Source organism: Pseudomonas sp. NBB, assembly GCF_032701105.1.
GTDB lineage: Bacteria > Pseudomonadota > Gammaproteobacteria > Pseudomonadales > Pseudomonadaceae > Aquipseudomonas > Aquipseudomonas asiatica.
Genome location: NZ_CP103994.1, coordinates 5,855,851 through 5,912,237, shown reverse-complemented (window position 1 = coordinate 5,912,237; position 56,387 = coordinate 5,855,851). Strand labels below are relative to the sequence as shown.

At 62.3% G+C, this 56,387-nt stretch carries 54 protein-coding genes (2 of these 54 only partly in view); 28 read left to right on the top strand and 26 right to left on the bottom strand.

Translation table 11 applies throughout. The annotated features are described in order from the left end of the window. The 3 genes in view from zigA to NY023_RS27215 are tightly spaced (at most 39 nt apart) and all read left to right on the top strand, a layout consistent with a single transcriptional unit that may run on beyond the window. Positions 1-701, top strand: partial view of a zinc metallochaperone GTPase ZigA gene (zigA, locus tag NY023_RS27225; RefSeq protein WP_013974849.1) — the 3' portion only. It extends 508 nt beyond the left edge of the window; the window shows 701 of its 1,209 coding nt (coding positions 509-1,209); its start codon lies off the left edge, out of view; its stop codon occupies positions 699-701. After that, on the top strand, positions 698-1,324 hold the full coding sequence (locus NY023_RS27220; RefSeq protein ID WP_013974848.1) for a DUF1826 domain-containing protein: 627 nt from the start codon (positions 698-700) through the stop codon (positions 1,322-1,324). The genes zigA and NY023_RS27220 overlap by 4 nt, the downstream gene beginning before the upstream one ends. A 39-nt stretch (positions 1,325-1,363) precedes the next feature. Beyond that, positions 1,364-2,335, top strand: a complete 972-nt coding sequence (locus NY023_RS27215) for a CobW family GTP-binding protein (protein ID WP_013974847.1) — start codon at positions 1,364-1,366, stop codon at positions 2,333-2,335. Here NY023_RS27215 and NY023_RS27210 read toward each other — a convergent pair whose 3' ends face one another. Further along, positions 2,336-2,728: a DUF3301 domain-containing protein gene (locus tag NY023_RS27210; RefSeq protein ID WP_013974846.1), complete on the bottom strand. Its 393-nt coding sequence runs from the start codon at positions 2,726-2,728 to the stop codon at positions 2,336-2,338. A gap of 120 nt (positions 2,729-2,848) precedes the next feature. Here NY023_RS27210 and pdxY point away from each other — a divergent pair, with 120 nt between their 5' ends. Then, positions 2,849-3,721 (top strand): pyridoxal kinase PdxY, encoded by an 873-nt coding sequence (pdxY, locus tag NY023_RS27205; protein WP_013974845.1) that lies wholly within the window; start codon positions 2,849-2,851, stop codon positions 3,719-3,721. Here pdxY and NY023_RS27200 read toward each other — a convergent pair. After that, entirely contained in the window at positions 3,718-4,203 is a 486-nt protein-coding gene (locus tag NY023_RS27200; protein WP_003260046.1) for an acyl-CoA thioesterase, read from the bottom strand. The two genes, pdxY and NY023_RS27200, sit on opposite strands and share 4 nt — an antisense overlap. 343 nt (positions 4,204-4,546) lie before the next feature. Here NY023_RS27200 and NY023_RS27195 point away from each other — a divergent pair, with 343 nt between their 5' ends. Then, on the top strand, positions 4,547-6,307 hold the full coding sequence (locus tag NY023_RS27195) for a cation:proton antiporter (RefSeq protein ID WP_013974844.1): 1,761 nt from the start codon (positions 4,547-4,549) through the stop codon (positions 6,305-6,307). Between the two features lie 261 nt (positions 6,308-6,568). On the opposite strand, the gene NY023_RS27190 is transcribed toward NY023_RS27195, so the two are convergent. The 5 genes from NY023_RS27190 to zwf all read right to left on the bottom strand — a co-directional run bounded on the left by NY023_RS27190 (position 6,569) and on the right by zwf (position 12,279). Beyond that, positions 6,569-6,976, bottom strand: a complete 408-nt coding sequence (locus tag NY023_RS27190) for an SMI1/KNR4 family protein (protein ID WP_013974843.1) — start codon at positions 6,974-6,976, stop codon at positions 6,569-6,571. A gap of 115 nt (positions 6,977-7,091) precedes the next feature. Beyond that, positions 7,092-7,946 carry a Tim44 domain-containing protein gene (locus tag NY023_RS27185; protein WP_013974842.1) on the bottom strand — a complete coding sequence of 285 codons (855 nt, stop codon included), beginning with the start codon at positions 7,944-7,946 and terminating at the stop codon, positions 7,092-7,094. 171 nt (positions 7,947-8,117) lie between these two features. Next, positions 8,118-10,304, bottom strand: coding sequence for a DNA helicase II (uvrD, locus tag NY023_RS27180; RefSeq protein ID WP_013974841.1), 2,187 nt, complete (start codon positions 10,302-10,304; stop codon positions 8,118-8,120). 130 nt (positions 10,305-10,434) lie between these two features. Continuing rightward, positions 10,435-10,749, bottom strand: coding sequence for a hypothetical protein (locus NY023_RS27175; RefSeq protein WP_013974840.1), 315 nt, complete (start codon positions 10,747-10,749; stop codon positions 10,435-10,437). Positions 10,750-10,836: 87 nt separating this feature from the next. Next, positions 10,837-12,279: a glucose-6-phosphate dehydrogenase gene (gene zwf / locus NY023_RS27170; RefSeq protein ID WP_023660645.1), complete on the bottom strand. Its 1,443-nt coding sequence runs from the start codon at positions 12,277-12,279 to the stop codon at positions 10,837-10,839. Positions 12,280-12,382: 103 nt separating this feature from the next. Between zwf and hexR the strand changes: the two genes are divergently transcribed. Continuing rightward, a complete protein-coding gene (gene hexR / locus NY023_RS27165) occupies positions 12,383-13,249 on the top strand; it encodes a transcriptional regulator HexR (RefSeq protein ID WP_011536461.1) in 867 nt (288 codons plus the stop codon). A gap of 214 nt (positions 13,250-13,463) precedes the next feature. Then, positions 13,464-13,682: a PA3496 family putative envelope integrity protein gene (locus NY023_RS27160; protein WP_080563834.1), complete on the top strand. Its 219-nt coding sequence runs from the start codon at positions 13,464-13,466 to the stop codon at positions 13,680-13,682. On the opposite strand, the gene NY023_RS27155 is transcribed toward NY023_RS27160, so the two are convergent. Then, positions 13,624-14,586: a LysR family transcriptional regulator gene (locus NY023_RS27155; protein ID WP_044047178.1), complete on the bottom strand. Its 963-nt coding sequence runs from the start codon at positions 14,584-14,586 to the stop codon at positions 13,624-13,626. The genes NY023_RS27160 and NY023_RS27155 overlap by 59 nt on opposite strands. 189 nt (positions 14,587-14,775) lie before the next feature. Between NY023_RS27155 and NY023_RS27150 the strand changes: the two genes are divergently transcribed. Together NY023_RS27150 and oadA are read left to right on the top strand one after the other, a co-directional pair. Continuing rightward, entirely contained in the window at positions 14,776-16,191 is a 1,416-nt protein-coding gene (locus tag NY023_RS27150; RefSeq protein ID WP_013974837.1) for an acetyl-CoA carboxylase biotin carboxylase subunit, read from the top strand. A gap of 11 nt (positions 16,192-16,202) precedes the next feature. Next, a complete protein-coding gene (gene oadA, locus NY023_RS27145) occupies positions 16,203-18,011 on the top strand; it encodes a sodium-extruding oxaloacetate decarboxylase subunit alpha (RefSeq protein ID WP_013974836.1) in 1,809 nt (602 codons plus the stop codon). A 179-nt stretch (positions 18,012-18,190) separates the two neighbouring features. Here oadA and NY023_RS27140 read toward each other — a convergent pair whose 3' ends face one another. From NY023_RS27140 to NY023_RS27130, 3 genes are read right to left on the bottom strand one after another with little or no spacing between them, the layout of a single operon-like run. Further along, on the bottom strand, positions 18,191-18,862 hold the full coding sequence (locus NY023_RS27140) for a GNAT family N-acetyltransferase (RefSeq protein WP_013974835.1): 672 nt from the start codon (positions 18,860-18,862) through the stop codon (positions 18,191-18,193). Between the two features lie 8 nt (positions 18,863-18,870). Continuing rightward, the gene (locus tag NY023_RS27135) at positions 18,871-19,317 is read right to left on the bottom strand and encodes a GNAT family N-acetyltransferase (RefSeq protein ID WP_003260065.1); all 447 of its coding nucleotides are present in this window, start codon (positions 19,315-19,317) and stop codon (positions 18,871-18,873) included. Between the two features lie 11 nt (positions 19,318-19,328). Next, positions 19,329-19,958, bottom strand: a complete 630-nt coding sequence (locus NY023_RS27130; protein WP_013974834.1) for an FMN-binding negative transcriptional regulator — start codon at positions 19,956-19,958, stop codon at positions 19,329-19,331. 90 nt (positions 19,959-20,048) lie between these two features. On the opposite strand from NY023_RS27130, the gene NY023_RS27125 reads away from it, so the two are divergent. Then, positions 20,049-21,593 (top strand): PLP-dependent aminotransferase family protein, encoded by a 1,545-nt coding sequence (locus NY023_RS27125; protein WP_023660643.1) that lies wholly within the window; start codon positions 20,049-20,051, stop codon positions 21,591-21,593. 30 nt (positions 21,594-21,623) lie between these two features. On the opposite strand, the gene NY023_RS27120 is transcribed toward NY023_RS27125, so the two are convergent. The 4 genes from NY023_RS27120 to aspA all read right to left on the bottom strand — a co-directional run bounded on the left by NY023_RS27120 (position 21,624) and on the right by aspA (position 26,603). Continuing rightward, positions 21,624-22,727 (bottom strand): polyamine ABC transporter substrate-binding protein, encoded by a 1,104-nt coding sequence (locus tag NY023_RS27120; RefSeq protein WP_013974832.1) that lies wholly within the window; start codon positions 22,725-22,727, stop codon positions 21,624-21,626. Then, the gene (locus tag NY023_RS27115) at positions 22,727-23,770 is read right to left on the bottom strand and encodes a histone deacetylase family protein (RefSeq protein ID WP_013974831.1); all 1,044 of its coding nucleotides are present in this window, start codon (positions 23,768-23,770) and stop codon (positions 22,727-22,729) included. The genes NY023_RS27120 and NY023_RS27115 overlap by 1 nt, the downstream gene beginning before the upstream one ends. Positions 23,771-24,002: 232 nt before the next feature. After that, on the bottom strand, positions 24,003-24,995 hold the full coding sequence (locus tag NY023_RS27110) for an AraC family transcriptional regulator (protein ID WP_013974830.1): 993 nt from the start codon (positions 24,993-24,995) through the stop codon (positions 24,003-24,005). Between the two features lie 183 nt (positions 24,996-25,178). After that, the gene (aspA, locus tag NY023_RS27105; RefSeq protein ID WP_003260072.1) at positions 25,179-26,603 is read right to left on the bottom strand and encodes an aspartate ammonia-lyase; all 1,425 of its coding nucleotides are present in this window, start codon (positions 26,601-26,603) and stop codon (positions 25,179-25,181) included. 182 nt (positions 26,604-26,785) lie between these two features. Here aspA and NY023_RS27100 point away from each other — a divergent pair, with 182 nt between their 5' ends. Then, on the top strand, positions 26,786-27,703 hold the full coding sequence (locus NY023_RS27100; protein WP_013974829.1) for a LysR substrate-binding domain-containing protein: 918 nt from the start codon (positions 26,786-26,788) through the stop codon (positions 27,701-27,703). Here the strand turns inward: NY023_RS27100 and NY023_RS27095 are convergent. Further along, a complete protein-coding gene (locus tag NY023_RS27095) occupies positions 27,695-28,321 on the bottom strand; it encodes a hypothetical protein (RefSeq protein ID WP_013974828.1) in 627 nt (208 codons plus the stop codon). The two genes, NY023_RS27100 and NY023_RS27095, sit on opposite strands and share 9 nt — an antisense overlap. A 270-nt stretch (positions 28,322-28,591) precedes the next feature. Here NY023_RS27095 and purE point away from each other — a divergent pair, with 270 nt between their 5' ends. From purE to NY023_RS27075, 4 genes are all read left to right on the top strand, one after another. Then, the gene (gene purE / locus NY023_RS27090; protein ID WP_003253304.1) at positions 28,592-29,083 is read left to right on the top strand and encodes a 5-(carboxyamino)imidazole ribonucleotide mutase; all 492 of its coding nucleotides are present in this window, start codon (positions 28,592-28,594) and stop codon (positions 29,081-29,083) included. A gap of 10 nt (positions 29,084-29,093) precedes the next feature. Beyond that, positions 29,094-30,176, top strand: a complete 1,083-nt coding sequence (locus NY023_RS27085) for a 5-(carboxyamino)imidazole ribonucleotide synthase (protein WP_013974827.1) — start codon at positions 29,094-29,096, stop codon at positions 30,174-30,176. Positions 30,177-30,272: 96 nt separating this feature from the next. Continuing rightward, positions 30,273-30,518, top strand: coding sequence for a GlsB/YeaQ/YmgE family stress response membrane protein (locus NY023_RS27080; protein ID WP_013974826.1), 246 nt, complete (start codon positions 30,273-30,275; stop codon positions 30,516-30,518). A 48-nt stretch (positions 30,519-30,566) separates the two neighbouring features. Further along, on the top strand, positions 30,567-31,100 hold the full coding sequence (locus NY023_RS27075; protein WP_371033897.1) for a DUF3299 domain-containing protein: 534 nt from the start codon (positions 30,567-30,569) through the stop codon (positions 31,098-31,100). Between the two features lie 124 nt (positions 31,101-31,224). Here NY023_RS27075 and NY023_RS27070 read toward each other — a convergent pair whose 3' ends face one another. Continuing rightward, positions 31,225-32,121 (bottom strand): D-hexose-6-phosphate mutarotase, encoded by an 897-nt coding sequence (locus NY023_RS27070; RefSeq protein WP_031324246.1) that lies wholly within the window; start codon positions 32,119-32,121, stop codon positions 31,225-31,227. A gap of 71 nt (positions 32,122-32,192) precedes the next feature. Next, a complete protein-coding gene (locus NY023_RS27065) occupies positions 32,193-32,591 on the bottom strand; it encodes an acyl-CoA thioesterase (protein ID WP_003253317.1) in 399 nt (132 codons plus the stop codon). Between the two features lie 361 nt (positions 32,592-32,952). Between NY023_RS27065 and NY023_RS27060 the strand changes: the two genes are divergently transcribed. The 8 genes from NY023_RS27060 (at position 32,953) to NY023_RS27025 (ending at position 43,588) form a co-directional block, all read left to right on the top strand. After that, positions 32,953-34,242: an MFS transporter gene (locus NY023_RS27060; protein ID WP_003258167.1), complete on the top strand. Its 1,290-nt coding sequence runs from the start codon at positions 32,953-32,955 to the stop codon at positions 34,240-34,242. Between the two features lie 224 nt (positions 34,243-34,466). Beyond that, positions 34,467-35,465: a phosphate ABC transporter substrate-binding protein PstS gene (locus NY023_RS27055; protein WP_013974822.1), complete on the top strand. Its 999-nt coding sequence runs from the start codon at positions 34,467-34,469 to the stop codon at positions 35,463-35,465. A 139-nt stretch (positions 35,466-35,604) separates the two neighbouring features. After that, entirely contained in the window at positions 35,605-37,893 is a 2,289-nt protein-coding gene (locus NY023_RS27050; RefSeq protein ID WP_023660638.1) for an ABC transporter permease subunit, read from the top strand. Positions 37,894-37,964: 71 nt separating this feature from the next. Further along, on the top strand, positions 37,965-39,581 hold the full coding sequence (gene pstA, locus NY023_RS27045; protein WP_169774682.1) for a phosphate ABC transporter permease PstA: 1,617 nt from the start codon (positions 37,965-37,967) through the stop codon (positions 39,579-39,581). A 72-nt stretch (positions 39,582-39,653) separates the two neighbouring features. Beyond that, positions 39,654-40,487: a phosphate ABC transporter ATP-binding protein PstB gene (pstB, locus tag NY023_RS27040; protein ID WP_003258171.1), complete on the top strand. Its 834-nt coding sequence runs from the start codon at positions 39,654-39,656 to the stop codon at positions 40,485-40,487. 168 nt (positions 40,488-40,655) lie between these two features. Continuing rightward, a complete protein-coding gene (gene phoU, locus NY023_RS27035) occupies positions 40,656-41,426 on the top strand; it encodes a phosphate signaling complex protein PhoU (RefSeq protein ID WP_013974818.1) in 771 nt (256 codons plus the stop codon). A gap of 164 nt (positions 41,427-41,590) precedes the next feature. Continuing rightward, positions 41,591-42,493 carry a response regulator gene (locus NY023_RS27030; protein WP_024087923.1) on the top strand — a complete coding sequence of 301 codons (903 nt, stop codon included), beginning with the start codon at positions 41,591-41,593 and terminating at the stop codon, positions 42,491-42,493. A gap of 198 nt (positions 42,494-42,691) precedes the next feature. Further along, the gene (locus tag NY023_RS27025) at positions 42,692-43,588 is read left to right on the top strand and encodes a M23 family metallopeptidase (RefSeq protein WP_013974816.1); all 897 of its coding nucleotides are present in this window, start codon (positions 42,692-42,694) and stop codon (positions 43,586-43,588) included. 117 nt (positions 43,589-43,705) lie between these two features. Here the strand turns inward: NY023_RS27025 and NY023_RS27020 are convergent, their stop codons facing one another. The 3 genes from NY023_RS27020 to phoB form a co-directional block, all read right to left on the bottom strand. Then, positions 43,706-45,046 carry a hemolysin family protein gene (locus NY023_RS27020; RefSeq protein WP_013974815.1) on the bottom strand — a complete coding sequence of 447 codons (1,341 nt, stop codon included), beginning with the start codon at positions 45,044-45,046 and terminating at the stop codon, positions 43,706-43,708. Between the two features lie 173 nt (positions 45,047-45,219). After that, positions 45,220-46,527, bottom strand: coding sequence for a phosphate regulon sensor histidine kinase PhoR (gene phoR / locus NY023_RS27015; protein ID WP_023661986.1), 1,308 nt, complete (start codon positions 46,525-46,527; stop codon positions 45,220-45,222). A gap of 48 nt (positions 46,528-46,575) precedes the next feature. Further along, entirely contained in the window at positions 46,576-47,265 is a 690-nt protein-coding gene (phoB, locus tag NY023_RS27010) for a phosphate regulon transcriptional regulator PhoB (protein ID WP_003253341.1), read from the bottom strand. 172 nt (positions 47,266-47,437) lie between these two features. Here phoB and NY023_RS27005 point away from each other — a divergent pair, with 172 nt between their 5' ends. Beyond that, positions 47,438-47,809: a hypothetical protein gene (locus NY023_RS27005; RefSeq protein ID WP_023661987.1), complete on the top strand. Its 372-nt coding sequence runs from the start codon at positions 47,438-47,440 to the stop codon at positions 47,807-47,809. Between the two features lie 120 nt (positions 47,810-47,929). On the opposite strand, the gene ubiA is transcribed toward NY023_RS27005, so the two are convergent. Together ubiA and NY023_RS26995 are read right to left on the bottom strand one after the other, a co-directional pair. Further along, positions 47,930-48,820, bottom strand: coding sequence for a 4-hydroxybenzoate octaprenyltransferase (ubiA, locus tag NY023_RS27000; protein WP_013974811.1), 891 nt, complete (start codon positions 48,818-48,820; stop codon positions 47,930-47,932). Next, the gene (locus NY023_RS26995; RefSeq protein WP_013974810.1) at positions 48,820-49,377 is read right to left on the bottom strand and encodes a chorismate--pyruvate lyase family protein; all 558 of its coding nucleotides are present in this window, start codon (positions 49,375-49,377) and stop codon (positions 48,820-48,822) included. The genes ubiA and NY023_RS26995 overlap by 1 nt, the downstream gene beginning before the upstream one ends. A gap of 227 nt (positions 49,378-49,604) precedes the next feature. Here NY023_RS26995 and NY023_RS26990 point away from each other — a divergent pair, with 227 nt between their 5' ends. The 4 genes from NY023_RS26990 (at position 49,605) to NY023_RS26975 (ending at position 51,946) form a co-directional block, all read left to right on the top strand. After that, on the top strand, positions 49,605-49,772 hold the full coding sequence (locus NY023_RS26990) for a rubredoxin (protein WP_003253349.1): 168 nt from the start codon (positions 49,605-49,607) through the stop codon (positions 49,770-49,772). 16 nt (positions 49,773-49,788) lie between these two features. Continuing rightward, positions 49,789-50,937, top strand: a complete 1,149-nt coding sequence (locus tag NY023_RS26985) for an NAD(P)/FAD-dependent oxidoreductase (protein ID WP_024087920.1) — start codon at positions 49,789-49,791, stop codon at positions 50,935-50,937. A gap of 186 nt (positions 50,938-51,123) precedes the next feature. Then, positions 51,124-51,423 (top strand): HU family DNA-binding protein, encoded by a 300-nt coding sequence (locus NY023_RS26980; protein WP_013974808.1) that lies wholly within the window; start codon positions 51,124-51,126, stop codon positions 51,421-51,423. Between the two features lie 148 nt (positions 51,424-51,571). After that, positions 51,572-51,946: a helicase gene (locus tag NY023_RS26975; protein WP_003258183.1), complete on the top strand. Its 375-nt coding sequence runs from the start codon at positions 51,572-51,574 to the stop codon at positions 51,944-51,946. Between the two features lie 126 nt (positions 51,947-52,072). On the opposite strand, the gene NY023_RS26970 is transcribed toward NY023_RS26975, so the two are convergent. The 3 genes from NY023_RS26970 to NY023_RS26960 all read right to left on the bottom strand — a co-directional run. Further along, positions 52,073-53,476: an aminoacyl-tRNA deacylase and HDOD domain-containing protein gene (locus NY023_RS26970; protein WP_013974807.1), complete on the bottom strand. Its 1,404-nt coding sequence runs from the start codon at positions 53,474-53,476 to the stop codon at positions 52,073-52,075. A 78-nt stretch (positions 53,477-53,554) separates the two neighbouring features. Next, positions 53,555-55,633: an ATP-dependent DNA helicase RecG gene (gene recG / locus NY023_RS26965; protein ID WP_013974806.1), complete on the bottom strand. Its 2,079-nt coding sequence runs from the start codon at positions 55,631-55,633 to the stop codon at positions 53,555-53,557. A 3-nt stretch (positions 55,634-55,636) separates the two neighbouring features. Beyond that, positions 55,637-56,387, bottom strand: the 3' portion of a protein-coding gene (locus NY023_RS26960; RefSeq protein WP_013974805.1) for a hydrogen peroxide-inducible genes activator. The gene runs 176 nt beyond the window's last position; only the last 751 of its 927 coding nucleotides appear in the window; its start codon lies beyond the right edge, outside the window; it ends in the stop codon at positions 55,637-55,639.

Below are 56,387 nucleotides of genomic sequence, written 5' to 3'. Positions count from 1 at the left end.
TGATCGAGCAGGTCGAGTTCGCCGATGTACTGTTGCTGAGCAAGATCGACCTGATCAGCCAGCACGAGCGCGAAGAGCTCATGGCCATTCTGCGCAGCCTCAATGCCCGGGCGCGGATCGTACCCATGGTCATGGGCCAGGTACCGCTGGACCGCATCCTCGACACCGGCCTGTTCGACTTCGACCAGGCCGCCCAGGCACCGGGCTGGCTGCAAGAGTTGCGCGGCGAGCATGTGCCGGAAACCGAAGAGTATGGCATTGCCGCCACCACCTGGCAGGCCCGGCGCCCCTTTCATCCACAGCGCTTTTTCGACTTTATCCACAAGCCATGGAGCAATGGGCGCCTGCTGCGTTCGAAAGGTTTTTTCTGGCTGGCCAGCAAATACCAGGAAGCCGGAAGCTGGTCGCAGGCAGGCGGCATGATGCGCCATGGCTTGGCGGGCCGCTGGTGGCGTTTCGTGCCGCGCGAGCAGTGGCCACAGGATGTGGATAACACAATCGCGATCTTGAAGAACTGGGTTGCCGAGAGCGGTGACTGCCGCCAGGAACTGGTGTTCATCGGGCAGAATATTGACTTCGAAGAATTATCCACAGCACTCGATGCATGCCTTTTGACCGATCAAGAAATGGAATTGGGGCACATGGGCTGGTTGCGCCTGCCCGATCCGTTCGGTCCATGGCATGAGGAGGCCGCAGCATGAACCCTGCATCCAAGCCTGTGGATATTTTCCAGGTATTTGGCGAGACACCGCAGGTGCTGACCGATGTGCTGCAGGATGGCGTAAACCTGGCAGTATGGCGGCGACGTTTGCCACCACAACTGGAGGACTTTGCCGCGCTGGTGGTCAGCCTCGGCCAGCCCTTGGCAGACCAGCGCGTCATCGATGTGGATGAGCAGCACATGCCGGTTTTCACCGAACTCTTGCGCGAAGCGGCCGACTTGCACGGCTATGAGGCATTCGTGGCGGATGTGGCCTGGCTGGTGGCGGCCTATACCTGCCTGGTGGGTGCGCAGCGGGTAGGTTTGCGCCTGCGGGTACTGACAGGCCCGATGTGCCCGCGCTTCCATGTGGATAACGTTCCGCTGCGTCTGCTCACTACCTACGCAGGCCCAGGTAGCGAGTGGTTGAAAGAGGACGCGAGCCCTCGTGGCAACTTACACACAGCAATACTTCCTGTGGATAACGTTCAGTACTTGCAAGCTGGCGATGTGGCGGTGCTCAAAGGTGAAAAGTGGCAGGGCAACGAAGGTGCGGGCCTGGTGCATCGGTCGCCATCGGGGCAGCAGGGGCGCCTGCTGCTCAGTCTTGACTGGCTGGCCTGACGGCGCATAGTGAGGCATCGCCATCGCCCGAAGCCGCCCATGCTGCAGAACATTCCCACCCACGTGATTGCCGGCCCGCTGGGGGCCGGCAAGACTACCCTGATCCGTCACCTGCTGGCCCAACGCCCGGCCAATGAGCGCTGGGCAGTATTGATCAACGAATTCGGCCTGGTAGGCCTGGATGCGGCCTTGCTCAGCCGTGACGAAGACGGCATCGCCATCGGCGAAGTCGCAGGTGGCTGCCTGTGCTGCGTCAATGGCATGCCGTTCCAGGTGGGCCTGGGCCGACTGCTGCGCAAATCCCGCCCTGACAGGCTGTTCATCGAGCCGTCCGGGCTGGGTCATCCCTTGCAGTTACTCGCTCAGTTGCAAAAAGCCCCTTGGGCTGGAGTGCTGACAATACAGCCATTGCTGATGGTCGTGGACGCGCAGTCGATGGTCCGGAACGAGCAGCTTCAGGAGGATCAACAGCAGGCGTTCGATGCTGCTGAAAGCGTTGTCTTGAACAAATCAGAGGCTGTGGATGAAAGCGCTAAATTGTTGATAACTAATAAATTTTATAAAAAGAAAATATTCTGGACCGTCCAAGGTGGGCTGCCCTTGTCGGACCTTCCGGCTGTACCCCATGGCATTGTCGACAGCTCGCTTGTGGATAACAGGATTGTCGACAATCTTGTAAATCCACCGACAGCGCTATGGGCAGACCCCGGGCAGCCGATCTGTCTTGCCCAGCAGGGAGAGGGAGGTTGGAGCATCGGCTGGCGCTGGCACCCTGGGCAGCAGTTTTATCCACAGCGGTTGCAGGCGTTCTTGCGGGCTTGGCCGTGGCGGCGTGCCAAAGGGGTTATCCACAGCGTGGAGGGCTGGCAATCATTCAATGGCCTGAATGGGGACATGCCCGCCTGGCAGCCCAGCGACTGGCGCAGGGATACGCGTATCGAGCTGATTTTCGACCAGCCGCAATCGCAATCCGCGCTGCAGGCCGGGTTGAGCGAATGTCGTGTCAGCTGATCAGTTGCGCCAGCGGTTGTGCTCCTGGCGCCACTGCTGCATCTCGATGACGTTGTCGGCGCGCGGCGGGGTCTTGATCTCGAACGGGTAGGGCGCTAGTTCGATCTGCACGCTGTGGGCGCCGAACTGGGTCACGGTACCGGGGTGGCGCTGTTCGCCCGTGACGGTGAATTCGAAGGCGTAGACGCGCGCCAGGCGCTTGCGGCCGTTGGCGTCACGGACAAAGGCGATGCGCTTGAGTGCGACCGCGTCGTCGAGCAGTTCGAGGTCGAGCTTGGCGCAATGCTGTTTGACCCGTTCCAGGGCTTTCTCGCGCAACCCGTGGTTGTGCCACAACCAGGCGCCTGCCGTGGCGACCAGCATCAGGACGAAGAGGTTTTCCAGGGTCAACATTTGCGTATGCTCCAAACAGGTCGATCCAGCTTAACTGCGTCCCTGGCCTGTCGTACAGGTGGCAATCGAGTTCATACTGCGTTGCGCACAATCCCTGAAACAGCTTTGGAAACCTCCCGCATGAAACGTACCCCGCACCTGCTCGCCATCCAGTCTCACGTGGTGTTCGGCCACGCCGGCAACAGCGCCGCGGTGTTTCCCATGCAGCGTATCGGGGTCAATGTGTGGCCGCTCAATACCGTGCAGTTCTCCAATCACACACAGTATGGCCAGTGGGCGGGTGAAGTGCTTGCCCCCGCGCAAATTCCCGCGTTGGTGGAAGGCATTTCCAACATCGGCGAGCTGGGCCATTGCGATGCGGTGTTGTCCGGTTACCTGGGCAGTGCCGAACAAGGCCGGGCGATTCTGGCTGGCGTCGAGCGGATCAAGGCAGTCAACCCAAAGGCTTTGTACCTTTGCGACCCGGTCATGGGGCACCCTGAGAAGGGCTGTATCGTGCCAGCGGAAGTGAGCGAGTTCCTGCTCGATGAGGCGGCTACCAGGGCCGATATCCTGTGCCCCAACCAGCTGGAGCTGGACAGCTTCTGTGGCCGCCGAGCGCAGTCGCTGGAGGACTGCGTGAACATGGCGCGCAGCCTGTTGCAGCGCGGGCCGCAGGTGGTGCTGGTCAAGCACCTTGCTTACCCCGGGCGCGCCGAGGACCAGTTCGAGATGCTGCTGGTGACCGCCGAGCAGAGCTGGCACCTGCGCCGCCCGCTGCTGGCGTTCCCGCGGCAGCCGGTAGGGGTGGGTGACCTGACCTCAGGCCTGTTCCTGGCCCGCGTCCTGCTCGGCGACAGTTGGGTGCAGGCGTTCGAATTCACTGCTGCGGCCGTACACGAAGTGCTGCTGGAAACTCAGGCCTGCTCCAGCTATGAACTGCAGCTGGTGCGGGCCCAGGACCGCATTGCGCACCCAAGGGTGCGCTTCGAGGCACAGCTGCTGGCGCTTTAAATCGCGTCGGTTTTCAGGTCCTGGTAGCGCTTTTCCAGCTCCTGGCGGATCTGACGGCGCTGCTGGCCCTGCAGGAAGCGGCGCTTTTCTTCACTGCTTTGCGGCTGGCGCGGCGGCACCTGCACCGGGCGACGGTTGTCGTCGACCGCTACCATGGTGAAGAAGCAGCTGTTGGAATGGCGCACCGAGCGCTCTCGGATGTTCTCGGTCACCACCTTGATGCCCACCTCCATCGAGGTGTTGCCGGTGTAGTTGACCGACGCCAGGAAGGTTACAAGTTCACCCACGTGCACCGGCTCACGGAAGATCACCTGGTCGACCGACAGGGTGACTACATAGCTGCCGGCATAGCGGCTGGCGCACGCATAGGCCACTTCGTCGAGGTACTTGAGCAGGGTGCCGCCATGTACGTTGCCAGAAAAGTTGGCCATGTCCGGGGTCATCAGGACGGTCATGCTCAGCTGGGCGTTTCCAGGTTCCATAGGGTGCTCACGGTGAGGTTGCGCGGAATCGGGCGAATGGGGGGCATTATCTGCAGACACTTCTGTTCCCCTCTTTTGAATTTGCCTTCCTGGTACGGGACGTTGGCTGACGCTCCATCGTCACGCCGATCATGCCATCAGCGGCGCTTTTCCAGTCGATCTGTTTCTGCATATTGCACCGCCTCTTTGCGGCGGGGTGCGATGTTAACCTGACTGCACCCATGCAACATGGGCTTTTCCTGCATTCAAAACAGTATGTACTTGCTGCTCGCTCAGGGTTGCCTTGGCAGAGGAGCGGTCTGCCCAGGCATCCAGCAACGGACGAGAAAAGGAGTATCACGCCATGCATGCCATCAGCTTCATCCAGGACCTGGCAGTCATCATGCTGGTTGCTGGCGTGGTCACCATTCTCTTTCACCGCCTCAAGCAGCCTGTGGTGCTGGGCTACATCGTCGCCGGCTTCATCATCGGCCCGCACACCCCACCGTTCGGCCTGATCCACGATGAAGACACCATCAAGACCCTCGCCGAGCTGGGGGTGATCTTCCTGATGTTCTGCCTGGGTCTTGAATTCAGCCTGCGCAAGCTGTTCAAGGTAGGCGCCACGGCGTTTATCGCGGCGTTCCTGGAAATCGTGCTGATGATCTGGATCGGCTTCGAGATCGGCCGCTGGTTCGGCTGGAACACCATGGATTCGCTGTTCCTCGGCGCCATCCTGGCGATTTCCTCGACCACCATCATCGTCAAGGCGCTCAACGACCTGAAGATGAAGAACGAGCGTTTCGCCCAGCTGATATTCGGCGTGCTGATCGTCGAGGACATCCTCGGTATCGGCATCATCGCCCTGCTGTCGGGCATCGCCGTCAGCGGTACGGTCAGCTCGGGCGAGGTGTTCTCCACGGTCGGCAAGCTGTCGCTGTTCATGATCGTCGCGCTGGTCATCGGTATCTTGCTGGTGCCGCGCCTGCTGGCCTACGTGGCCAAGTTCGAAAGCAACGAGATGCTGCTGATAACCGTATTGGGCCTGTGCTTCGGCTTCTGCCTGCTGGTGGTGAAGCTCGAGTACAGCATGGTGCTTGGCGCCTTCCTGATTGGCGCGATCATGGCCGAATCGCGCCAGTTGCTGAAGATCGAGAGCCTGATCGAACCGGTACGCGACCTGTTCAGCGCCATCTTCTTCGTCGCCATCGGCCTGATGATCGACCCCCAGGTGCTGATCGACTACGCCTGGCCAATCGTGGTCATTACCCTGGCGGTGGTGTTGGGCAAGATGTTGTCGTGTGGCATGGGCGCGTTCATTGCCGGAAATGACGGGCGTACATCGCTGCGGGTGGGCATGGGGCTTTCGCAGATTGGCGAGTTTTCCTTCATCATCGCCGCGCTGGGCATGACTCTGCAGGTGACCAGCGACTTCCTCTACCCGGTGGCTGTGGCGGTATCGGCAATCACGACGCTGCTGACACCCTACCTGATCCGTGCCGCCGACCCGCTGTCGCTCAAGCTGGGCAAGGTGGTGCCCAGCCGCCTGGCGCGGGTGTTGTCGTTGTATGGCGAATGGTTGCGGAGCATCCAGCCGCAAGGCGAGAGCGCCATGCTCGCGGCGATGATCCGGCGCATCCTGTTGCAGGTTGGGGTGAACCTGGCGCTGGTGATCGCCATCTTCTTCAGTGGGGGCTATTTCGCCGAGCGGATCGGCAACTGGCTCAGCGAGTGGGTCAGCGATACCAGCCAACAGAAAGCGCTGATCTGGGGCGCAGCGCTATTGCTGTCGCTGCCATTCCTGATTGCCGCCTATCGAAAGCTCAAGGCGCTGTCGATGCTGCTGGCAGAGATGGGCGTCAAACCGGAAACGGCCGGACGGCATACTCAGCGCGTGCGCCGAGTTATTGCCGAGGTGATCCCGTTGTTGTCGCTGCTGGTGATTTTCCTGCTGCTGTCGGCGCTGTCGGCGAGCATTCTGCCCACCAGCGAACTGCTGTTGGTGATTGCCGTGGTGGCTGCGGTGGTGGTGGCCTTGCTGTGGCGCTGGTTTATCCGCGTGCATACGCGCATGCAGATTGCCTTGCTGGAGACGCTGGAGAACAGCCGCGAGAATACGCACTGAAGAGGGCAATGCTCCCTGCGCAAGATTTCACCGTCGTCCGAGGGGATGGAGCGGTAGCGATGTCGCCAGGCGCAGAAAGCCTGGCGATTTTAACTATGCCGGTGGCACTAGGCCATAAATTTCCCATTTCTGGGCCGGCCTCTTCGCGGGTAAACCCGCTCCCACAGGTACTGCACAATGATCAGCACCTGTGCAATACCTGTGGGAGCGGGTTTACCCGCGAAGAGGCCGGCACAAGCAGCACCAGATCAGAGATCGAAATCAGCTCTCCAGCCAGACATCCCGCGCCCAGTGCCACACCGATTCCCAGCTGTCTTCACCGACGATTTCCTCTTCGGCATCCCACAGCACCACGGTGCCATCCTCTTCGACGCAGTAGTAGTTGTCGCCGTCTTGGCACAGTGGAATCAGGTCACGCGGTACGCCGGCATCCCAGGCGTTGGCGGCGACGTCGGGCAGGTAGGTATGTGACTGTGGGTCGGTAACGGTCACCGGCTCCAGTGAGCCATACACCACGTCACTGACGGTCAGCAGGAACTCTTTGAACACGAACGGAATGTTGATGAACAGCTCTTCTTCGATTTCGACCAGCAGGTCCTCGTCGGGAAGCTCAAGGGGCACCGGCACTGGCTCGTTGGCTTCACGGAGTTGTTCGATCACTTCTTCCACGGTTCACTTCCTCTGACCTAGATGACAACGCTGCGCGTTATACCCTAGTAGGCCACTCTGGCAAAAGCAAAAACCCCGGGACAGGCCCGGGGGTTTTTTGTGCAGCACGCAGCGGTTAGCCGTTTTGACGGATACCGGCCACCAGCCAAGGCTGGTTTTCGCCCTGGGCGCGAACCATGTGCCAGCTTTCGCTGAACACTTCGCCCTGGTCGAAGCGCGAGTTTTTCGACACGCCACGGAAGGTCAGGGTGGCGTCGGTACGGTCGGCGCGGTCGTCGACACCGTCCAGCTGCACCTCGAGGTTGTCGATGTAGGTGGACTGGAAGCCATCACCCAGTTCGGCGCGCTCGCGCTTGAGGAACTCGAGCATCTGCGGGGTGACGAACTCGGCGATCTTGTCCATCTCGTTGGCGTCCCAGTGCTGCTGCAGCGCCTGGAAGTGGTTACGGGCAGCAGCCAGGAAGTTCTGCTCGTTGAACCAGGCCGGGGCGTTGATCACCGGGGCGGCTGCGGCAGCAGGTGCGGCCGAACCACCGAAGATCGACGGCTGGGCAGGCTGCGCGTGAGCTTCACGCTGCATCGGCGCATGGCCCGGCATGGCCATTTGCGGCTGCTGCTGGCGACGGCGCGCGGCGATGAAACGGAACACCAGGAAGGCGATGAGCGCCACGATCAGGAAGTCCATGATCTGGAAGCCTTCGAAACCGTCGCCCATGAACATGGAAGCCAGCAGGCCACCGGCGGCGAGGCCGGCCAGAGGGCCCAGCCAGCGCGAAGCACCGCTGGCGGCCGGAGCGGCACGGCCAGGTGCGGTCGGCGCGGCGGCAGGCGTGGTTGGCGTGGCCTGGCGGGTCTGGTGAATAGGCGCGGAGCCCGAGCTCTTGCCGCCGCCAAAACGCTTGGCGTTGGCGTCCAGGCTCAGCGTCAGGCCGACGCAGAGCGCCAGAGCGATGCTAAGAAAACGTTGCATAAGTGGGATATCCCCTGTTGTGGATTGCACGCGCGTCATGGTGCACAGGTTCCCGGGCACATGACCAGCGACATAATGTTTCGAGCTTTTGCCTGAATGTTACAAACCCGGCACGACCTGCCCTCGGAATGCTCCCACAAAGGCCGCTCCTACAAGGGACCGCGCAGGCTTTCAGATGGCCTCGAGCTTGGCATACCCCAGCATCAGCCACTTGCTGCCTTCGGCAAAATTTACCTGCACCCGCGCCTGGGCGCCGGAGCCTTCGAAGTTGAGGATCACACCCTCGCCAAACACCGCATGCTGAACACGCTGGCCCAGATTGAACGAGGTCTGCGGAATGCTGGCATTGGCGAACAGGTTGCTGTTCGTGGCCGTCTTGGCCCCGCCGAACGGGCGGCTGACGCTGTTGGAAAGGCGCACTTCCTGAACCAGGCCTGCCGGAATTTCTCGTACGAAACGTGACACCTTGTTGTAGGTCTCGCTGCCATACAGGCGACGCGTTTCGGCGTAGGTCATGACCAGCTGGCGCATGGCGCGGGTGATGCCCACATAAGCCAGGCGGCGTTCCTCTTCCAGGCGGCCAGGCTCTTCCAGGCTCATCTTGTGCGGGAACAGGCCTTCTTCCATGCCCACCAGGAACACATACGGGAACTCCAGGCCCTTGGCACTGTGCAAGGTCATCAGCTGGACGCTGTCTTCATGCTCGTCGGCCTGTGTATCGCCTGCTTCGAGCGAGGCGTGGCCAAGGAATGCCGAGAGAGGCGAGAGGTCGGCGTCTTCGTCGGTAGACTCGAAGTTGCGCGCTGCGCTGACCAGTTCCTCAAGGTTTTCTACCCGTGCCTGGCCCTTCTCACCCTTTTCTTCCTGGTGGTAGATGATCAGCCCGGACTGCTCGATGGTGGTTTGGGTCATGGTATGCAGCGGCATGTCCACGACCTTGGCAGCCAACCCCTCGATCAGCTCGATGAATGCACCCAGGGCACTGGCAGCGCGGCCTTTCAGGGCTTTGGCGGCAAGCAGCTGGCACATTGCTTCCCACATCGACAGCTGGCTGTGGCGGGCGTGCTCGCGTATGGCTTCGACAGTTTTTTCGCCAATGCCACGTGGCGGCACGTTGATCACCCGTTCCAGGGCAGCATCGTTACCGCGGCCTTCGATCAGCCGCAGGTAAGCCATGGCGTTCTTGATTTCGGCGCGCTCGAAGAAGCGCTGACCGCCATAGATGCGGTAGGGGATGCGTTCGCGCAGCAGGGCTTCTTCCAGCACCCGCGACTGGGCGTTGGAACGGTACAGTATGGCGATCTCGTTGCGCGCATTGCCCTTCTTGACCAGGCTCTCGATGGTTTCCACCACGTAGCGCGCTTCGTCGTGCTCGTTGTAGGCCGCATACAGGGTCAGCGGTTCGCCTTCACCCATGTCGGTCCACAGCTCTTTGCCCAGGCGCCCGCTGTTGTTGGCGATCAGCGCGTTCGCCGCCTTGAGGATGCCACCGGTGGAGCGGTAGTTCTGCTCCAGGCGGATCATCTCGGCGTCGGGGAAGTCGGCAGTGTACTGGTGAATGTTCTCGATCTTGGCACCGCGCCAGCCGTAGATCGACTGGTCGTCATCGCCCACCGCCATCAGGCTGTCACCGCCGCGCGCCAGCAGGCGCAGCCAGGCGTACTGCACGGCGTTGGTATCCTGGAACTCGTCCACCAGCACGTGGCGGAAGCGCCGCTGGTAGTGCTCCAGCAGGCCCGGGTGGTCGCGCCACAAGTCCAGGGCGCGCAGCAGCAGCTCGGAGAAGTCGATGACCCCGGCGCGCTCGCAGGCCTGCTCATAGGCGGTATAGACGTCGCGCATGGTCGACAGGAACAGGTCGCCCCCGGCCTGGATATGCTGTGGACGCAGGCCTTCGTCCTTTTGCCCGTTGATGAACCACTGGGCCTGGCGTGCCGGCCATTTCTGCTCGTCCAGGCCCAACTCGCGCATCACCCGCTTGATCAGGCGCTGCTGGTCGTCGCTGTCGAGGATCTGGAAGTTCTGCACCAGCCTCGCTTCCTGCCAATGGGCCCGCAGCAGGCGATGGGCCAGGCCGTGGAAGGTGCCGACCCACATGCCCGCCGGGTTGATACCCAGCAGTTGCTCGATACGCTGGCGCATTTCTGCCGCGGCCTTGTTGGTGAAGGTCACCGACAGGATCGAGTGCGGCGATGCCTGCTCCACCTGGATCAGCCAGGCAATGCGGTGCACCAGCACGCGGGTTTTACCGGAACCGGCGCCAGCAAGCACCAGTTGACGCCCTAGCGTGGCCGCTACGGCCTGGCGTTGGGCATCGTTGAGGGAATTCAGCAGGAGGGAGAGGTCGTCTGTGCGCATCGGGCCATTCTAGGGCGCGGCAGGAAATGGGGCAAACCTCTACTGTATAAATATTCACCTGCAACATGCCCGTTCATCGAGCCGATGGAAGGTGCCAGGCCACCGCTCGGGCGACCTGGCCGGCAGCGGCTCAGTCAATCGCCTCGATGGTACGAATTTCGCAGCGCTGCGAACCGTCTGCATGAATGATCTCCACGGTTTTCCAGCCAGTGCCGCCTGCACGCTCGAAAGCCACGGTTTTTTCCGTCAGCACCTGCGGAGTGATTGCGCCGCTATCCAGAAGTTGAAGCTCAAGTACTTCCCAGCCACCCCTGTGGCGCAGCTTGGGTTCGACCAGCACCGGTTCGATGGCCGGGGAGGCGACCGTAACGGTGCCGTGAACCCTGAAAACCTGCTTGCCGTGAGCGATGTCGTTGATTGCAACGAGGTTGGTGATAATGGCCATTGTCTGCTCCTGTTTCGGGTTGAAAGTAGCGCCAGTGCGCTGGGCTACTTTCTGCCCTTTCGCCTGCCACGGGAGCAGGGCAGTGCTTCAGCTATGCCATTGCCTGCCGTGCCTGGCGAGCAGGCTGTTGGCTTGCTCTGGCCCGTTACAGCCTGCCGGGTACGGTCGCGGCGCCTGGAAGTGCTCTTCACAGCCCTTGATGATCGGGTCGATCCAGGCCCAGGCCGCTTCCACCTCATCGCGGCGCATGAACAGCGTCGAGTCGCCCTCCAGCACATCCAGCAGCAGGCGCTCGTAGGCGTCCCAGCGGCGGGTCTGGCTGAACACCTGGGCCAGGTTCAGGTCCAGGTCCACAGGCTCCAGGCGCATGCCCTTCCCCGGGCTCTTGGTCATCATGCGCAGGCTGATGCGTTCGTCCGGTTGCAACTGGATCAGCAGCTGGTTGACCTGGCCACCATTGAAAAGCTCGTGGGGCACCGGCTTGAACTGGATGACGATCTGCGATGAGCGCCGTGCCATGCGCTTGCCGGTACGCAGGTAGAAGGGCACGCCCGCCCAGCGCCAATTGTCGATGTGCGTCTCGATGGCGATGAAGGTTTCGGTGTCGCTGTCGTTGTCGACGTCCTTTTCGAAGTAATAGGCCGGCACTTCCTGGCCGCCGATGCGCCCGGCGCCATACTGGCCGCGTACGGTCTTGTCCTGCACGTCCTGGCCAGTGATGGGCTTGAGGGCCCGCAGGATCTTCACTTTCTCGTCACGCACCGCTTCGGCCTCGAACTGCGCGGGGGGCTCCATGGCCACCAGGCATAGCAGCTGAAGCAGGTGGTTCTGCAACATGTCGCGGGTCGCCCCGGCGCGGTCGTAGTAAGCACCACGGTTCTCTACACCCAGGGTCTCGCAAACGCTGATCTGCACGTGATCAACCTGGTTGTTGCGCCACACCGGCTCCAGCAGGGCGTTGGCAAAACGCAGGGCCATGAGGTTCTGCACGGTTTCCTTGCCCAGGTAGTGGTCGATGCGAAATACCTGGTTTTCCTCCAGCACTGCGCCAATCGCTTCGTTGATGGCGGTAGCCGATTCCAGCGAGTGGCCGATCGGCTTTTCCAGCACGATGCGCGCCTCAGTGTCTGCCAGGCCGGCGTTATGCAGGTGCTTGGCAATCGGCACGAACAGATTGGGGGCGGTGGCCAGGTAGAAGATGCGCGTCAAGCCGCCGGGCTCGCCCAGGTAGCGCGCCAGGCGACCGAAGTCGGCGCTTTGCGAAGCATCCATGGCGAAATAGTCGACCCGTGCGGAAAACCGCTGCCAGACCTCTTCGTCGAAGTCGTTGCGGGCAATCTGTGCCCGGCAATGGCGTTCGGCGAGCTTGAGATAATCGTTACGTGGCAAGTTGCGTCGTGCCAGCGCGATGATCCGCACGGCGTTGTTCAGACGGGCCTCGCGAAACAGGTGGTAGAGCGCCGGAAGCAATTTGTGCAGGGCCAGATCGCCGGTGCCGCCGAAGACCAGAATGTCGCAAGGAATAGTCAAACCACCACTCTCCACGTTCGTTTAACTGGGCGGGTTGGCGTCCATGTAGTATAACTACAAGAAAGCTACAACCCGGCCAGCCGATCATAACCGAGTCCAGCCTGTGAATCTGTTGCAACATATCGCCCAATCGCGCCACCTGCTGCGCAAATCGGAACTCAAGGTAGCCGACCACGTGCTACTCGACCCGGCTGCCGTCATGCACAGCTCCATGGCCGATCTGGCGCACAGCGTGGGTATCAGCGAACCGACCATCGTGCGTTTCTGCCGCGCGATCGGTTGCTCGGGCTTCCAGGACCTGAAGCTGAAGCTGGCGCAGAGCCTGGCTGCGGGGGCGAGTTTCGGCCAGTTCGCCATCCATGAAGACGACTCGGTCGCTGACTACAGCCTGAAGATCTTCGACACCACGCTGCACACCCTGATGGAAGTGCGCGAGCACCTCGACCCACAAGCGCTGCAGCAGGCGGTGACTGCCATGGCCCAGGCGCAGCGTGTGGAGTTCTATGGCTTTGGTGCTTCCGGTGCAGTGGCGGCCGATGCTCAGCACAAATTCTTCCGTCTGTTGCTCAGCGCGGCAGCCTATTCCGACCCGCACATGCAGGCGATGTCGGCGGTGACCCTGAAGCCGGGTGATGTGGCGGTATGCATTTCCCAGTCGGGCCGCTCCAAGGACCTGCTGATTACCGCCAACCTGGTCCGTGAGAGCGGCGCCAACCTGATTACCCTGTGCCCAAGCCAGACACCGCTGGCGGAGCTATCGACGGTAAACCTGGCGATCGATGTGCATGAGGACACCGAAATCTACACCCCGCTGACCTCTCGTATCGCCCACCTGGTGGTGATCGACGTGCTGGCCATGGGCGTAGCCATGGCGCGCGGGCCGAGCCTGGTCAACCACCTGAAGAGCGTGAAGCGCAGCTTGCGCAGCCTGCGCTTGTCGCCCAAGTCGATCAAGGCTACCGACGACTGATTGTCGTTGCTTGTGCCGGCCCTTTCGCGGGTAAACCCGCTCCCACAGGTACTGCACCGTCCTTGAGGCTGGTGAGCACCTGTGGGAGCGGGTTTACCCGCGAAGAGGCCGACACAGGCGCTATAAATTTCACTGTTTTGTCACCATTCCACAGCCAAACCGTAAACCACTCAAGCCAGTATGAAACTCCCGCATCCTATCTGGGAGACAGGCAATGGCTCGTGACTTCGACGGTACGTACCAACCCAGCGCCAAGGCTCGCAAGCAGCAGGAAAAGGATCAGCGCCGCATGGAATACCGCCGCGCGATCGAGAGCTATTGCGACCAACGTCAACTGCTCCGCGAACTAGTGGACTACCCCGAGCTGCAAGAGCTCACGGTCTGGCAGGCGTCGGCAGCAGCTTCCCCGAAAAACGCTCAACCAGCGCGCTGATCAGCGCACGTTCGCTGCGGATGAATGCCAGAAAGGCCAAGGCCACCGGCGACTGCCGTTTGGCCTTGGACTGCACCACGCACCAACTGCGGTACAGCGGCAGTTCTTCCACCGGCAGCTCCCTCAATACACCGGTAGCCAGCTCCAGGTTGACCGCATGGCGGGTAAGCATGGCAATCCCCAGCCCGGCAATTACGCACTCGCGCTGGGCGTCGGCCGAGGCCACCTCCAGGGTCTGGGTGAAATGCACGCGCTTGTTCTTGAAGTATTCCTCGCAAGCCTTGCGCGTGCCCGAACCCTGTTCGCGGACCAGCAGGGTATGAGGCTCCAGGTCCTGCAGGCGCAGTTGCTCCAGCTTGCACAGCGGGTGCTCGGGCGGCGCCACCGCGATGATCGGGTTGTTGAGGAACGGCAGAAACTCCAGCCCCATGTCCTGCGGCACCATGGACATGATGATCAGGTCGTCGCGGTTGTCCGACAGGCGGCGGATGGCCTGGGCGCGATTGACCACTGTCAGGGTCAGGTTGACCTCCGGGTGACGCTGCTTGAAGGCCGCGAACAGGTGTGGCACGAAGTACTTGGCACTGGACTCGATCGCCAGTTTCAACTGCCCCTGCAATGAGCCCTGCATGTCCGAAAGTTGCATGTCCAGGCTCTCCAGGCGCCCGAAGATATCGCGGCTGGCGCGTTGCAGGGCCTCGGCAGCTTCGGTCAGGTAGAGTTTCTTGCCCACGTACTCGAACAGCGGCTGACCGATCAGCTCTTCGAGCTGACGGATCTGTAGACTAACGGCGGGTTGCGTAAGCGCCATCTCTTCCGCCGCACGGCTGTATGAACGCAAATCGCAGACCTCGTTGAAGATCTGCAGTTGACGCAAAGTCATACGCATCAAGGACTTACGCATTTTTATCCGCCCTTCGGCAACACCTTGTTACCGCACTATAAGCTTTTGCTAATACAGCCCCTAACAAATATTGATTTTTGTTTATTAACCTACAGCGCTAGGGTGAATGTGCGACTGGCCAGCAACGTCTGGTCACGCGCCGACCGGGAGAACCGGCTCGACTGTTCCTACGGCTTTGGGAAGACTCCAGTGATAAAAAAAATCCTGATCGCCAACCGAGGTGAAATTGCAGTTCGGATCGTGCGTGCCTGCGCCGAGATGGGCATTCGCTCGGTGGCGATCTATTCCGACGCCGACCGCCATGCGTTGCACGTCAAGCGCGCCGACGAAGCCCACAGCATTGGTGCCGAGCCGCTGGCCGGTTACCTGAACCCGCGCAAGCTGGTGAACCTGGCTGTGGAAACCGGCTGTGATGCCCTGCACCCAGGTTATGGTTTCCTGTCGGAAAATGCTGAACTGGCAGAGATTTGCGCCGAGCGCGGGATCAAGTTCATCGGCCCTGCCGCCGAGGTCATCCGCCGCATGGGCGACAAGACCGAAGCGCGTCGCACCATGATCGCCGCTGGTGTGCCGGTAACCCCGGGTACAGAAGGCAACGTTGCCGATATTCACGAAGCCCTGAGCGAAGGTGACCGCATCGGTTACCCGGTCATGCTCAAGGCCACCTCTGGTGGTGGCGGCCGTGGTATTCGCCGTTGCAACAGCCGTGAAGAACTGGAACAGAACTTCCCCCGCGTCATCTCCGAGGCTACCAAGGCCTTTGGTTCTGCGGAAGTGTTCCTGGAAAAGTGCATCGTCAACCCCAAGCACATCGAGGCGCAGATCCTCGGTGACAGCTTTGGCAACGTCGTGCACCTGTTCGAGCGCGACTGCTCGATCCAGCGCCGCAACCAGAAACTCATCGAAATCGCCCCGAGCCCACAGCTCACCCCCGAACAGCGCGCCTACATCGGCGACCTGGCGGTGCGTGCGGCCAAGGCAGTGAACTACGAGAACGCCGGTACCGTGGAGTTCCTGCTCGCCGATGGCGAGGTGTACTTCATGGAAATGAACACCCGGGTGCAGGTGGAACACACCATCACCGAGGAAATCACCGGTATCGACATCGTCCGTGAGCAGATCCGCATTGCCTCGGGCCTGCCGCTGTCGGTCAAGCAGGAAGACATCCAGCACCGCGGTTACGCGCTGCAGTTCCGCATCAACGCCGAAGATCCGAAGAACAACTTCCTGCCCAGCTTCGGCAAGATCACCCGTTACTACGCACCCGGCGGCCCGGGCGTGCGTACCGACACGGCGATCTACACCGGCTACACCATCCCGCCGTTCTACGACTCCATGTGCCTGAAACTGGTGGTGTGGGCGTTGACCTGGGAAGAAGCCATGGACCGCGGCCTGCGGGCCCTGGACGACATGCGCGTGCAAGGGGTGAAGACCACCGCCGCGTACTACCAGGAAATCCTGCGCAATCCGGAATTCCGTAGCGGCCAGTTCAACACCAGCTTCGTCGAAAGCCACCCGGAACTGACCAATTACTCGATCAAGCGCAAACCCGAAGAGCTGGCCCTGGCCATCGCCGCCGCCATCGCCGCCCACGCAGGCCTGTGAGGAACCCCATAATGTCCAAGAAAATTCACGTAACCGACACGATCCTGCGCGACGCCCACCAGTCCCTGCTGGCCACCCGCATGCGTACCGAAGACATGCTGCCGATCTGCGACAAGCTCGACAAGGTCGGCTACTGGTCGCTGGAAGTCTGGGGTGGCGCCACCTTCGACGCCTGCGTGCGCTTCCTCAAGGAAGACCCGTGGGAGCGCCTGCGCAAGCTGCGCGCCGCGCTGCCCAACACCCGCCTGCAAATGCTGCTGCGCGGCCAGAACCTGCTGGGCTACCGCCACTACAGCGACGACGTGGTCAAGGCGTTCGTCGCCAAGGCCGCAGTCAACGGTATCGACGTGTTCCGTATCTTCGATGCCATGAACGACGTGCGTAACCTGCGCGTGGCCATTGAAGCGGTCAAGGCTGCCGGCAAACACGCTCAGGGTACCATCGCCTACACCACCAGCCCGGTGCACACCATCGAAGCCTTCGTGAACCAGGCCAAGCAGATGGAAGCCATGGGTTGCGACTCGATCGCGATCAAGGACATGGCCGGCCTGCTGACCCCGTTCGCCACCGGCGAACTGGTCAAGGCGCTGAAAGCCGAGCAGTCGCTGCCGGTGTTCATCCACTCCCACGACACTGCCGGCCTGGCCGCAATGTGCCAGCTGAAGGCTGTGGAAAACGGCGCCGATCACATCGACACCGCCATCTCCAGCTTCGCTTGGGGCACCAGCCACCCGGGTACCGAGTCGATGGTTGCCGCGCTCAAAGGCAGCGAATTCGATACTGGCCTGGACTTGGAACTGCTGCAGGAAATCGGCCTGTACTTCTATGCCGTGCGCAAGAAGTACCACCAGTTCGAAAGCGAGTTCACCGCCGTGGACACCCGCGTGCAGGTCAACCAGGTACCGGGCGGCATGATTTCCAACCTGGCCAACCAGCTCAAGGAGCAGGGCGCCCTCAACCGCATGAATGAAGTGCTGGCTGAGATCCCGCGCGTGCGTGAAGACCTTGGCTTCCCACCGCTGGTGACCCCGACCTCGCAGATCGTCGGTACCCAGGCGTTCTTCAACGTGCTGGCCGGCGAGCGCTACAAGACCATCACCAACGAGGTGAAGCTGTACCTGCAAGGCGGTTACGGCAAGGCTCCGGGCGTGGTCAACGAGCAGCTGCGCCGTCAGGCGATCGGCAGTGAAGAAGTGATCGACGTGCGCCCGGCCGACCTGCTGAAGCCGGAAATGGCCAAGCTGCGTGCCGATATCGGCGCCCTGGCCCGTTGCGAAGAAGACGTGCTGACTTTCGCCATGTTCCCTGACATTGGCCGCAAGTTCCTCGAAGAACGCGAAGCCGGCACCCTGACTCCCGAAGTCCTGCTGCCAATTCCTGAAGCGGGCGCAGTGGCGTCCCATAGCGGTGAAGGCGTACCGACCGAGTTCGTCATCGACGTGCACGGCGAAACCTACCGTGTCGACATCACCGGTGTGGGCGTGAAGGCCGAAGGCAAGCGCCACTTCTACCTGTCGATCGACGGCATGCCGGAAGAAGTGGTGTTCGAGCCGCTCAACGAATTCGTCGGCGGCGGCAGCAGCAAGCGCAAGCAGGCCAGTGCCCCGGGCCACGTCAGCACCACCATGCCAGGCAACATCGTCGATGTGCTGGTCAAGGAAGGCGACATGGTCAAGACCGGCCAGGCCGTGCTGATCACCGAAGCCATGAAGATGGAGACCGAAGTGCAGGCGGGTATCGCTGGCAAGGTGGTGGCCATCCACGTGGCCAAGGGCGACCGTGTGACTCCGGGCGAGATCCTGATCGAGATCGAGGGCTGAGATAAGCCCTCATCTACAAGCGGTTAACCTCTGGGGAGCGGATGCTCCCCTTTTTTTCGCGTTGAATCTGCCGGCCTCTTCGCAGCACAAGGCTGCTCCTACAGGCCCCCGCAAGCCTGAGGTCAGTACCTGTGGGAGCGGGTTTACCCGCGAAGAGGCCGGCTGATCTAACACAACTCTCAACCTTTACGGCATGCCTCAAGTGTTTCTACCTGACCTCCAGGTTGTTGGTTGGTATCGCTCAACCACCGCTCGAACCCAGCAGCCACCGCTGGCCACTCATCATCGGTAATCGAATACCACGCCGTATCCCGATTGTGGTCCTTCACCACCAGGTGCTTGCGGAACACTCCTTCATAGACAAAGCCAAACCGCTCCGCCGCGCGCTTGGAGCGGGCGTTGGCGTTGTTGCACTTCCACTCCAGCCGGCGGTTGCCCAGCTCGAAGCCCAGCTTGCCCAGCAGGTACACTGCCTCGGTGCCCTTGGGTGTACGCTGCATGGCGGCGCCGAAGGCGATGTGGCCAATTTCGATGCGACCGTGGTCGGGCACGATCGACATCAGGCTGAGGATGCCCTGGGCCTGGCCGCTGGTGCGGTCGATGACGGTGTAGAACAGCGGGTCGCGGCCGGCGGCGTTGCCTTCCAGCCAACGGTCGAAGGCGGCACGCTCGGCAAATGGGCCATAGGGCAAGTAGTCCCACAGTGCCGGATCGGCAGCCGGGCCTTGCAACACCTCCCAGAGGTCGTCGCCATGTCGCGCCGGGTCAAGCTTTTCGAGGCGGATGAAACGGCCGTCGATAGGCTCGGCCTGTGGGACTGCGGCGGGTTTCCAGTTCAATGCGTCGGTCATGTTCGGCCTTAGAACTCTTTGCGGAATTGGATGAAGCCCGAGCGCTCGGCAACCTGTTGGTACAGGCTGATGGCGGTGGCGTTGGTCTCATGGGTCACCCAGTACACCTTGATGCAGTTGTCGGTCTTGGCTTGGGCGTAGACGTGCTCGATCAGCTGGCGGCCGATGCCCAGGCCGCGCTGCCCGCTGTCCACGTACAGGTCCTGCAGGTAGCAGGCGTTGCCAATGCTCCAGTTGGAACGATGGTAGATGAAGTTGACCATGCCCACCGCCTTGCCATCGACCCAGGCCAAGGCTGAATGGGTCGGTTCGTTTGGGTCGAGCAGGCGTTGCCAGGTGCTGAGGCTGACCTCTTCGGCCAATTCGGATTCATAGAAGTGCAAGTAGGCCTGCCACAGGGCAAGCCAGGCAGCATGGTCTTGGGTGGTGACAGGACGCAGGGTGACGCTGGACATGGGCTATTCCTTCAGAGTTGGCGCATATGCGCCGCGAGTTGGTTATCCAGGTAATCGGGGCTGGCGCTAAGGCCTTCACGCACGCCGGCAATGTCTTGCTCAGAGCGGTTCTGGCTTAGCTTGCGCGCGCCTTGCAGGCGGGTGATGGGCAAGCGAACACCGACGATGGCGCGGAGCATGCCATCGAGGTAATCACGCGGGGCGTCGGTGACTTTCCACGGTTCGCCGCGGCCTTGTTCGTGGCGCTCGGTCAGTCGGCTGACAATGGCCAGCAAGGGTTCGGCTTCGTGGATCACTTCGGCTGGGCCATAGGCGTGCACGGCCAAGTAGTTCCAGGTTGGCACCACCTTGGGGTTGTCGGCCTTGCTCGGGTAGTAACCGGGGCTGACATAGGCATCGGCGCCGGGGAACACCAGCAGGGCTTCGCCACCTTGCCTCAGGTCGTGCCATTGGGGGTTGGCCCGCGCCAGGTGGGCATAGACGGTGCCGAATTCGCCTTCGGCAATATCGACCAGCACTGGCAGGTGCGTGGCCAGCAGGCCTTGTTCGCCCTGGCTGACCAGGATGGCCAGACGGGTGTCGAGCATGTGCTGGTGCAGGCGCCCGAGGTCGTGTTCCTGATGGGGTTTGCTGTTGTACATGCTCGGTTTCCTTGTGCGATGGCTCCATCCTAGGCAGGCTATTGGTTCATAGTAAGAGCCATTAACAGCTGTTTTTATAGGTCCAATGCCATGAACGAGCGCCCCCTCGTGTTGCCTTTCGACCCTGCCGGGATCGACCTCGATCGCCGCCGCGGGCTCAGCCAGCAGCTGTACCAGGCGCTACGTGCGCGGGTGCTGGACGGGCGCCTGAGCAGTGGCACACGGCTACCGGCCACTCGTGATCTGGCCGCCATGCTGGCGCTGTCACGCAACAGTGTGGTGCGGGCCTATGACCAGCTATATGCCGAGGGCTACATCGAAAGCCGGGTAGGCGACGGCACCTATGTCAGCCAGTTACCGAAGCTCTCCAGTGCAAAACTATCCACACAAGTATCCACAGGGTTATCCCGTGGGTTATCAACAGACTTATCCACATCTCCCTCAGAAAATACTGAGGATTTATCCAGCAAGCGTCGTTCCAGCGAGCCTTTGCAGCGCCTGAAAAGTAACCATCTGCCGCCCCCAAGAAGCGGTGCACCGCGTGCTTTTCGCGTCGGTATTCCGGCGTTCGACCTGTTCCCCTTCGACGTCTGGGCCAAGCTGCAGGCGGGTTTCTGGCGCAACCCGGCTCCGGCGCAGTTGGGTTATGGTGACCCGGCAGGCGAGCCGCTGCTGCGCGAACTGATCGCGGCCTACCTGCGTCGCTCGCGTGGACTGAGTTGTACCGCTGAACAAATTGTGATCACCAGTGGTGCGCAGCAGGCAATCAGCCTTTGTGCACAGTTGCTGTTGCAGCCGGGCGACGGTGTGGCTGTGGAAAACCCGGGTTACCGCGCAGCCGGGCATGCCTTTGCGCTGGCCGGTGGCAGGTTGTGTGGCGTGCCGGTGGACGAGGATGGCATGGACTGTCGCCGGCTCGGGCAACTGACGGATTGCCGGCTGGCCTACGTCACGCCAGCCCACCAGTACCCGACCGGGGTGACCATGAGCCTGGCGCGACGCCTGGAACTGCTGGCATGGGCCGAGCGCAGCGAAGGCTGGATCATCGAAGACGACTACGACGGCGAGTACCGGTACAGCGGTGCGCCCTTGGCCCCGCTAGCGGCGCTCGACCGGCACGGGCGGGTGCTGTACGTCGGTACCTTCGGCAAGATCGCCTTTCCGGCGTTGCGCCTGGGCTATCTGGTACTGCCACCACAACTGGCGCAGCCGTTCAGCCAGGGCAGGGCGCTGGCGGTGCGGCATTCAGAGGTCAGTAGCCAGTGCGTGATGGCCGAGTTCATGGCCCGGGGGCACTTCCAGCGGCATATTCGGCGCATGCGCAAGGCGGCGTTGAGCCGGCGCAATGTGCTGAAGGCTGGCTGGCCCGTGGATATTCCGGGTTTGAGCGGCATGCCGGAGGTGGCGGCCGGGCTGCATGTGAAGGTCGATGTGGATAACTTTGCGCGGGAGCAGGAGTTGGTGGCCAAGGCTGAAGCGGTGGGGGTTGAGGTGACGCCGCTTAGCAATTTCTGGCTGGCTGACAGCGAGGTGCCTGTGGATAAAAGGGCAGGGCTGGTGCTGGGGTTTGCAGCGGTGCCGGAGGGGGAGATTGCCGAGGCGTTGATGCGCTTGCGCAAGGCCTGGAGAAAGTGAATGGGGCCGCCTAGCGGCCCCGGCTCTAAATCAGGTACCAGACTTGATCCGTGTCCAGGCCCTGGTCCGAGCTCGCTCGACATCCCGCGCCAAGGGCTTGAGGGTATACAGCTTGGCCATCGCCTCCGCTGTCGGATACAGGTTGGGGTTGTTGCGAATCGCCGGGTCGACCTTGTCGGTCGCATCCTTGTTCGGGTTCGGGTACCCGACAAAGTCGCTGATAGGCGCAATCACCTCAGGCCGCAGTAAGTAGTTGATGAACGCGTGGGCATCTTCCGGGTTGGTCGCATTCTTCGGAATCGCCAGCATGTCGAACCAGATCGGTGCACCTTCCTTGGGCAGGCGCATGTCCACCACCACGCCATTCTTCGCCTCGCGGGCGCGGTTGGCTGCCTGAGAGAAGCTACCGCTGTAGCCCACTGCAACGCAGATATCGCCGTTGGCGATGTCAGCCATGTACTTCGAGGAATGGAAGTAGGTGATGTGCGGGCGAATCTTCAGCATCAGCGCTTCGGCTTTCTTGTAATCAGCCGGTTTGTCGCTGTTCGGTGGCAGGCCCAGGTACTGCAGGGCCAGCGGCATGATCTCCGACGGCGAGTCGAGCAGGGCCACGCCGCATTGCTTGAGCTTAGCGATGTTCTCTTCCTTGAAGATCAGGTCCCAACTGTCCACCGGGGCGTTGTCGCCGAGCGCAGCCTTGACCTTGGCCGGGTTGAAGCCGATCAACACTGTGCCGTACATGTAGGGTACGGCAAATTTGTTGCCGGGGTCGTTGGCTTCGATCAGCTTCATCAGCGCCGGGTCCAGGTGCTGCCAGTTCGGCAGCTTGCTGCGGTCCAGCGGCTGGAACACACCCGCTTCGATCTGCTTGGCGAGGAACACGTTGGATGGCACTACCACGTCATATCCGGAGTTGCCGGTCAGCAGTTTCGCTTCCAGCGCCTCGTTGGTGTCGAAGATGTCGTAGACCAGCTTCACTCCGCTGTCTTTCTGGAACTCGGTGAGAGTTTGCGGAGTGATGTAGTCGAACCAGTTGAACACCCGCAGGGTGCGCTGTTCGGCCTGGGCCTGCAGGGCACCAGTGAACAGGGTAGCGGCGATGAACGGGGCGAGCAGACGCTTGAGTCGAACCATTATCGGGCTCCTGGCTGGGCCTGCTGGAAGCCTTCCAGCACATTGACCGCGTTGATACCGATTTCTTCCACAGCGTAGCCGCCTTCCATCACGAAAAGGGTCGGCTTGCCGAGCTGGGCGATGCGCTTGCCCATTTCCAGGTAGTCCGGGCTGTCCAGCTTGAACTGCGAGATCGGGTCGTCTTTGAAGGTATCCACACCCAGCGAGATCACCAGCACTTCAGCGTCATAGGCGGCGATGCGCTGGCAGGCGTCCTCCAGGGCGGCGTTCCAGGCGGCCCAGTCGCTGCCAGCCGGCAGTGGGTAGTTGATGTTGCAGCCTTCGCCGGCACCCTCGCCGGTTTCATCGGCATAGCCGAGGAAGAACGGGAACTCGTCGCGCGGGTCGCCATGGATCGAGGCGAAGAACACATCGTTGCGGCTGTAGAAGATGTCTTGGGTGCCGTTGCCGTGGTGATAGTCGACATCGAGAATTGCGACCTTGCGCCGGCCCTGGTCAAGGAAGGCCTGGGCGGCGATGGCGGCGTTGTTCAGGTAGCAATAGCCGCCCATGACTTCGCCAGCCGCATGGTGCCCTGGCGGGCGGCACAGGGCGAAGGCGGAATGGGCGCCTTGCTGGATCGCCGCCTGGGCGGTGAGGGCGACCTGGGCGGCGCTGTAGGCAGCCTGCCAGGTCCCGGCGGTGATCGGTGCGCCGGCGTCGAAGCTGTAGTAGCCCAGCTCACCGTGCAGGCCGGTGGGTTTTATCTGGCGCAGGGAGCGTGCGGGCCAGGTGAATGGCAGCAGGTCGCCTTCCTGGCCCAGTGCGGCCCAGCGCGCCCAGGCACCTTCGAAGAAATCCAGGTAGTCGGCACTGTGGATGCGCAGCAACGGTGCACGGCCATAGTCGGTGGGGCCCTGGATGTCGCCAAGGTTGCGCTTTTTCACCTGGTCGAGCACATGGTCGGCGCGTGACGGCATTTCGAAACAGGGCATCAGCTTGCCGTCGATCAGCTCGCAGCGGCCATGGTGCAGGCGGTGGTCATCGGAATAGATCGTCAGCATTGTTGTTCTCCATTGGATACTGGCGTGGGCCCATTTTCATGGGCGAGCCAGTGGGGGAGAACGACGCATACGGCCAAAAGGGGATCGATGTGGCCAAGCTTCATTGGCAGAATTTGTTGGTGGCCTGTACTGGCCCTTTCGCGGGTGAACCCGCTCCCACAGGTACAGTGTTGCACCTGAGTGGGTGCAATCCCTGTGGGAGCGGGTTCACCCGCGAAAGGGCCGGTACAGTTCAACCGCGAAAATGGCTTGGCGCTACACCACTCCAGCGCTGGAAGGCATGCCGAAAACTGGCGGTCTCGCTGAACCCCAGGGACTCGGCAATCCGGTAGATCGGCATCTGCGCATCAGCCAGCAACTGTTTGGCCCGCTCGAACCTCAGTTCATCCAGCAGCTGTTGATAACTGCTGCCCAACGCCTGCAAATGCCGGCGCAGGGTGCGCGATGAGCAGTTCATCTGCCGTGCCAGCCCTTCCAGCCCGGGCGCTGCATCCAGTTGCTGCGCCAGCAGTTGGCGAATCCGCCCCAGCCAGGCCTGGCGGCCGGTGAATTCCAGGTTCAGGCGCCGGCAGCGTTCGCTCATTGCCTTGTGGGTAATCGGGTCGGCCAGCGGCAGTGGCGTGTCCAGCCAGCGCCGTTCGAAGGCAAAGGCATTGTCCTCGGCGTCGAAACCGACCGGGCACTGGAATGCCCCGGTATAGAGAGCATGGTAACCGGGCCGTGGGTGTTCAAAACGAGCACCCAGCAGGGGCAGCGGGCGGCCGAGCAGGTCGTCGCAGATGACCTTCAGCGACACCAGGCAGAACTCTGCATTGAAGGCGGTCAGCGCCGGGCTGTCGTGGTAATCGCTGGCGCTGAACCAGACACGCTGACCGTCATCGAGCAAACGCAGCTTGAAGATTGTTCCCAGCAGTGCCGGATACTGCAGTGCCAAGCGCAAGGCGTCACCCAAAGTGGCACTGGAGAGCAGGGCGTAACCAAGCATGCCGTAGCACGACACATGCATGCGCTGGCCCAGCTCCAGGCCTATATCTTCGCGTCGGGCAACGGCGTTGGCGCACACCTGCAGTTCCTGCTGGGTGGTGATACGCGCATCGGCATGGCCCAGGTCTGCCGGGCCGATGCCGCTGCCGGCCAGCAGCGCCGACGCCTCGCAACCGTCTGCCTGGAAGACGTTGAGGATCAGCGAAACCGCGTTGAGGGTGGTCAGGTGGCTGTGCAGCATGCTGGGTAATCCCGTTGGCCTGGGACGCATTATGGAGCAAGTTGTGTGCCGATGTTCGGGGGGCCGAAAAGCAGCCCCAAAATCCTTCAGGCAAAAAAAAGGCCCGAAGCATAGGCTCGGGCCTTTGAAAGGTTGAGAGGTGTCTAGTCCCTCGACCTGGTGAGACTGTTTACAGCAGCCTGGTTACGCCTTCAGCGGAACCAGACGGGGAGCGATCATGTTTTCCGGACGCAGGATGTCGTCGAGCATCGCGTCGTCCAGCAGCTTCTCTTCGCGCACCAGTTCCAGTACGCCGCGGCCGGTTTCCAGGGCAACGCGGGCGATACGGGTGGCGTTTTCGTAGCCGATGTACGGGTTCAGGGCGGTGACCAGGCCGATCGAGTGCTCGACCAGTTCACGGCAGCGCTGTTCGTTGGCGGTGATGCCGACGATGCAGTGCTCGCGCAGCATGTCCATGGCACGTTGCAGCAGGCGGATCGAGTCGAAGATCTTGTAGGCGATCAGCGGCTCCATCACGTTCAGCTGCAGCTGGCCACCTTCGGCGGCGACGGTCAGGGCCAGGTCGTTGCCCATGATGGCGAAGGCCACCTGGTTGACGGCTTCCGGGATAACCGGGTTGACCTTGCCTGGCATGATCGAGCTGCCTGGCTGACGCGCTGGCAGGTTGATCTCGTTGATGCCGGTGCGTGGGCCGCTGGACAGCAGGCGCAGGTCGTTGCAAATCTTCGACAGCTTGACTGCAGTACGCTTGAGCATGCCGGAGAACAGTACGAAGGCGCCCATGTCGGAGGTGGCTTCGATCAGGTCGGCAGCCGGTACCAGCGGTTGGCCGCTGATGGCAGCCAGGCGCTGTACGGCCAGGGCCTGGTAGCCAGGGTCGGCGTTGATGCCGGTACCGATGGCGGTACCGCCCAGGTTGATTTCGGTCAGCAGTTCCGGGGCCAGCGAGCGCAGGCGCTGCAGGTCCTCGGTCATGGTGGTGGCGAAGGCACGGAATTCCTGGCCCAGGGTCATCGGTACCGCGTCCTGCAGCTGGGTACGGCCCATCTTCAGTACGTGGTCGAACTCTTTACCCTTGGCAGCGAAGGCCTGGATCAGGCTGTCGAGGCTGGCCAGCAGCGCGTCGTGGCCCAGCAGCAGGCCCAGGCGGATAGCCGTCGGGTAGGCGTCGTTGGTCGACTGCGCCATGTTCACGTCGTTGTTCGGGTGCAGGTACTGGTACTCACCCTTCTGGTGGCCCATGGCCTCCAGCGCAACGTTGGCGATCACTTCGTTGGCGTTCATGTTGGTAGAAGTACCAGCACCGCCCTGGATCATGTCCACCACGAACTGGTCGTGGTAATCGCCTTTGATCAGGCGGGCGCAGGCTGCGGTGATGGCAGCGTGCTTGGCATCGCTCAGGTGGCCCAGCTCACGGTTGGCGTCAGCAGCAGCCTGCTTGACCATGGCCAGGGCCACGACCAGCTTCGGGTAGTGCGACAGCGGAACACCGGAGAGGTGGAAGTTGTTGGCAGCGCGCAGGGTCTGGATGCCGTAGTAGGCATCTGCAGGAACTTCAAGGGTACCCAACAAATCTTTTTCGACGCGGAACGATGCAGCGGAGGACATGATGTATATCATCTCGATTTTGACCCGGCACATGCCGGAATGGCGCCAATCCTAGGCCTGAAGGTGATTTTGCGGCCAATGCTGTTGCACGCTAACCTATGCACAAACGGCATAGTGTTTCATGTGACGCCAATTGATATTCGAGCGTGTTCCATTTTGGTGCGCGCCAGGAGATGTGCTTCGTGAACCTTGAAAGCAAATGGCTGGAAGACTTCAGCGCGCTGGCTGCGACCCGCAGTTTTTCCCAGGCGGCAGAGCGGCGTTTCGTTACCCAACCTGCCTTCAGCCGGCGTATACGCAGTCTGGAAGCAGCTTTGGGCCTGCAATTGGTGAATCGTTCCCGCACGCCGATCGAACTGACCGAGGCCGGGCAGCTGTTTCTCGTCACCGCGCGTACTGTTGTCGACCAATTGAGCGAAATTCTCCGCCATTTGCATCACCTGGAGGGCGGGCAGGGTGAAGTGGTACAGGTGGCCGCTGCACACTCGCTGGCGTCGGGCTTTTTCCCGCGTTGGGTGGCCCAGTTGCGCAACGATGGTTTGAACATCGCCACCCGCCTGGTTGCGACCAACGTCGGAGATGCCGTACATGCATTGCGTGAAGGTGGTTGCGACCTGATGCTGGCCTTCTATGACCCGGATGCCGCCTTGCAGATGGATGCCGAAATCTTCCCGTCGCTGCACATGGGCACCACTGAAATGTTGCCGGTGTGCGCCGTGGATGCCGACGGCAAGCCGTTGTTCGACCTGGAAGGCGAGGGCAGTGTGCCGCTGCTGGCGTATACCGCCGGCGCTTTCCTCGGTCGGTCGGTCAATTTGCTGCTGCGCCAGCGAAATCTGCGCTATACCACCGTCTACGAAACCGCCATGGCCGACAGCCTCAAGAGCATGGCGTTGGAGGGCATGGGCATCGCCTGGGTGCCGCGCCTGTCGATGCGTGGCGAACTGGAGCGGGGCGAACTGGCGATCTGCGGCGGCAGCCAGTGGCATGTGCCACTGGAAATTCGTCTGTACCGCTGCGCACTGGTGCGCAAGGCCAACGTCCGCTTGTTGTGGCGAAAGCTTGAGTCGTCAGGCGCACAAGGTGAGGCTTCAGTTTGAGTTGTATTTCAAGTAGTCCGCGATATTCGCGCGATTCTTGTCGCTATAGCGGTAGCAATTGGATCGGGCCGGTACACGGGGGTGGGTGTACGTTTCACACACCCAGCCATTGAATTTCAGTTCGGCATCTTCGTGCGTGGCGCCTAGCAAATGACCGATTTCATGGGCTGGAGCACCGTATGCACCTGCCGACGCAATAGCCGTGTTTTGCTTCTGATAGGCAAGGCCTGCGTTGTAGTTCAGGCCGCTGTGATCATAGCTGTTGCGCGTCAGCAGCAGCTGTTTATCCATAAAGGAAAAGGATGGGTGGCGCTGTTGTTCATGCAGTTGCCGGGCGAAGGCCTCGAGTAGTTGAGCGGACGGCATTCCTGCATAAGCAATATCGGTAATGTGTTCTACCTCGCGTTGAAATATGACCTCGATGGACTGTTGGCTGAAACTGCGCATCTCGTCCAGCCAATGCTGAAAGAAGTCCTTGTTCAATTGCTCATCGCTCATGTCGGCAAGGTCGTCGTGAACATAGACGGTGACGGTAAGCGAGCGGGCAGCAGAAGCAGCTGGCAGTTGCAAGCTGAGTACCAGGCCACACGAAAGCGCGAAGAGGCGTGAAACACTCATATGTACGTACCTGAATTTTCGAGATCGGGGATACAAGCGTCTGGTATTCGTCAACCCAGAGGCGGCAGGAAAAAGTTGTCCTGCGAGACAGCTTGCCCTTTGATCAGACATGTGCTTGCGGGGGTGGGCGCAGGGCCTTGAAATACGCTACAATCCCGCGCCTTCGGCCGACCTGGTCGATTTAGAATCCGTATGACAAGCCACGCCGGCCCACCTGCGTGGCTTGTTGCTTTTAGCGCGCCAGAAGGCGCTTGCAGGAGAGGCTCGACGATGAGTGCACTGGTTGGCGTGATCATGGGCTCCAAGTCCGATTGGTCCACCCTTAGCCACACCGCCGATATGCTGGAAAAACTCGGCATTCCCTACGAGGTGAAGGTGGTTTCCGCCCACCGTACCCCGGATCTGCTGTTCCAGTATGCCGAGGAGGCTGAGGGTCGTGGCATCGAGGTGATCATCGCCGGTGCCGGTGGCGCTGCCCACCTGCCAGGCATGTGCGCCGCCAAGACCCACCTGCCGGTGCTGGGTGTGCCCGTGCAATCGTCGATGCTGTCGGGTGTCGATTCGCTGCTGTCGATCGTGCAGATGCCAGCCGGCGTGCCGGTTGCCACCCTGGCCATCGGTCGTGCCGGTGCGGTCAACGCGGCGCTGCTGTCGGCCAGCATCCTCGGCGCCAAGTACCCGCAGTACCACGCGGCGCTCAAGCAGTTCCGCACGGAACAGACCGACACCGTGCTGGACAACCCAGACCCGCGCCAGGCTTGAGGCTCAACCCATGAAGATCGGTGTAATCGGTGGCGGCCAGCTGGGCCGCATGCTGGCCCTGGCGGGTACCCCGCTGGGCATGAACTTCGCCTTCCTCGACCCGGCGCCGGACGCCTGCGCCGCGCCGCTGGGCGAGCACCTGCGTGCCGACTACGGCGACCAGGACCACCTGCGTCAGCTGGCCGACGAAGTCGACCTGGTCACCTTCGAGTTCGAAAGCGTCCCGGCCGAGACCGTGGCCTTCCTCTCGCAGTTCGTGCCGGTGTACCCCAGCGCCGAAGCGCTGCGCATCGCCCGTGACCGCCTGTTCGAAAAGAGCATGTTCCGTGACCTGGGTATCCCTACCCCGGCCTTCGCCGACATCCTCTCGCAGGCCGACCTGGACGCCGCGGTGGCCAGCATCGGCCTGCCGGCCGTGCTGAAAACCCGCACCCTGGGTTACGACGGCAAGGGTCAGAAGGTGCTGCGCACGCCTGAGGACGTGGTCGGTACCTTTGCCGAGCTGGGCAGCGTACCTTGCCTGCTGGAAGGCTTTGTGCCGTTCACCGGCGAAGTGTCGCTGGTAGCCGTGCGTGCCCGTGATGGTGAAACCCGCTTCTACCCGCTGGTGCACAACACCCACGAAAGCGGCATCCTGCGCCTGTCGGTCGCCAGCCAGGCGCATCCGCTGCAGGCCCTGGCCGAAGACTACGTCGGCCGTGTGCTGCAAAAGCTGGATTACGTAGGCGTCATGGCCTTCGAGTTCTTCGAAGTGGACGGTGGCCTGAAGGCCAACGAAATTGCCCCGCGCGTGCACAACTCAGGGCACTGGACCATCGAAGGCGCCGAATGCAGCCAGTTCGAGAACCACCTGCGCGCCGTCGCCGGCCTGCCGCTGGGCTCGACCGCCAAGGTCGGCGAGAGCGCGATGCTCAACTTCATCGGTGAAGTGCCGGCGGTGGAAAAGGTAGTTGCCATCGGTGACTGCCACCTGCATCACTATGGCAAGGCGTTCAAGGCCGGTCGCAAGGTTGGCCACGCCACCCTGCGCTGCCACGACATGGCCACCCTCGAGCGCAAGATTGCCGAAGTAGAAGCCCTGATCGGCAACTGATCGAACTTCTACCAGCGGCTTGCCCTCTGAAATGGCAACGAGCCAAAGCGCTGTCTAGGCTTTGGCTTGTTCCATCTTCACTGCAGAGGGATTGCCATGGGTATCATTGGAACCATCTTCATCGGCCTCATCGTTGGCCTGCTGGCCCGCTTCATCAAGCCGGGCGACGACAGCATGGGCTGGATCATGACCATCTTGCTGGGGATTGCCGGCTCCCTGCTGGCCACCTACGGCGGCCAGGCACTGGGCATCTATCAGGCCGGGCAGGCTGCGGGATTCCTTGGCGCGCTGGTCGGTGCCGTGATCCTTCTGCTGATTTACGGATTCATCAAGAAGCGCTGATTAGTGGTTAGAATGCCCGGCAATTCATTGGAGTTGCCGAGCATTTTCATGCGTGCCTTTTTCCTCGCCCCACTGTTGCTGGCCAGCGCCCTGGCCCATGCCGAACTGCCTGAAACCGACTGGCTGGAGCTGATGCCCGAGTCTGATCAGCAGGCGCTCGAGCAAATGCCCGAAATCGACCACAATTCGCCGGAAGCCATGGGTACCTTTACCGACAAGGGCGGCCTGAAGCAGAGCAAAGGCCTGCCGGCGGTGATGTACTCGACCAAGACGGTGGCGGCCATGAATGGCAAGGATATTCGCCTTGGGGGCTACCCGGTGCCGCTGGAGAGTGATGCCAAGGGCAACAGCACGCTGTTCTTCCTGGTGCCGTACCCGGGCGCGTGCATCCATGTGCCGCCGCCACCGCCGAACCAGCTGGTGCTGGTGCGCTATCCGAAGGGTCTGAAGATCGATGATATCTACACACCGCTGTGGGTCAGCGGCAAGCTGAAGGTGGAGAAGGTCAGCAATGACCTGGCCGATGCGGCCTATGCGCTGGATGCCGGGAAGGTGAGGGTGGTGGAGGACGCAGACCTCTGATCGCCTGCACTGGCCTCTTCGCGGGCTTGCCCGCTCCCACAGGTACTCCACAATTTTCAAGGCTTGTGGAGTACCTGTGGGAGCGGGCAAGCCCGCGAAGAGGCCCGCATAGGCACTGCAAGACTCAGATCATTTCACAGCCAATCCTGACCACCAGCGAGCTGCTGCCCCCAGGCTTCAATTCCACCAAGTCATCCCACACATTCGCCGTCTCGATGCACAGCATCCGCTGCCACCCATCGTCGGCCATGTCTGGCAGTTCCCTGGCCCGTTCAGTCCAAGGGTTCCAGATCACCGCCGAGCGCGACCCACTGCTGGTCAAGGTAATGCGCCGCTCCCAATGCGGGTCGACGATGCTAAGAGTTTGCGGGGTCGCCAGGTAGATCCGGTCAGTCTCCCCGGCAAACCCTAGTGGCCCCTTCTGCTGGCGCTGCTCCCAGTCAGCCAGGGTCTCGATATAGCTCAGCCCTTCCACCCCTTCGACCCGCGCTTGGCGCACATCACTGACGGCAAAGTAGCTGTGCAGTGCCTGGCTGATGGTGACGGGGGTATTTCCCATGTTCCGGCTGGTCAGGTTCAGCCGCAGGTCCTCGCCCAGCTCCACTACCAGCTTCAGCTCGACGTCATGAGGCCAGCCAGGCAGGTCACCCTGCGCTTCCGGCAGTTCGAATTCGATGCGCAGGCCTTCGCCCGCCTCCTCGATACCCAGCAATTGCCAGTCGCGCGCGCGCGCCAGGCCGTGGGCGGGTGCCTGTTCGCCGTGGTACATGGCCTGCACGGCCTGGGGGTTGCGCTGCAGGTTGCCGAACCACGGCCAGCACACCGGCACACCGGCGCGTACCGACTTGCCCTTACGGAAGATGGCCTGGTCGCTCAGCCACAGCAGCGGTGGCTGGCCAACGCGCTGGTAGCTGAGGATCTGCGCGCCCTGCTGGGCGATCAGTAGTTCGGCGTGGTCACTGCTGATACGCCAGCAGTTGAGTTCGCCATGTTGCTCGGTTACGACCTGGAAGGTAGCCATTGCATTCATCTCATTGATTGCCAGTGGGCCTTGGACCCGGGCACATGCAATGAGTTTACCGCCGGCGTGGCTCAGCGACGAGGTACGGAGCGGGTGCGGCCACTGCCGTCGATAGCGACGAAGACGAAGACTGCTTCGGTGACCTTGCGCCATTCGCTGGACAGCGGGTCGTCGCTCCACACTTCGACCATCATCTGGATCGAGCTGCGGCCGATTTCCAGGGTCTGGGTATAGAACGATAGCTGCGCGCCGACGGCGACCGGGACCAGAAAGGCCATGCGGTCGATGGCCACGGTGGCCACGCGGCCGCCGGCGACACGACTGGCCATGGCGGTGCCGGCCAGGTCCATCTGGGCGACAAGCCAGCCGCCGAAGATGTCGCCAAACCCGTTGGTTTCGCGCGGGAGTGCGGTGATCTGCAAGGCCAGGTCGCCTTGCGGGATTGGATCTTCTTGTTCGAGCTCAATCATGCGATGGGGCCTCTGACCCGTGACGCTTTTCGTTGGTGTGGCGCAAAGGCCGGGTAAACGATTCAGCTTGAAACATACTACGCCGATTTCGTTTCACTGGGCGGCCGTAGGGAAACTCTGCGAAACCGCCTGACAGTAATGACCGGCGTTTTCGCACAACATCCCACGTTAGGAGCAACCTTTTCCTACGAAGTGCCAGTATATAGAGCATAACGGCCAGCGACGACCGCGCATTCATGAATATGTGTAGGGATTTTGTATCGCTTTCGGCGCAGCTCAGCAATTTGCTATCTTCGCCTGTCTCCCAATCCAGAAGCCGCATGCCAAGCGGCCTGCATGCCCACAAAGAGAACAATGAGCGATGACCTCCGTGCCGAGCAGTATCGAGCAGCCTTCGCGGCCGCTGACCCGCAGTGACTACAAGACCCTCTCACTGTCCGCCCTGGGCGGCGCGCTGGAGTTCTACGACTTCATCATTTTCGTGTTCTTCGCCACAGTGGTCGGCAAGCTGTTTTTCCCGGCTGACATGCCCGAATGGCTGCGCCTGATGCAAACCTTTGGCATTTTCGCCGCCGGCTACCTGGCGCGGCCGCTGGGCGGCATCATCATGGCCCACTTCGGTGACCTGCTCGGGCGCAAGAAGATGTTCACCCTGAGCATCTTCATGATGGCCCTGCCAACGCTGATCATGGGCCTGCTGCCGACCTATGCACAGATCGGCATGTGGGCGCCGATCCTGTTGCTGCTGATGCGCGTGATCCAGGGCGCGGCCATCGGTGGCGAGGTACCGGGCGCCTGGGTATTCGTGTCCGAGCACGTGCCAGAGCGCAACACCGGCTACGCCTGCGGCACCCTCACCGCAGGCCTGACCGCGGGCATCCTGCTTGGTTCGCTGGTGGCGACCCTGATCAACAGCGTCTACAGCGCACAGGAAGTGGCCGATTACGCCTGGCGTATCCCGTTCCTGCTTGGCGGTGTATTCGGCCTGTTCTCGGTGTACCTGCGCCGTTGGCTGCACGAAACCCCGGTGTTCGCCGAGATGCAGCAGCGCAAGGCGCTGGCCGAGGAGCTGCCGTTGCGCGCGGTGCTGCGTGACCATCGCGGCGCGATCATCCTGTCGATGCTGCTGACCTGGATGCTGTCAGCCGCCATCGTGGTGCTCATCCTGATGACTCCGGCGCTGCTGCAGAGCATCTACCACATCAGCCCAACCGACTCGCTCAAGGCCAACAGCCTGGCCATCGTGCTGCTCAGCTTCGGCTGCATCGGCGCTGGCAGCCTGGCCGATCGCTTCGGCGCGGGCCGGGTGTTCGTGATCGGCAGCCTGCTGCTGCTGGCGACCTCCTGGACCTTCTACCACAGCCTGCCGACCCGGCCCGAGCTGCTGTTCCCGCTGTATGCAGTGACCGGCCTGTGCGTGGGCGTGATTGGCGCGGTGCCTTATGTGATGGTCAAGGCGTTCCCGGCGGTGGTGCGCTTCAGCGGGCTGTCGTTCTCGTACAACGTGGCCTACGCGATCTTTGGCGGGCTGACACCGATGGTGGTGACTGCGCTGCTGAAAGTGAGCCCGATGGCGCCGGCCTACTATGTGGCGGGGCTGTGTGCCGTTGGTCTGGTTGTTGGCCTGTACCTCCTGGCCAACAAGCGTTAAGGCTGCTGGCCTCTTCGCGGCTAAAGCCGCTCCTACAGAAATCGCACCGGCTTCAAGGCAATGCCGCACCTGTGGGAGCGGCTTTAGCCGCGAAGAGGCCAGACCTGCTTTTGATGATGGCCTTTCATCCAATTGTCATATTCAAGTCATATCGTATTCATGCGGCCTGCAGATACTTGGGCCCGTTCCATCCAACACCCCAATATTCCTGCTAGGAGCAAGGCATGAAACTGAAGCGTTTGATGGCGGCCCTCACCTTTGCCGCCGCTGGCGTTGCAACCGCCAACGCGGTAGCCGCTGTCGATCCTGCGATCCCGACCTACACCAAGACCACTGGTGTTTCGGGCAACCTCTCCAGCGTCGGTTCGGACACCCTCGCCAACCTGATGACTCTGTGGGCCGAGGCCTACAAGAAGGAATATCCGAACGTAAACATCCAGATCCAGGCTGCCGGCTCCTCCACCGCGCCACCCGCGCTGACCGAAGGCACCGCCAACCTCGGCCCGATGAGCCGCAAGATGAAGGACGTCGAGCTGCAGGCCTTCGAGCAGAAGTACGGCTACAAACCGACCGCCATCCCGGTCGCCGTAGACGCCCTGGCTGTGTTCGTGCACAAGGACAACCCGATCAAAGGCCTGACCATGGCCCAGGTCGACGCCATCTTCTCTTCCACCCGCCTGTGCGGTGGCAAAGCCGACGTCAAGACCTGGGGTGACCTGGGCGTGACCGGCGACCTGGCCAACAAGCCAGTACAGCTGTTCGGCCGTAACTCGGTATCGGGCACCTACGGCTACTTCAAGGAAGAAGCCCTGTGCAAAGGCGACTTCAAGCCTAACGTCAACGAACAGCCTGGCTCGGCTTCGGTCGTGCAGTCGATCAGCTCCTCGCTGAACGGCATCGGCTACTCGGGCATCGGCTACAAGACCGCCAGCGTCAAGACTGTGGCCCTGGCCAAGAAGGAAGGCGGCGAGTTCGTTGAAGACAACGAAGCCAACGCTCTGAACGGCACCTACCCGCTGTCGCGCTTCCTGTACGTCTACGTCAACAAGGCTCCGAACAAGCCTCTGGCTCCGCTGGAAGCCGAGTTCGTCAAGCTGGTGCTGTCGCAAGCCGGCCAGCAGGTCGTGGTGAAGGATGGCTACATCCCGCTGCCGGCCAAAGTCGTCGACAAGACCTTGGCTGACCTGGGCCTGTCCCACGCAGGTAACGTCGCAAAGAAGTAAGTAACTGAGGGGGAGGCCGGCGCTGATGCCCGGCCTCTTCCACGAAATTTCAGTCCGAAGCCAGGTTTCCTGTGCGGCGGGCTTTCGTGCGTCACCAATTTGTAATGTTTTTGTCACACGGGACCGCTAGGGTGTGCGCATGAATGATCTGGCCAATTCCAACATGACCCAAAACTCCCAGCCCGTGCGGATTGATTTCAATACGCCGGAGTTGCAACGCAAGCGCCGCATGCGCGCGCTAAAGGACCGCCTGACCCGCTGGTATGTACTGGTGGGCGGGCTTGCCGTATTGGCGGCTATCACCCTGATCTTCTTTTATCTGGCCTATGTGGTGCTGCCGCTGTTCCAGGGCGCCGAGCTGACCAGCAAGAAAGCCCTGGAGCCGAGCTGGCTGCAACAGGATGCCGGCAAACCGCTGATGATCGCGCTTGAAGAGCAGAACCTGGTGGGCATGCGCGTTTCGGACAAGGGCCAGGCATTGTTCTTCGATACCAAGACCGGTAACGAGCTCAAGCGTGTCGACCTGCCACTGCCGGCAGGCACCCAGGTCACTTCGATCAGTGCCGACCAGCCGGGTAGCCCGCTGGTGGTGCTGGGCTTGTCCAATGGCCAGGCGCTGGTGTTTCACCACACCTACAAGATCACCTACCCGGACAACAAGAAAACCATCGCCCCCGGCATCGACTACCCGTACGGCGAGCAGCCGTTCGTGCTCGACGAGCAGGGGCGTGCGCTGGATCATGTCAGCGTAAACGTCAATGGCGACACCCTGCTGCTGGCTGGTTCCACCGGCGCGCACCTGCAGGTGGTCGAGTTGACCCGCACCGAAAACATGATGACCGAAGAGGTCACGACCGAGCAGAACCGCATCGAACTGCCGCAGATGACCGAAACGGTGAAGAACATCTTCATCGACCCGCGTCAGCAGTGGCTGTACGTGATCAACGGCCGTGCCACCGCGGACGTGTTCAACCTGCGCGACAAGAGCCTCAACGGCCGCTACAAGCTGTCTGAAAGCGCCGACACCGAAATTACCGCCACCGCCCAGCTGGTCGGCGGCATCTCGCTGATCATCGGCGACTCCAAGGGCGGCCTGGCCCAGTGGTTCATGGCCCGTGACCCGGATGGCGAATCGCGCTTCAAGCTGATCCGCACCTTCCAGATGGGCAAGGCCGCGGTCGTACAGATCGACGCCGAAGAGCGCCGCAAGGGCTTCGTCGCCCTCGACGCCGCAGGCGAGCTGGGCGTGTTCCACAGCACCGCGCACCGTACCCTGCTGGTAGAGCCGGCCGCCGAAGGCCCAGGCATCCTGGCCCTGTCGCCACGTGCCAACCGCATCATCATCGAGGAAGGTGGCAAGCTGCTGCCACTTAGCCTGCGCAACCCGCATCCGGAAATTTCCTTCAGCGCGCTGTGGGGCAAAGTTTGGTACGAGAACTACGACGAGCCGAAATACGTCTGGCAATCGACCGCTTCGAACACCGACTTCGAGCCCAAACTGAGCCTGTCGCCGCTGACCTTCGGTACCCTCAAGGCTGCGTTCTACGCCATGATCCTGGCGGCCCCGCTGGCGATTGCCGCGGCCATCTACACCGCCTACTTCATGGCCCCGGGCATGCGCCGCAAGGTCAAGCCGGTGATCGAACTGATGGAAGCGATGCCGACGGTGATCCTCGGCTTCTTCGCCGGCCTGTTCCTGGCCCCGTATCTGGAAGGCCACCTGCCGGGCGTGTTCAGCCTGTTCCTGCTGATGCCGCTCGGTATCCTGCTGGCCGGCTTCGCCTGGACCCGCCTGCCCGAGTCGATTCGCCTGCGTATCCCGGATGGCTGGGAAGCGGCGATCCTGATCCCGGTCATCCTGTTCACCGGGTGGTTCGCCCTGACCATGAGCCCGCACCTCGAGAACTGGTTCTTTGGCGGTGACATGCGCCTGTGGATCACCAACGACCTGGGGATAACCTACGACCAGCGCAATGCCCTGGTCGTGGGTATCGCCATGGGCTTCGCGGTCATCCCGAACATCTACTCCATCGCCGAAGACGCCGTGTTCAGCGTGCCGCGCAGCCTGACCCTGGGCTCCCTGGCCCTGGGAGCGACGCCATGGCAGACCCTGACTCGCGTGGTCATCCTCACCGCCAGCCCAGGTATCTTCTCGGCGCTGATGATCGGCATGGGCCGTGCGGTGGGCGAGACCATGATCGTGCTGATGGCCACCGGCAACACCCCGGTGATGGAGCTGAACCTGTTCGAGGGCATGCGCACCCTGGCCGCCAACGTGGCGGTGGAAATGCCGGAATCGGAAGTCGGCGGCAGCCACTACCGCGTGCTGTTCCTGGCCGCGCTGGTGCTGCTGATGTTCACCTTCATCATGAACACCTTGGCCGAGCTGATTCGCCAGCGTCTGCGCAAGAAATACTCGTCGCTTTGATAGAAAGGTAGCGATCCGTGAAAAAGGATTCCCTCAAAGGCTGGTTCAAGAGCGGCGCCCCAGGCGTCTGGATGAGCGGCGGCGCGGTGGCCATGGCAGTGATCATGACCGTTGGCCTGCTGGCGGTGATTGCCGTGCGCGGCCTGGGCCACTTCTGGCCGGCCGATCTTGTCCAGGCTACCTACAAGGTGCCGGGCCAGGCCGACCATGTCGTCATTGGCGAAGTGGTGCAAAAGGAAGAAGTACCCCGTGCCCGTCTGAAGGGCGCCGGCCTGCCAGTGCCTGACCAAGGCCCGGAGTTCATGACCCGTGAGCTGATCAAGGTGGGCAACCGCGACCTCAACGGCAGCGACTTCACCTGGGTGGTCGGCGACTGGCTGGTCGACGAAAGGCACCCGACCGACCTGGTCGCCCTGGAGCGCCGCGAGTGGGGCAACTTCTACGGCTACCTGGTCAGCATCAAGGAAGAAGGCCGCGTGGTCGCCGAAGGTGCTGCGGCCTGGGTCGAACTGCAGGCCCGCCTCAAGCGCGCCAACCAGCTCAACAGCGAACTGCAAAGCCTCGAAAAGAAAGACATCGGTGCCATCAACCATGGCCTCGAGCGCCTGCGTCTGCAGGCGCGCAAGCTGGAGCTGGACGGCAAGCTGGACGCCGCCGCCCAGGCTGACATGGACGCCGAGCGCGCCGGGCTGAACAGCCGATACAAGGCCATCGAAGACCGCCTGACTGGCCTGCACCAGGCCTTCGCTCGCGACAGCCTGGTGGCCCGCGATGGCAACGGCCGTGAAGTGGAAATCAACCTCAGCAAGGTGGTACACGCCATCCAGCCTAACGCCATGTCGGGGTTCACCAAGCTGGGCACCTACTTCACCAAGGTCTGGGAGTTCCTCAGCGATGACCCGCGTGAAGCCAACACTGAGGGCGGTATCTTCCCGGCCATCTTCGGTACCGTGATGATGACTCTGATCATGGCCGTGATCGTCACCCCGTTCGGTGTGCTGGCTGCCGTGTACCTGCGCGAATACGCCAGACAGGGCCCGGTGACCCGCTTGATCCGCATCGCGGTGAACAACCTGGCTGGTGTGCCCGCGATCGTCTACGGCGTGTTCGGCCTGGGCTTCTTCGTCTACGTGCTGGGCGGCTCGATCGACCGCTTGTTCTTTCCCGAAGCACTGCCGGCGCCAACCCTGGGTACCCCAGGCCTGTTGTGGGCATCGCTGACCCTGGCGCTGCTGGCCGTGCCGGTGGTGATCGTGGCCACCGAGGAAGGCCTGGCGCGTATCCCGCGCACCGTGCGCGAAGGCTCGCTGGCCCTGGGCGCTACCAAGGCCGAGACCCTGTGGAAGATCGTCCTGCCGATGGCCAGCCCGGCGATGATGACCGGCATGATCCTCGCCGTGGCCCGCGCCGCCGGTGAAGTGGCGCCGCTGATGCTGGTGGGTGTGGTAAAGCTGGCTCCATCCCTGCCGGTGGACGGGAACTACCCGTACCTGCACCTGGACCAGAAGATCATGCACCTGGGCTTCCATATCTATGACGTCGGCTTCCAGAGCCCCAACGTAGAAGCCGCGCGGCCGCTGGTATACGCCACGGCGTTGCTGCTGGTGCTGGTGATCGCGGCCCTCAACCTCTCGGCCGTGTGGATCCGTAACCACCTGCGCGAGAAGTACAAGGCCCTCGACAGCTGATCCTGATTGCAAGCGTGCCGCCCGTGAAACGGGCGGCCCTTAGAAACGAATTGTTAGCGTATGGAGTTGACCATGCAGCAAGAATCCCATACCCACGGCATCGACATGTCTGCCCTGGGCCGCGACAAGCAGAGCCTGCGCCTGGCCGAAGAAACCGTAGCCATCGAAGTGCCGGGCCTGAGCCTGTTCTACGGTGACAAACAAGCGCTGTTCGATGTGCAGATGAACATTCCCAAGCAGCGCGTGACCGCCTTTATCGGCCCGTCCGGCTGCGGCAAGTCGACCCTGCTGCGCACCTTCAACCGCATGAACGATCTGGTTGATGGTTGCCGCGTGGAAGGCGCCATCAACCTGTATGGCAATAACATCTACCGCAAGGGCGAAGACGTGGCCGAGCTGCGCCGTCGTGTGGGCATGGTGTTCCAGAAGCCCAACCCGTTCCCAAAGACCATCTACGAAAACGTGGTCTACGGCCTGCGGATCCAGGGCATCAACAAGAAGCGCGTGCTGGACGAAGCGGTCGAATGGGCGCTGAAGGGCGCGGCACTGTGGGACGAGGTCAAGGACCGCCTGCACGATTCGGCACTGGGCCTGTCCGGTGGCCAGCAGCAGCGTCTGGTCATCGCCCGTACCATCGCCGTGGAGCCGGAAGTGCTGCTGCTCGACGAACCGTGCTCGGCACTGGACCCGATCTCGACCCTGAAGGTCGAGGAACTGATCTACGAATTGAAATCCAAGTACACCATCGTCATCGTGACCCACAACATGCAGCAGGCGGCCCGTGTTTCGGACTACACCGCGTTCATGTACATGGGCAAACTGGTCGAATTCGGGGATACCGACACCCTGTTCACCAACCCGGCGAAGAAACAGACCGAAGACTACATCACCGGTCGCTACGGCTAATCGCCGCTCCGGATAGGTGCCTGGCCGCTGTGGGAGCGGGTTTACCCGCGAAGCAGGCGCCGCGGTGTCTGGCACCGGCTTCGCCGGTGTTCGCGGGTAAACCCGCTCCTACAGGCCAGGGAACGAGACGAACAAATTGAAGCTTGCAGCTTCTTCGCGGAGCGAACGATGATCAACAAAGAAAGCCTTACGCATCACATTTCCCAGCAGTTCAACGCCGAGCTCGAAGAGGTGCGTAGTCACCTGCTGGCCATGGGTGGCCTGGTCGAAAAGCAGGTCAACGATGCAGTCACTGCGCTGATCGAAGCCGACTCGGGCCTGGCCCAGCAAGTGCGCGAAGTCGACGAGCAGATCAACCAGATGGAGCGCAACATCGACGAGGAGTGCCTGCGCATCCTCGCCCGTCGTCAGCCGGCGGCCTCCGACCTGCGTCTGATCATCAGCATCTCCAAGTCGGTGATTGACCTGGAGCGCATCGGTGACGAGTCGACCAAGATCGCCCGCCGCGCCATCCAGCTGTGCGAGGAAGGCGAGTCACCGCGCGGCTATGTCGAGGTGCGCCACATCGGCGACCAGGTACGCAACATGGTCCGCGACGCGCTGGATGCCTTTGCCCGCTTCGACGCCGACCTGGCGCTGTCGGTGGCCCAGTACGACAAGACCATCGACCGCGAATACAAGACCGCCCTGCGTGAGCTGGTGACCTACATGATGGAAGACCCGCGCTCGATCTCGCGGGTACTGAGCGTTATCTGGGTCCTGCGTTCGCTGGAGCGTATCGGCGACCATGCGCGCAATATCTCCGAGCTGGTGATCTATCTGGTGCGCGGCACCGACGTGCGTCACATGGGCCTCAAGCGCATGACGGCAGAAGTGCAAGGCACTGCTGTTTCCGACGGCGAAAACGCTAATGTTCCGGCCGAACCTGACGATAAGTAAGGTTGCTCCCGAGCATCGACGCCCGGCCTTGGCCGGGCGTTTTCGTTTGCGGTCGAGGAGCCGGCAGGCACCCGCGAACGATGTGAAGAAGTCCCGGCGTGACCAGGTTGTAGCAAGTGGCCATTATTCGGCGGTAGGCTAGTCGGGATTCAGAAGGAGTATCGATGAGTAAAGTGAATGTGCTGGTCGTGGATGACGCCCCGTTTATCCGTGATCTGGTCCGCAAATGCCTGCGCAATGCCTTCCCGGGCATGACCATCGACGACGCCGTCAACGGTCGCAAGGCAATGGCCATGCTGGGCAAGGAAGCGTTCGACCTGGTTCTGTGCGACTGGGAAATGCCGGAAATGTCCGGCCTGGAACTGCTCACCTGGTGCCGCCAGCAGCCTGAGTTGAAGAACCTGCAATTCATCATGGTGACCAGCCGTGGCGACAAGGAAAACGTCATCCAGGCGATTCAGGCGGGCGTTTCCGATTTTGTCGGCAAGCCATTCACCAACGAGCAATTGCTGACCAAGGTGAAAAAGGCCCTGACCAAGATCGGCAAGCTCGACAGCCTGATGTCCAGCGGCCCGGCACGGGCCAACTCGGCGTTCGCCAATGACTCGCTGAATGCGCTGACAGCCGGCAAGCCTGAAGCGGTGAAGGTCGCGGCGCCAGCTCCGGCACCTGCAACCGCACCCGCCAGGCCAGTGGCCAATGCCCCCCGGCCCGCCACTCCCGCGCCGACCGGTCGTGGCCAGGGCCAGTTGCGCCTGGCCGGCGGCATGCAGCCGTGCGTGATCAAGGCGCTGAGCCTGAAAGAGGCGCTGCTGGTGGTGCGCCGTGGCGAAGCGCTTCCCCAAGTACTGGAAGGCGCAGTGTTGGACCTGGAACAGGGCGAGAACGCCGAAGTTGCGCGCCTGAACGGCTACCTGCATGCCGTCGCGGCACTGGAACCCAAGCCTGACAGTGACTGGTTGCAACTGACCTTCAAGTTCGTCGATCAGGATGCCCAGAAGCTCGACTACCTGTCGCGGCTGATTGCCCGCGGGACGGCGCAGAAGCATTTCACCCCGGGCGCCTGAGTAATGACTACTGGCTCCATTGCGGGCAAGCCAGCTCCCACAGGTACAGCGTCAACTTCTGGCCTTGTGCATTTCCTGTAGGAGCTGGCTTGCCGGCAATGGGGCCAGTCCTGTTGACGCCATCCGACCAACTGTCATACCCGTCACAAAACCCCCTGCTAGGCTTCGACAGATCGCAACTGTCAAAAAGCCACTATCATGCCCGCCCGCCTGCTGCTGTTCTGTGCATTGCTCATGGCCTCGGCGTCGAGCCTGGGCATGACCATTTACGAGATCACCGATGATGGCCGTGTGACCTCCTATTCCGACCGGCCCGGCCCCGGTGCCAAAACCTTTGTGCGGCGCGTACCTATGGTCGAGGTGCCCGAAGGCCAGGTTCTGCTGAACGCGATAACCTTCAACGGCGGCGTGAGCTTTTCGGCCCGCAACCAGCTACACGTGCCAGTGGAGGTGGAGTTGCGCCTGGACAACCTGGTGAATGCACAAGGTGGCAATGCCCCGCGTACCGTGCGCCGGGTACTGCCGCCGCGCACCACGCAAATGCTAAGCGTGCTCAGGGGGCGCCCCGGGATGCTGCTGAACTACCGCTCGACCCTGCTACAGGCCATGGGCGACCCGGGCAAGCGGCCCCAGGGCTTCCGCTATGCATTCCCCTGGATTGGCGGGCCGTTCCGCGTGACCCAGGGCCCCAATGGCCGGGTCAGTCATTTTGGGCCCAAGGGGCGTTACGCCATGGACATCGCCATGCCCGAAGGCACCACCATCATCGCGGCGCGGGAAGGGGTGGTGGTGAAGACGGAGAACAGCCAGAGCGGGCGCGGCCCCAACCCCTCGGGCAATTTCGTCAGGATCCTGCACCCGGACGGTACCATGGGCGTCTACCTGCACCTGATGCGCGGGTCGGTGGTAGTGGCGGAGGGGCAACGAGTGCGGCAGGGGCAGATGCTGGCCAAGTCGGGCAATACCGGCAACAGTACCGGGCCCCACCTGCATTTCGTGGTGCAGCGCAATGTGGGGTTGGCGCTGGAGTCGATACCTTATCGGTTCGACAGGCCGATTGGTGGGTTGCCTGACTTTACCGCGGGTAACCCCTGAGATTTTTGGGGCCGCTTTGCGGCCCTATCGCGACACAAGGCCGCTCCTACAGGGATACGCGAACCCCTGTGGGAGCGGCCTTGCGTCGCGATGGGCTGCAAAGCAGCCCCCTGGCCCTCAATCCAGCTTGAGTACCTTGGCCAGCACGATCTTCGGCCCTTTCATCTTCTTGATGATGATGCGCAGCCCTTCGACCTCCAGCACTTCCTCTTCTTCAGGCACGCGCTTGAGCGTCTCGTAGACCAGACCGGCGAGGGTTTCCGCCTCGATATGGTCAAGGTCGACGCCCAGCAGGCGCTCGACCTTGAACAGCGGCGTGTCGCCACGCACCAGCAGCTTGCCCGGCTGGTAGGCGAGGATGCCGCGCTCGGTCTTGCGGTGCTCGTCCTGGATATCGCCCACCAGCACTTCCAGCACGTCTTCCATGGTCAGGTAGCCAATCACCTTGCCATCGGCTTCCTCCACCAGCACGAAGTGCGCGCCGCCCTTGCGGAACTGCTCCAGCAACTGTGCCAGCGGCATGTGCCGCGACACGCGCTCCAGCGGCCTGGCCAGGTCGTCGAGGTCGATGGTTTCGGGCAAGTGCTCGAGTTCGGCCAGTTCCAGCAGCAGGTCCTTGATATGCAGCAGGCCGGTGAACTCCTCACGCTCGGCGTCGTACACCGGGTAGCGGCTGAACTTGTGGCGGCGTACCAGCGCCAGGATCTGCTTCAACGGCGCATGGGCGTCGATGCTGACCATGTCCTCGCGCGAGTTGGCCCAGTCGACCACCTCCAGCTCGCCCATTTCCACGGCAGAGGCCAGCACGCGCATGCCCTGGTCGCTCGGGTCCTGGCCACGGCTGGAGTGCAGGATCAGCTTGAGTTCTTCACGGCTGTAGTGGTGCTCGTGATGCGGGCCGGGCTCGCCCTGGCCAGCAATGCGCAGGATGGTGTTGGCGCTGGCATTGAGCAGGTAGATGGCCGGGTACATCACCCAGTAGAACAGGTACAGCGGCACGGCGGTCCACAGCGACAGCAGTTCTGGCTTGCGGATGGCCCAGGACTTGGGCGCCAGCTCACCGACCACGATGTGCAGGTACGAAATGACGAAGAAGGCGACGAAGAACGAGATCGCCTTGATCAGCTCGGGCGTGTCCACGCCAAGGTATGCCAGCAGCGGCTCGAGCAGATGGGCGAACGCCGGTTCACCGACCCAGCCAAGGCCCAGCGAGGCGAGGGTGATGCCCAGCTGGCAGGCCGACAGATAGGCGTCGAGCTGGTTGTGCACCTTGCGCAGGATGCTGCCACGCCAGCCATGCAACTCGGCGATGGACTCGACGCGGGTAGCGCGCAGCTTGACCATGGCGAACTCGGCGGCAACGAAGAAGCCGTTGAGCAGCACCAGGAGCAAGGCAAAGATGATCATGCCGAAATCGGCGAATAACGAGGTGAGGCTGATACCAGGGGAAGGGTCCATGATGGAGTTTTTACGGGGTCCGTCTTCGAGATAGAGAGAAAAAAAGTGCCAGCTCTTGCTGGCACAGGGGGTCCAATGTAGCGGCTGGTGCGGTAAAAGCAAAGGGTGGCGGACTTATTGCGGTCCCTGTGGGAGCGGGCGTGCCCGCGAAGGGCTGCGCAGCAGCCCCGATCTCAAGCCTTGCCGTTGGCCAATTGTGCTGGTGCGAAGTGACAGGTAAACGTACTGCCATGCCCTGGCACGCTGCTGATCTCCAGTTTGCCGCGGTGGCGCATCAGCACATGCTTGACGATCGCCAGCCCCAGCCCGGTGCCCCCGGTATTCGACGCACGGCTGGAGTCGACCCGGTAGAAGCGCTCGGTCAGACGTGGCAGGTGCTTGGCATCGATGCCCACCCCCGAGTCCTGCACCGACAGGTGTGCGCCCTGGGCATCGGCCCACCAGCGAATCCGGATGCTGCCTTCGTCCTGGGTGTACTTGACCGCGTTGAACACCAGATTGGAAAAGGCACTGCGCAGCTCTGACTCGCTGCCCTTCAACTGCACACCGGGCGCGGCTTCAAGGGTGATGCGCTGTTTGCGGGGCCCGGACAGAGCCTGGGCGTCGTTCTTGATCGCGCAGAGCAAGGCATCGACCGCCACCGGGTGGTTGTCCGACGGATAGTCGGTGGCCTCAAGCTTGGCCAGCAGCAACAGGTCGTTGAGCAGTGTCTGCATGCGTGAGCCTTGCTGGCTCATCTGTTGCAGGGCTCGGCTCCAGCGCGGGTTCACGTCCTCGACGTTGTCCAGCAGGGTTTCCAGGTAGCCGGTGATGACCGTCAGCGGCGTGCGCAGCTCGTGGGACACGTTGGCGACGAAGTCCTTGCGCATCTGCTCCAGCTGGTGGATGCGGGTAACGTCGCGCACCAGCATCAGGTGCTCGTTGTTGCCGTAGCGGGTGATGTGCAACTGCACGCGCATGCGGTCGTTGATCGGCGAAGGGATTTCCAGCGGCTCGAGGTAGTTTCCTGCCTCGAAGTACTCCTTGAAGCGCGGGTGGCGCACCAGGTTGGTCACCTGCTGGCCGCCGTCCTGTGGGGTCTTGAAGCCCAGCAGGGTCTCGGCGGCGCGGTTCCACCATTCCAGGTTGCCATCGCTGTCGAGCATGATCACTGCGTCTCGCAGTGCGGCAGTAGACTCCTGCACCCTGTCGATCACCGCCTGCAGGCGGCCGCGTACACGCTGGTCGCGGCGTTGCAGGTGGTAGATGCTGTCGAACACCTCGCCCCACAGCCCGTAGCCATCGGGCGGTGCTTCGTCGGGTTGGTGGTTGCGCAGCCAGTCATGCAGGCGCAGCAGTTGCTTGAGGGTCCAGCCCAGGTAGAGCGCCAGGCCGATGGCCAGGCTCCAGCCATAGTAGCCACTGACCAGCCCACCGATCAGGCAGACGGTAATCAGCAGCAGCAGGTGGCGAATCAGGGTCGCGTGCCAGTTCTGGTTCAATTGACGGTCCTTGTACAACGACGTGCAGCTTGGCGCCTTTCAGCTCGATCAGCTCTTGGTCGAGAAGCGGTAGCCGGTGCCCCGGACGGTTTGTACCAGATTTTCGTAGGCTTCACCCAGCGCCTTGCGCAGGCGGCGGATGTGTACGTCGACGGTGCGTTCCTCGACATAGACGTTACCGCCCCATACCTGGTCCAGCAGTTGGCCACGGGTGTAGGCGCGCTCCTGGTGGGTCATGAAGAACTGCAGCAGACGGTATTCGGTAGGGCCCATCTCGGCTGGCTTGCCGTCGATGGTCACGCGGTGGCTGATCGGGTCGAGCAGCAGGCCACCGACTTCGATCGGTGCCTCGCTATCGCTCGGGCCGGTGCGACGCAGCACGGCTTTCAGGCGGGCGACCAGCTCGCGTGGTGAGAACGGCTTGGTGATGTAGTCGTCGGCACCCACTTCCAGGCCTTGGATCTTGTTGTCCTCTTCACCCTTGGCGGTGAGCATGATGATCGGGATGTCGCCGGTCAGCTCGTCGCGCTTGAGGCGGCGGGCCAACTCGATGCCGGAGGTGCCTGGCAGCATCCAGTCGAGCAGGATCAGGTCCGGTTTGCGGTCGACGATGATCGCGTGGGCCTGTTGGGAGTTTTCCGCTTCCAGGCAGTCATAGCCGGCCATTTCCAGGGCAACGGCGATCATCTCGCGAATTGGTGCTTCGTCGTCGACGATCAGAATGTTCCTGCCAACCATGCTCAAAACCTCTCCTGGATACGGTGTCTTGGCCCGCATTAGATAACGGAATTATTGCAGCTGTGTGACAGGGTGTTGGCCGTTCTGGCGACATTCCGTGACTGAACTAGGCTTGAAAGGGCCGTGGTTGTGGCAACTTGAACCCAATCCCCCCGAAACAATGGTGAATCCAATGACACGACAAACGCTGAGCTGGATGGCCCTTTTCACTGCGCTGGCGCTCCCGGGGGTGGCCTTGGCCGACCATGCGATGGAGAAGGGCGGCATGTGGGTCGATCATGCCGGCATGACCCTGTACACCTTCGACAAGGATGCGGGCGGCAAGTCGATGTGCAATGGCGAATGCGCCAAAAACTGGCCGCCGCTGATGGTCCAGGCCAATGACGAACCGGCCAAGGACAAGTGGACAGTAGTGATGCGCGATGATGGCAGCAAGCAGTGGGCCTATGACGGCAAGCCGCTGTACACCTTCATCAAGGACAAAAAGGCCGGCGACATGACCGGTGACGGCATGAAGGACGTCTGGCACGTTGCCAAGCCTTGAGATTGCCGGGGCCGCTTTGCGGTCCATCGCCGGCAAGCCAGCTCCCACAGGTTATGCGCAAGCTGTGAAGGCAGCGCTGCACCTGTGGGAGCTGGCTTGCCGGCGATAGGGCCCTCAGCTTCAACGCAGTGCGTAATCCAATACTACCCCGATAAACACCAGCATCCCCGCCCAGTGATTGTGCAGAAACGCCTTGAAGCACGACTCCCGGTCCAGCTTGCGCGTCGACCAGTACTCCCAGGCAAAGCACGCCGCCGCGCCCAGCAGCCCCAGGTGGAACCAGCCACCCAGCTCGAAGCGGCTGCCGGCCAGCAACAGGCAGCCCAGCGACAGCAGCTGCAAGGTGAGGATGATGGTGCGGTCGGCATCGCCGAACAGGATGGCGGTCGACTTCACGCCAATCTTCAGGTCGTCATCACGGTCGACCATGGCGTAGTAGGTGTCGTAGCCCACCGTCCACAGCAGGTTGGCGATGTACAGCAGCCAGGCGCTGGCCGGCAGCTCGCCACCCGCTGCGGTGAAGGCCATGGGAATGCCCCAGGAATACGCCGCCCCCAGCACCACCTGCGGGTAATAGGTGTAGCGCTTCATGAACGGGTAGCAGAACGCCAGAGCTACCGCACCGAACGACAGCCACACCGTGCGGCTGTTGGTGCACAGCACCAGCAGGAAGCTCACTCCGACCAGGATGGCGAACAGCGCCAGTGCTTCGCGCGGGCGGACCCGGCCGCTGGCCAGGGGGCGGTCGGCGGTGCGTTTGACGTGGCCGTCCACCTTGCGGTCGGCAAAGTCGTTGATGCAGCAACCTGCGGCGCGCATCAGCACCACACCGAGGCCAAAGATCAGCACGTTGGCCAGGGTTGGTGAGCCGTTGCCAGCAATCCACACCGCCGACAAGGTCGGCCACAGCAGCAGGTAGATACCAATTGGCCGGTCCATGCGGCTGAGCTGGACAAAGTCCCAGGCCCGCGGGTGCAGGCGGTTGAGCGACTTCAGCAGTTGCATGTACATCAGCGGTTTTCCTCCTTGGCCGCTTGCCACAATGCCGGCAGGAACACCTCTGCCACCAGCAGGTCCAGGCCGCCACGTTCGAAGCGCGACCGGCGGCCCCACAGCGCAGTATGGGCGGCTTCGCTCGGCAGCCAGGCCTGTGGATAACTGCACACCTCGATCGGGTGGCGGATGAATGCCTGATCGCAGAACAGCAACTCGCCCAGCGAACGGCTGCCCAAGGTTTCCAGGTCCAGCCCGCCGCGCTCCAGGGCACTGCGGCTGGCGACGCTGCGGGCGAACACCCAGGGTTGGCCATGGCCGCGCAGGTACACCTCGCGCACCCAGCCTTCGGCACCGGCGGCGATGCCCAGTGCCTGGCATTCGTCATCGCGCAGCGGCTGCCAGCCCTCGAATAGCGGCGTGACGGAGAAGTGATCGTTGGACAGGCGGGTCAGGCGACGGGTCAGCGAGCCCTCGTCGAACAGCCAGTGAAGGGTGGGCTGGTCGATGTCGGTCGCCAGCCGTGAATACGGCAGCCACGCGACAGCGGCTGCTTGCGGGGATTCGTACGACACGTCGGTCTGCTTGTTACAACCAGAGAGGCGGCGAGCTTAGCATGATTGCCCGGACTGCTTGCATACTGCTGACAGGGCCGCTACAAAGCCCCACGAATTGCCCGCAGGCTTCGTCGCGGGTAAACCCGTTCCCACAGGCTACGCAGTCGCTGTAGGAGCGGGTTCACCCGCGAAGAGGCCATCAGCAGCAACACAAAGCTCCAGCTTGAACCGAGGAAAAAGACCTGATGAAGAAGTGGCAATGTATTGTCTGTGGCCTGATCTACGACGAAGCCGAAGGCTGGCCCGACGACGGCATCGCCCCCGGCACACGCTGGGAAGACGTGCCTGAAGACTGGCTGTGCCCCGACTGCGGCGTGGGCAAGAGCGACTTTGAAATGATCTCCATCGGCTAATCGAGGAAAGCACGACATGACGTCCCCTGTGGTAATCATCGGTACCGGCCTTGCGGGCTACAACCTGGCCCGTGAATTTCGCAAGCTCGATGCGCAGACGCCGCTGCTGCTGATCACCGCCGATGACGGTCGTTCCTACTCCAAGCCCATGCTGTCCACCGGCTTTGCCAAGCAGAAGGACGCCGACGGCCTGTGCATGGCCGAGCCGGGCGCCATGGCCGAGCAACTGAATGCCGAGATTCGCACCCATACCCGCATCAGCGGCATCGACCCGGGCCACAAGCGCTTGTGGATAGGTGAAGAGGCAGTGGAATACCGCGATCTGGTGCTGGCCTGGGGTGCGCAGACGGTGCAGGTGCCGATCGAAGGTGATGGCGGCGATCGGGTGTTCCCGATCAATGATCTGGAAGATTACGCGCGCTTCCGTGCTGCTGCCGTCGGCAAACAGCGCGTGCTGATCCTCGGTGCCGGCCTGATCGGCTGCGAATTCGCCAACGACATGAGCCTGGGCGGCTTCCAGGTCGATGTGGTGGCGCCGTGCGAGCAAGTCATGCCGACCCTGCTGCACCCGGCCGCTGCCACTGCCGTGCAGGCCGGGCTGGAAGGCCTGGGCGTGCGCTTTCACCTCGGCCCGGTACTGACCCGCCTGCAGCAGGTAGCCCAGGGCCTGGAGGCGCACCTGTCCGACGGCAGCGTGATCGCCTGCGACCTGGTGGTTTCGGCCATCGGCCTGCGCCCGCGCACCGACCTGGCTGCCGCCGCTGGCCTACAGACCAACCGCGGCGTTTGCGTGGACCGCCAGTTGCGCACGTCCCACGCCAACATCTTTGCCCTTGGCGACTGTGCCGAAGTCGATGGCATCAACCTGCTCTATGTGATGCCGCTGATGAGCTGTGCCCGGGCCCTGGCGCAAACCCTGGCCGGCAAGCCGACAACGGTCGCCTACGGGCCGATGCCGATCACCGTGAAAACCCCGGCCTGTCCGCTGGTGGTCTCGCCGCCGCCCCAAGGCCACGAAGGCACCTGGCAGGTAGAGGGGCAGGGCAGTGACCTCAAGGTGCTCTGCCTTGATGCAGAGGGCACGCTGCTGGGCTACGCCCTCACCGGGGCGGCCGTGATGGAAAAGCTGGCCCTGAATCGCCAGCTGCCGGCCGTTATGGCGTAAATAGCTGGCGTTCTGTCGGATTTATCCTGTTGTTGCTTGCACAATGGCCGCCCAGATACTGGCGCGGCCCCTGTGCACGTGCCATCCTCACTTCCGTCTGCCGCAGATTAGAGCCTGCGGTGCCTTGAGCGCTGCTCCCAGGGCAGCACGGCATAACAACAAGAATTCCGTCAAAGAGGCTTCACTATGCGCAAACCAGAACTCGCCGCCGTCATCGCCGAAAAGGCCGATCTGACCAAGGAAAAGGCCAATCAGGTTTTGAACGCGATTCTCGACAGCATCACGGGTGCCCTGGACAAGGACACCGTGACCCTGGTCGGTTTCGGCACCTTCGAAAAACGTCATCGCGGTGCGCGTACCGGCAAGAACCCGCAAACCGGTGAACCGGTCAAGATCAAGGCCAGCAATACCGTGGCTTTCAAGCCAGGCAAGAATTTGCGCGACAGCGTCAACGCCCCCGTCAAGCCGGCCAAGAAAGGCAAGTGATCGCTCCCTGACAACCCCAGTGTCAGCCAAGCGGGCGCCTCAGGGCGCCCGTTGTGCTTTCTGCAGGCAAAATGTTTCGAACTTGCATAAATAGTTCTGGAAAAGGATAGACTGCGCGCCTTAGTCACTTTTAATTCGAGGCGCGTTGATGAAGTTCCGCTTTCTTCTCTGGGCCATGGGGCTGTTGATGGCCAGGGCCAGCCGCAACAACCCGGCTTTCCAGCAGCAGCTCAAGGGCAAGGACCTGGTGTTCCAGATGCAGACCCTGGACGGCAAGGTCGCCCGGCACTTCATAGTCAACAACGAACGCATCAGCAGCAAGGGCGGTGCGCACCCGCAGCCAGCGTTCGCCATCGCCTTCAAGGACGCTGCCTATGGTTTCACCACCATGCAGGCAGGTAACAAGCAACTGGCGTTCATGCAGGGGATTCAGGACAAGCACATCCAGATCAAGGGCAACCCGGCGCTGGTGATGTGGTTCCAGGGGTTGATGAAGTACCTGAAGCCGAAGAAGAAGGGCTGAAACTCAATAGGCCTGCTGACTCATACCCTGTGGGAGCGGGTTTACCCGCGAACACCGGCAACGCCGGTGCCATGCACCGCGTCGCGATCTTCGCGGGTAAACCCGCTCCCACAGGGGCCAATCATGTCAGTGAGGTGCGTGGAACTGCGAAGCCAGCTCACGCAGCAGGCTCTCTGCCTCGAGCACCTTGTTCACCACATCCTCGGCCTTTTCCCGGGTAATCCCCAGCCGTTCCAGCAATTCGTCTGGAATCTCCTGCTGTGGCCCCGAGCCAATCCCCCGCGAGCGTAGCAATCGTGTAGCCAGGCACACCAGGTTGGGGAACGCAGAAAACTCGCCGTCATAGGCCGGGTCGTGCTGGAAGCGCAGTGCGGCAGACAGTTCTTCCGGCATGTCCCACAGCTTCATCAACCAGGCACCGATCTGCTCGCGGCTGATGCCCAGCAGGTGTTGTTCCACATAGGTGTGGCACAGGTGCGGGTTGACCTCCAGGTGGCGGCAGATCAGCGAGAAGTGCGGCGGGAAAACGTGCGCCAACAGCAGGTAGCCAAAGTTGTGCAGCAGCCCGGCCAGGTAGGTCAGGCCGGCCTCAGGGCGCTCGGCCCGTGGCATGGCGCGGGTCAGGCCTTCGATGATCGCGGCGGTGTAGATCGACTGCTGCCAGTACGGCGTGGCTTGCTGCGGGTGGTCTTTCGGCAGGCTTAGGGTCTTGCCCAGCGCCAGGCCCAGGGCCAGGTTGATCACCAGGTCGAAGCCCAGCACACGCACGATGGCGTCTTCCACCGAGCGGATCTTGCCAGGTGAGGCGTAGTAGGGCGATGCCGCCCAACTCACCACCTGTGCCGCCAGCGCCGGGTCGGTTTCGACCACGCCGGTGATATCGTCGATGCTGGCGTTGGGGTCTACCCGTAGCTTGATGATCTTTTGCGCGGTGTCGGCCAGCGGCGGGATTTCGATGGTTTCTTCCAGGCGCTTCTGGATGCGCCGGGCAGTGAAGGCCTGGACGGCGTTGGTGATTTCCCGGGTGTCATCATCGGGGCGGTCGAGGTTGGGGCTGATTGCCTCGACTTCCTGGCCGAAGCTGCTGGCGCTGGCCTTGACCAGCATGCGCTTGAAGTGCGCGCGTTCGATTTCCAGCAGCAGGCCGGCTTCGCCAGACTGGATAAACACGGTTTCGGCGTCGAGCAGGCTCTTTTCGTACTGGCACGGCGAGCTGGTCAGCGCCGGAATGCCTGGCAGGGCCTTGAGCTGGTGCTTGTCCAGCATCTGCTTCAGGCGCGGCACCGACACCGCAGTGAGCTTGCGACCGGTCAGTTCGGCCAGGCGGTTGAGGTCCAGCAGCTGGCTCTGCGGGAATAGCACCATCAGGGCGCCGACCTCGTCGTCGAGCAGCACGGCCTGTACCCGCGACGCTGCCGGCAGGTGCGGATGTTCGACCACCTCGCGGTAGGCCACGCCGAGTTTGTCGAGCAGCAGCCGGATGACCGAGGGAGCGTGTGGGGTTGCGGTGTCCAGGGCAACTTCAGTCATGGTCCGTATCCACTGATTCCTTTAAACGCGAAGTATAACCAGCCTCTGGGCAAATCTGGATCCATTATGGGACCAGCGTCACACTTGGCCATATTGCTGGCCATGACGCAGCCAGCGATCGAGCAGCGGGCTGACGTGCTCCGGCCAGCGTGCGATCAGGGCCTGGGCGGCGTCGCGCACGGCCGGCAGCAGGTCGGCGTCACGCATCAGGTCGGCGACCTTGAACTGCAAAAGGCCTGTCTGGCGGGTGCCGAGCATCTCGCCCGGGCCACGCAGCTCCAGGTCCTTTTCGGCGATGATGAAGCCGTCGTTGGTTTCCCGCATGATCCCTAGCCGCTCGCGGCCGATCTGCGACAGTGGTGGGTGGTACAGCAGCACGCAATGGCTGACGGCGCTGCCCCGGCCAACCCGGCCACGCAACTGGTGCAGCTGTGCCAGGCCCAGGCGCTCTGGGTTCTCGATGATCATCAGGCTGGCGTTGGGCACATCCACGCCCACCTCGATGACCGTGGTGGCGACCAGCAACTGTAGGTTGCCGGCCTTGAACTCAGCCATGATCTCAGCCTTTTCCACCGGCTTCATGCGCCCGTGGATCAGCCCTACCCGCAGCTCGCCCAGGGCGCTGCCCAGCTCCTCGTAGGTGCTTTCGGCGGCCTGGCAGGTAAGCTCTTCGGATTCTTCGATCAGTGTGCACACCCAGTAGGCCTGGCGCCCTTCGGCGCAAGCGGCGCGCACCCGCTCGACCACTTCGAAGCGGCGGCTATCGGCCACCAGCACGGTGTTCACCGGGGTGCGTCCGGGAGGCAGCTCGTCGAGCACCGAGGTGTCCAGGTCGGCGTAGGCGCTCATGGCCAAGGTGCGCGGAATGGGTGTGGCGGTCATGATCAGCTGGTGCGGGCACAATTCCCCGGCCACGCCCTTCTTGCGCAGGGCCAGGCGTTGCTGCACGCCAAAACGGTGTTGTTCATCGATGATCGCCAGGGCCAGGTGCTTGAACTTCACCTCTTCCTGGAACAGCGCATGGGTGCCGACCACCATTGGCGCGCCATTGGCGATCTGCTCCAGGGCGGCTGCCCGGGCTTTGCCCTTTAGCTTGCCGGCCAGCCACGCGACTTCGATGCCCAGCGGTTCGAGCCAGCGCTTGAAGGTAATGAAGTGCTGTTCGGCGAGGATCTCGGTGGGCGCCATCAGGGCCACCTGGTAGCCGGCCTCCAGGGCCTGTAGCGCGGCCAGGGCGGCGACCACGGTCTTGCCGGCACCCACATCGCCCTGCACCAGGCGCATCATTGGCTCATGCTGGCTGAGGTCGTAGGCAATTTCGTTGGCCACCCGCTGCTGCGCGCCGGTCGGCTGGAAGCCCAGGTTGGCCAGGTACTGCGCCTGCAGGCGCTGGGCCTTGGGCAGCACTGGCGCGCGCAGGCTACGCAGGCTTTCACGCAGGCGTTGCTGCGACAACTGGTGGGTCAGCAGCTCTTCGAAGGCCAGGCGGTGCTGGGCCCAGTGCTGACCTTCGGCAAGCTCGTCGAGGTCGGCGTCGGCCGGCGGGTTGTGCAGGTAGCGGATGGCATCGTCCAGCGGCGCCAGCTGGTAGTCCCGGGCCAGTTCGTCGGGCAGCCAGTCCGGCAGGCTGCGCGGGCCCAGCAGGCCCAGGCTCTGCTGACAAAGCAGCCGCAGGCGTTGCTGGGTAAGGCCTTCGGTGGACGGATAGATCGGCGTCAGGGTCTGCTCGACCGGTGGCGGCGGTTCGTCGCCGTTCAGCGCCCGGTATTCCGGGTGGTAGATTTCCAGGCCCGAAGCGCCGGGGCGTGCTTCGCCGTAGCAGCGCAGGTGGGTGCCACGCTTGAGGCCTTCCTTCTGCGCGTTGCTGAAGTGGTAGAAGCGCAGGCTCAGCACACCGCTGCCGTCACCCAGGCGCACCACCAGGCTGCGGCGCTTGCCCATGGTCACGTCGGCGCCGCTGACCACGCCCTCAATCACCGCGTCCTGGCCAGGGCGCAGTTGACCGATCGGCACCACGCGGGTGCGGTCCTGGTAGCGCAGGGGGAGGTGGAACAGCACGTCCTGCAGGTTCTCCAGGCCGACCTTGGCGAGCTTCTCCGCCATGGCCTCGCCAACCCCCTTGAGTACCGTCACCGGGACCTTCGACAGCTCACTCATGACTCAGGCCGGTTGTTCCGCAGGGGCTTTGGCGACCGAGCACAGGCGGATCGAGTCGGCGAGGATCTCGATGGCCTTCGGCCGCGGGAAGCTGGCGCGCCAGGCGATGGCTACGGTGCGGAATGGTGCCGGTGCGGTCAGTGGGCGAACCTCGATGACACCGGGGGCGTAGTGGTGGCTGTGCACCGCCGACAGCGGCAGGATCGACACGCCAAGGCCCGAGGCCACCATGTGACGGATGGTTTCCAGCGAGCTGGACTCCACCGTGGTGTGCTTGGAGCCTTCACCGCCCTTGTTCAGCGTTGGACAGGCCTCCAGTACCTGGTCGCGGAAGCAGTGGCCTTCACCGAGCAGCAACAGGCTCTTGTCGTTGAGCATGGCGGTGTCGATGGTCTTTTTCGCTGTCCACGGGTGGTCAGCCGGCATCAGGGCGCAGAACGGCTCATCGTACAGCGGCAGGGTCAGCACGTCGGCTTCGTTGAACGGCAGGGCGATGATCACCGCGTCCAGTTCGCCGTTGCGCAGCTTTTCGCGCAGTACGTGGGTGAAGTTCTCTTCGATGTAGAGCGGCATCTGCGGTGCCACGCGGTGCAGCTGCGGAATCAGGTGCGGGAACAGGTACGGGCCGACGGTATAGATGGCACCGACCTTGAGCGGGGCGGTCAGCTGGTTCTTGCCGGCCTGGGCCAGCTCGCGAATGCCTTGGGCCTGCTCCAGTACCTTCTGCGCCTGGGCGACGATGCTTTCGCCGACT

Bases quoted from the DNA above. Each gene is read 5' to 3' on its own strand.
- NY023_RS27220 (WP_013974848.1), top strand. From the start codon at position 698: ATGAACCCTGCATCCAAGCCTGTGGATATTTTCCAGGTATTTGGCGAG.
- NY023_RS27215 (WP_013974847.1), top strand. From the start codon at position 1,364: ATGCTGCAGAACATTCCCACCCACGTGATTGCCGGCCCGCTGGGGGCC.
- NY023_RS27210 (WP_013974846.1), bottom strand. From the start codon at position 2,728: ATGTTGACCCTGGAAAACCTCTTCGTCCTGATGCTGGTCGCCACGGCA.
- pdxY (WP_013974845.1), top strand. From the start codon at position 2,849: ATGAAACGTACCCCGCACCTGCTCGCCATCCAGTCTCACGTGGTGTTC.
- NY023_RS27200 (WP_003260046.1), bottom strand. From the start codon at position 4,203: ATGGAACCTGGAAACGCCCAGCTGAGCATGACCGTCCTGATGACCCCG.
- NY023_RS27195 (WP_013974844.1), top strand. From the start codon at position 4,547: ATGCATGCCATCAGCTTCATCCAGGACCTGGCAGTCATCATGCTGGTT.
- NY023_RS27185 (WP_013974842.1), bottom strand. From the start codon at position 7,946: ATGCAACGTTTTCTTAGCATCGCTCTGGCGCTCTGCGTCGGCCTGACG.
- uvrD (WP_013974841.1), bottom strand. From the start codon at position 10,304: ATGCGCACAGACGACCTCTCCCTCCTGCTGAATTCCCTCAACGATGCC.
- NY023_RS27175 (WP_013974840.1), bottom strand. From the start codon at position 10,749: ATGGCCATTATCACCAACCTCGTTGCAATCAACGACATCGCTCACGGC.
- NY023_RS27160 (WP_080563834.1), top strand. From the start codon at position 13,464: ATGGCTCGTGACTTCGACGGTACGTACCAACCCAGCGCCAAGGCTCGC.
- NY023_RS27155 (WP_044047178.1), bottom strand. From the start codon at position 14,586: ATGCGTAAGTCCTTGATGCGTATGACTTTGCGTCAACTGCAGATCTTC.
- oadA (WP_013974836.1), top strand. From the start codon at position 16,203: ATGTCCAAGAAAATTCACGTAACCGACACGATCCTGCGCGACGCCCAC.
- NY023_RS27140 (WP_013974835.1), bottom strand. From the start codon at position 18,862: ATGACCGACGCATTGAACTGGAAACCCGCCGCAGTCCCACAGGCCGAG.
- NY023_RS27135 (WP_003260065.1), bottom strand. From the start codon at position 19,317: ATGTCCAGCGTCACCCTGCGTCCTGTCACCACCCAAGACCATGCTGCC.
- NY023_RS27130 (WP_013974834.1), bottom strand. From the start codon at position 19,958: ATGTACAACAGCAAACCCCATCAGGAACACGACCTCGGGCGCCTGCAC.
- NY023_RS27125 (WP_023660643.1), top strand. From the start codon at position 20,049: ATGAACGAGCGCCCCCTCGTGTTGCCTTTCGACCCTGCCGGGATCGAC.
- NY023_RS27120 (WP_013974832.1), bottom strand. From the start codon at position 22,727: ATGGTTCGACTCAAGCGTCTGCTCGCCCCGTTCATCGCCGCTACCCTG.
- NY023_RS27115 (WP_013974831.1), bottom strand. From the start codon at position 23,770: ATGCTGACGATCTATTCCGATGACCACCGCCTGCACCATGGCCGCTGC.
- NY023_RS27110 (WP_013974830.1), bottom strand. From the start codon at position 24,995: ATGCTGCACAGCCACCTGACCACCCTCAACGCGGTTTCGCTGATCCTC.
- aspA (WP_003260072.1), bottom strand. From the start codon at position 26,603: ATGTCCTCCGCTGCATCGTTCCGCGTCGAAAAAGATTTGTTGGGTACC.
- NY023_RS27095 (WP_013974828.1), bottom strand. From the start codon at position 28,321: ATGAGTGTTTCACGCCTCTTCGCGCTTTCGTGTGGCCTGGTACTCAGC.
- purE (WP_003253304.1), top strand. From the start codon at position 28,592: ATGAGTGCACTGGTTGGCGTGATCATGGGCTCCAAGTCCGATTGGTCC.
- NY023_RS27085 (WP_013974827.1), top strand. From the start codon at position 29,094: ATGAAGATCGGTGTAATCGGTGGCGGCCAGCTGGGCCGCATGCTGGCC.
- NY023_RS27080 (WP_013974826.1), top strand. From the start codon at position 30,273: ATGGGTATCATTGGAACCATCTTCATCGGCCTCATCGTTGGCCTGCTG.
- NY023_RS27075 (WP_371033897.1), top strand. From the start codon at position 30,567: ATGCGTGCCTTTTTCCTCGCCCCACTGTTGCTGGCCAGCGCCCTGGCC.
- NY023_RS27070 (WP_031324246.1), bottom strand. From the start codon at position 32,121: ATGGCTACCTTCCAGGTCGTAACCGAGCAACATGGCGAACTCAACTGC.
- NY023_RS27065 (WP_003253317.1), bottom strand. From the start codon at position 32,591: ATGATTGAGCTCGAACAAGAAGATCCAATCCCGCAAGGCGACCTGGCC.
- NY023_RS27060 (WP_003258167.1), top strand. From the start codon at position 32,953: ATGACCTCCGTGCCGAGCAGTATCGAGCAGCCTTCGCGGCCGCTGACC.
- NY023_RS27055 (WP_013974822.1), top strand. From the start codon at position 34,467: ATGAAACTGAAGCGTTTGATGGCGGCCCTCACCTTTGCCGCCGCTGGC.
- NY023_RS27050 (WP_023660638.1), top strand. From the start codon at position 35,605: ATGAATGATCTGGCCAATTCCAACATGACCCAAAACTCCCAGCCCGTG.
- pstA (WP_169774682.1), top strand. From the start codon at position 37,965: ATGAGCGGCGGCGCGGTGGCCATGGCAGTGATCATGACCGTTGGCCTG.
- pstB (WP_003258171.1), top strand. From the start codon at position 39,654: ATGCAGCAAGAATCCCATACCCACGGCATCGACATGTCTGCCCTGGGC.
- phoU (WP_013974818.1), top strand. From the start codon at position 40,656: ATGATCAACAAAGAAAGCCTTACGCATCACATTTCCCAGCAGTTCAAC.
- NY023_RS27030 (WP_024087923.1), top strand. From the start codon at position 41,591: ATGAGTAAAGTGAATGTGCTGGTCGTGGATGACGCCCCGTTTATCCGT.
- NY023_RS27025 (WP_013974816.1), top strand. From the start codon at position 42,692: ATGCCCGCCCGCCTGCTGCTGTTCTGTGCATTGCTCATGGCCTCGGCG.
- NY023_RS27020 (WP_013974815.1), bottom strand. From the start codon at position 45,046: ATGGACCCTTCCCCTGGTATCAGCCTCACCTCGTTATTCGCCGATTTC.
- phoB (WP_003253341.1), bottom strand. From the start codon at position 47,265: ATGGTTGGCAGGAACATTCTGATCGTCGACGACGAAGCACCAATTCGC.
- NY023_RS27005 (WP_023661987.1), top strand. From the start codon at position 47,438: ATGACACGACAAACGCTGAGCTGGATGGCCCTTTTCACTGCGCTGGCG.
- ubiA (WP_013974811.1), bottom strand. From the start codon at position 48,820: ATGTACATGCAACTGCTGAAGTCGCTCAACCGCCTGCACCCGCGGGCC.
- NY023_RS26990 (WP_003253349.1), top strand. From the start codon at position 49,605: ATGAAGAAGTGGCAATGTATTGTCTGTGGCCTGATCTACGACGAAGCC.
- NY023_RS26985 (WP_024087920.1), top strand. From the start codon at position 49,789: ATGACGTCCCCTGTGGTAATCATCGGTACCGGCCTTGCGGGCTACAAC.
- NY023_RS26980 (WP_013974808.1), top strand. From the start codon at position 51,124: ATGCGCAAACCAGAACTCGCCGCCGTCATCGCCGAAAAGGCCGATCTG.
- NY023_RS26975 (WP_003258183.1), top strand. From the start codon at position 51,572: ATGAAGTTCCGCTTTCTTCTCTGGGCCATGGGGCTGTTGATGGCCAGG.
- NY023_RS26970 (WP_013974807.1), bottom strand. From the start codon at position 53,476: ATGACTGAAGTTGCCCTGGACACCGCAACCCCACACGCTCCCTCGGTC.
- recG (WP_013974806.1), bottom strand. From the start codon at position 55,633: ATGAGTGAGCTGTCGAAGGTCCCGGTGACGGTACTCAAGGGGGTTGGC.